The sequence below is a fragment of the Maridesulfovibrio ferrireducens genome (genome assembly GCF_016342405.1).
GTDB lineage: Bacteria > Desulfobacterota > Desulfovibrionia > Desulfovibrionales > Desulfovibrionaceae > Maridesulfovibrio > Maridesulfovibrio ferrireducens_A.
This window is the reverse complement of record NZ_JAEINN010000003.1, coordinates 57,672-115,342: the sequence shown is the minus strand read 5'-3', so window position 1 is coordinate 115,342 and position 57,671 is coordinate 57,672. Positions and strand designations below refer to the sequence as shown.

Here is a 57,671-nt window from a genome sequence, read left to right as displayed (position 1 = left end):
CATCGGTATGGCTGTTGATGCGAATGTAATCATCTTTGAACGCATTCGTGAGGAATTAAGAAGAGGGCTTACAGCAAAAGCTGCAATCGTCGAAGGTTACAGCAGAGCAACTCTCACTATTCTTGATGCCAATATCACAACTGTGATTGCAGCTATTATTCTTTACCAATTCGGTACCGGGCCGATCCGGGGATTTGCGGTAACACTGACTCTTGGTATTCTTACCTCGATGTTTACTGCAATTTTTGTCACCCGCATCATGTTCGATCTTTACACCTCCAAGCGTGCCGCTGATGCGCCGCTGAGCATTTAGGGAGAGTGAATACATGGGATTGCAAATAATTAAACCCGATACTCATATTGATTTTATCGGATTCAAACGTAAAGCATTCATGATTTCCGCTATTTTGATTCTGCTTGGACTATGCTCCTTGGTAATAAAGGGCGGCCCCAAGTACGGTATCGACTTTGCCGGCGGTATTGTAGTTCAGGTTAAGTTTGATAAGTTTGTTGAAGTTAAAGAAGTTAAAAATGCCCTTAAAGGCACAGAACTTCCAGGGCTTGTAGTTCAAAGCTTCGGGCATGCTGATGATAATGAAATTCTCATCAGAACCTCTACTTCAACAGTAACTTCTCAGGATATTCGCGAAAGAATTAATAGCGAGTTTAAAACGAATCTGAAAGGTACTCAATTTGAGATTCAACGTCTTGAGATGGTCGGTCCCAAAGTTGGTGCCGATTTAAGAACTAAGGCGATTGAAGCTCTTTATTTTGCGGTACTTCTGATTGCAATTTATATCTCAGGACGTTTTGAGAAACGTTGGTTTGCAGCGGCTATTATGGCTGGTGGACTCTTCGGCGGAATCAGCGTCCTGGAACTGGCGGGAATGTCTACTTCTGTACTCATTTTTGCCGCATTGATAATTACTGTGGGATTATGCTGGTACTTGAAGCTTAATTATGCACTAGGGGCAATTGTCGCCCTTATTCATGATGTGCTTATAACTGTCGGGATATTCTCATTAATGGGTAAAGAATTTGATCTTACCATTATAGCCGCTTTGTTGACTATTATCGGTTATTCACTGAACGATACTATCATTGTTTTTGACCGCATCCGTGAAAATATTCATGGTAAAGTGGGCAAGACCTTTGCAGATACTATCAATATTAGTATTAACCAGACACTCAGCAGAACAATTCTGACTTCAGGCACAACATTGCTTGTTGTTATTGCTTTGTTTGTTCTTGGCGGCGGAGTTATTCATGACTTTGCTCTAGCACTGTTAATAGGTGTTGGTGTCGGTACTTATTCATCAATCTTTGTTGCAAGCCCGATTCTTCTTGGAGTTGGAGCCAGCAAAACAGATGAAGATATCGCAGAAGCTGACGCTGCATAATCGTTAACTCCTTAGATTCTGCTTTGATAAGCGGGGATGGTTGCAAAACCATCCCCGCTTTTTTTTGTTTAATAAATGTTTGTAACATTGATATTGTGAATGTTTTACTGTCAAAATTTAATTTTGATCATAAATCTGTAGTAGTGATGTTAAAAATTGATATTAATGTATGTTGTTTTTCTTTTTAGTTTTTGTTTTACATGAAATTTCTTTATTAATTTTTATTATGTCTTAAAAGATATAATAAAATATCAGTTGTGCTTGAAAAGATATAATTTAATTGTTTTGACAACTGACGCTACACATATATAATTATTTTGCTTATTAATTGATTATTACCTTTTATCATTAAGAGAAGGTTGGTTGGAATTAACTTTAATTTAAGGGGGTCATATGCCCAGAATCCTTAGAATCAATACTCGTACTAAAGAATTTAATTTTGAAGAACTTGGCGAATACGCTGGACTTGGTGGTCGCGGACTTACTTCTAGACTTGTAAATAAAGAAGTTCCAGCTGACAGCCATCCGCTTTCCGCATCAAATAAATTGGTTTTTGCTGCTGGCATCCTTGCTCATTCCGGTGCAGCTAACTCCGGCAGACTTTCCTGCGGAGCCAAATCTCCTCTGACTGGTGGTATTAAAGAAAGTAACTCCGGTGGTCAGTTTGCTCAGGTTTTGCCTAAGCTTGATATTCTGGCAATTGTTTTTGAAGATAAACCAGCTCAAGATGCACCGTTTTCAATTCTTGAAATTTACGCTGACAAAGTTGTGTTCAAAGACGCTTCAGCCATAGTTGGAAAAGATAACTACCCAGCACATGAAGAATTAAAAAAAGTGTATGGCGAAAAGGCTGTGACTGCTTTGGCTGGACCTGCCGGTGAACAGTGTCTTACAGCTTCAACCATTCAGTTCTCTGACCCGCATAATCATCCAGCCAGATCTGCCGGACGTGGTGGTCTGGGTGCAGTTATGGGCTCTAAAAAGATCAAGGCTGTTGTTCTTGATCCTGCAGCTTCAGGCCGAGGTAAAGCCGTTGATCAAGATAAGTTTAAGGTAGCTCGTAAACGCTGGACTGAAATTCTGACAGGTCATCCAGTAACAGGTGAAGGCCTTGCTGCATATGGTACTTGTATTCTCGTTAATATCATTAACGAAGCAGGCGCACTTCCTACAAAGAACTTCCGTAATGGTCGTTTTGACGATGTTGCTGAAATTTCAGGTGAAAAAATTGCTGAAATTATTGAATCCCGTAACGGTAAGACAAAAGAAGGCTGTCATACCGGTTGTGTTATTCAGTGTTCACAGCGTTACAACGATAAAAATGGTGATTACCTGACTTCAGGTTTTGAATATGAAACAGTCTGGGGCTTCGGTGCTAACTGTTTAGTTAAAGATATTGATGTCATCGCGACTATGGACCGTGTTTGTGACGAAAAGGGTATTGATACCATTGAAATGGGTTGTACCATGGGCGTTGCAATGGATGGTGGCATTCTAGAATGGGGTGATGGCGAAGCCGCTCTTGCGCTCCTTAGAAAGGTCGGTACTGCTGATCCTATGGGACGCATTATCGGTAACGGAACTGTTTTCGCAGGTAAGGCTTTCGGAGTTGACCGTATTCCTACCGTTAAAGGACAGAGTCTTCCAGCTTACGATCCTCGCTCAGTAAAAGGTATCGGCGTTACTTATGCCACAACCCCTATGGGTGGTGACCATACTGCAGGATACGCAGTTGCTACCAATATCCTTAAAATCGGTGGCGATATTGATCCTCTTTCCAGAGAAGGTCAGATTGAGCTTTCCAAGAATCTCCAGATTGCTACTGCGGCAATTGATGCTTTAGGACTTTGCCTCTTTGTTGCCTTTGCAGTTCTTGATACAGAAGATGCTGTTCAGTGTATCTGTGACATGGTTTCAGCTTCTCACGGTATTGAGTTTACTACTGATGACTTTATTGCTTTGGGTGTAAACACTCTTAAAAACGAGCTTGAATTCAACGCTAACGCAGGATTCACAAAGTTTGACGATCAGCTTCCTCGCTTCTTCAGCGAAGAAACTCTTGAGCCACACAACACTATCTGGGATTACTCAGTAGAAGAACTTCAGGCTGCTAAAGTTTAAAGTTCCTTCAAATTAATGTATTTAAAACCCCCTCAGAGAATTTCTCTGAGGGGGTTTTCTTTGTTCTGTCATATGAGCGAAATATATTTACATGTTTAAATAATATCCGCGAAGCATTTCAAATGGCATCGGAGAATTCCAATGATTGGTGAAGACTGCTGTCGCGTAGTATAGCATAAGTATAAATAAGCTTCCAATTGCTATGGTCCCCCAAGGGATTCTTTTACGACTCAGTCTGTCCGTCAGGTTTAGACAATCAGGCACAGGGCAACTTCCGATGCACTGTGTGCATCCTACGCATTCAGCGGAGTTAACGGTTGTCATTGTATCAACTTGAATTCCACCCGGACATACTTTTGTGCATTTTCCGCAATCTATACATAAATCCTGATCTCTTTTTACTGCAACCGGAGAGAGCTTAGAAAGTATTCCAAGCAGAGCTCCGTATGGGCATAAAAAACGGCACCAGAAGTAGGGTATAAAAATACTGAGCAGAACAATTGCCGCTATGCTGATGGAAGGGATTAATCCAAGATTAGTGAAAAAATTAAGCATCTTTGCTTCTGCTGTAAAATTATATCCTGAATGAATAAACGATGATATTTCTCTGGAACCCATTTTGAAAAAAATCGCATAAACAAAAAATGTCATGGCGATGTATTTGGGGAGCAGCAAAATAAATTCTAGTTTACCCTTAACTGTAATTGTGCGTTTTGTTTTTAACCCTAAGCGGTTCAGCAGGTTGCTTATGAAGCCCACTGGGCAAATGTATCCGCAAAAACCTTTACGAAGGATTAGCGACATAACTAGTACTGCAATAAAGATTGTCAGTCCCGCAGGGTGAACCTCGTCGTAAATACCTTCTGTAAGTAATTGCTTAAATGAAAGCAGGGCACTGATAGGTAGAAAGCCTTCGACAGCACCGGGTTTTGCAACGGCAATGCTGGAATTACCAATCATCCATTGATAGAAAAGGTAGAAACGATATCCTGTCCATACACAGAATATAGTCATCAGGCATTGGATAGAATTTCGCAATAAAGCGGGGGATATTTTAGGCATAAAAGTGGTCTTAGTCAGTTCTTTTTATAAGTCGTTATTAAGATCGTTGTAGAGATAGTCTCTCAGCGCCTGGACCCACGGGCGTGGATTTATTCCTGTTGTTTCGGTGAATTTTGATGTGTCGAGGACAGAGTAAGACGGTCTTGCGGCCTTTGTGGGATAGGAGCTTGATGGTACCGGGTTTACAAGACAGTTGATACCAGCGCAGTTGATGGCTTCTGTTGCCAGTTCGCACCAGCTTGCTTTGCCTGAGTTGACAATGTTGAATATGCCATTGGCATCACTTTTTAAAAGCGCAACTGTGTATTCAGAAAGATCGGGAGTATACGTCGGGGAGCCGGTTTGATCATGGACGATACTTAAAGAATCACGTTCGCGGGCAAATTTCAAAATTTTTTGAACGAAATTAGTTTTATAAGGTCCGAACAGCCATGCTGTTCTAATTATTAATATGTTTTCATAGCCGATAGCTAAAAGTTTTTCTTCACCGGCAAGTTTGGTTGCACCGTATACTGATTTTGGGTTTGTTTTGTCTTTTTCAGTGTACGGTGAGTCGTTTTTGCCATCAAAGACAAAATCTGTGCTGAAATGTATAAGCTTGGCGTTGTGTGTTTTTGCGATTCTACCGAGTATTACAGGGAGAGTTGTATTGAGGAGGTGAGCTTTGTTTTTATCATCTTCAGCCTGATCTACCATTGTATAGGCAATTGTATTGAATATGAAGTCAGGTTCTTCCCGTTCAAAAAAAGCTGTAAGAGACTGTTCCTCTAAGGGATCAAAGTCATTTCGCGAAAGCGGAATGGTTATAACTTCGTTTTTCTTTAGTGTTTCAGTTAGCGTTTGTCCTAAAAGACCTGTTCTACCGCCTAGTATAATAGCCTTTTTGCCTTTTAATTCAATCATTTTTGCTCTCCATACCATTCTGCCATAAAGTCCCGGTAAGATCCGCTTTTGACTTCTTCCAGCCACAGTTCATTATCTTGATACCACTGGATTGTTTTACGGATTCCTTCAGCAAAGGTGACACTTGGGCTGAACCCCAGTTCATTCTGGGCAACAGTGAAATCCATGGCATATCTTTGGTCATGTCCGGGTCTGTCCTTTACAAAAGTAATCGAAGATTCATCTTTTCCGAGTATTGAAAGAAGTTCGCGAACCAGTTCAAGATTGGTTTTTTCAGCAGCTCCGCCGAAATTGTATACCCGCCCCGGCTGACCCTTTAAAAGTGTCAGTTCAACGCCTGTGCAATGATCGTCTACATAAATCCAGTCCCTTATATTGGAACCATCTCCGTAAATGGGGAGTTGTTCGCCGGCAACGGCTTTTGTATACATCAGCGGGATTAATTTTTCCGGGAATTGATACGGCCCGTAATTATTCGAGCATCTTGTTATGGATATTGGAAAATTATATGTTTCAAAGTAAGCACGAGCCATAAGGTCTGCACCCGCTTTTGATGCGGAGTAGGGGCTGTTTGGAATCAGAGGATTGTCTTCAGTAAAAGCCGGCTCGTTTTTAGCTAGAGTTCCGTATACTTCATCTGTCGAGACGTGGACGAATTTTTCAAGCCCGGCCTGACGGGCACACTCCATCAGATTTTGCGCACCTTGAATATTGGTTGTTAAAAACGGAGCGGGATCATTTATGGATCTGTCTACATGAGATTCAGCAGCGAAATTGACTACACCTTCAATTTTATATTCTTCAATGATGTTCCTAACAAGGGTCTTGTCACAGATGTCACCATGAATGAAGCTGTAATTAGCATCAGCGTTATTTTCAATTGCGAGCAGATTCTTTCTGTTTCCGGCATAGGTAAGCTTGTCTAGATTGACGATCTTCCAGTCCGGGTGGCGTTCCTGCATCAGGTATATAAAATTGGTTCCGATAAAACCGCATCCGCCAGTAACAAGAAGTCTCATAAGTTCTCCGTCCAGATATTGATTTGGAACGACAATGTAACTCTTGCAGTCATGTTATGCAAGAAGCGAAGCCGTCCGGGAAAAAGGCATAAGGTCTTTATTTCAATTAATAAGTATTAAATCGGGATGTTGTATTTAATGAAGTTACTTAAGTTTATTCAAACAGTGTATCATCATTAAGACTTGCAAGGGCTTGATATAAAATGATTCCGGCTGAAGTTGAAAGGTTTAAACTTCTTATCTTTTTGTTTGTAGGGATATTTATAGCGTGCGTAATATCTTCAAACATCCACTCGGGCAAGCCTCGAGTCTCAGGTCCGAATACAAGGTGGTCGCCTGGTTTAAATTCAAAATTGAATAAAGGGGCCCCTCGTTTTGCACTTGTTGTTATCAGTCTGCCGATTTCAGTGTTATCCCTGAAATCCTGCCAGTTTTTCCATACAGAAAGTTTAACGTTCGGCCAGTAATCAAGGCCGGCACGCTTTAAGTGTTTATCTGATATTGAAAAGCCTAGCGGCTCAATAAGGTGCAGTTTAGTATCTGTGCCTGCGCAAAGTCTGGCGATATTGCCAGTGTTGGGTGGAATTTCAGGTTCAAAAAGAACTATACTGAAAGGGTTCATAAAACGTTTCCTCCTTTCTGGAAAGGAATCGTTATCAAGAGAAGCGAGCAAGGGCAATGTTTGTTTGCAGTATAATTTCAGAAAAGGTTTAAAATTTGTAATCGAGAAAATAACGCAAAAAAAAATGTCCGAAATAATCGCGGGAGGGAGGCGGAATCGCTTTAGTATAATTTATTCTTAAGCTGTTCGGTTCCACCGGAGCCTGCACTCGCATATTATCCAGAACATTTTTCTTTTCACAGTCAGCTGTGTAAAGGAAGATTCGTTTTTTAATGGCGTTAGCCTAATTTTTTTTGTTTGTTAATCTTCACTTATTTATCAGCTGTGCTGTTTAATTATACTTAGCATTAAGCGTGCCGAATATATTTTTTAATGCGTAAGTAACCTAAATAAAAGACCTCCTTATCTGTTAGTTTAATTAATAACAGAAAAGGAGGTCAAAGGTGTCAGGAAAACGACGCTAAATATTATACTGCAGCGATGCACTTAATTTCGACAATTCCGCCTTTGGGAAGAGCGCTGACTTCAATTGCGGCTCTGGCAGGTTTGTGATCTGTAAAATACTCTGAATATACTGAATTAAGTATTGCGAAGCCGGACATGTCCGTTAGAAAAATATCAACGGCGATTACTTTGTTCAGAGAACTGCCGCATGCTTCCAGAATTGCTTTCAGGTTTTCGAGAGCTTGTCTGGTCTGTGCTTCAAGTCCGTCTGATACGAATTCACCTGTTTGCGGGGAAAGGCCAAGCTGTCCACTGACATAAGCCTGTCCATTATACACGGTTGCCTGTGAGTAAGGGCCGATTGCTGCAGGTGCTTTTTCCGTATTAACGGTGGTTACATTCATTGCTTATCCCTTTTGTATGTTAAAGTTTTTTGGAATACTCCATAAATATTTATCACAGAATTTTTCAGGTAGAATTTTGGTTAACTGCACAAGTATTGCTACAACTACAATTGCGAAGATCAGTCTTCCCCAAAATAATCCTGAAATATGCCCACCAATCATCATTAATAGAAATGTATCTTCGACAACACTATGACATAGCCCCATCAGTGTTAGCGAATAGAAAACGTCTTTTTTGTCAATTTTACCCGATTTAGTCTCATGAATAATCATGCCGCCACCATATGAAAGGCCCATGGTAAGGCCTACAACTGTAAGGGCTGAAGCCTTTGGACCGATGCCCATCAATTTAAGCAACGGGCGCAGAAGGAAGTCAATGGCGGCAATAATTCTCAGTTTTGTGAGAACCTTCATTATTATCAGCAGTGAGAGAATAATCAGGAAGATAGAAATGAAATTTTTAATTTCTCCCAGAGCCCACATTGGTAAAGTTTTATCAATGACGGAAGAGTCTGATGTTAAAACGATGTGAGCCGGACTTTGTAAAAGGTCATAATAGCTGTAAATAAAATTAAGAAGCATACCTATTAGTAATGCTCCTGCGAATCTTATGACAGCCTGAAAAAATAATCTCGGGCCTGAGCTTTGTACAACTCTAAGTTCTATAGGCATAGAGTGCGCCACTAGAATCATTGTGCCGAGTATGGTGGCTTGTGCAGCTGAAAGAGGCGAGTCTTGAGCAAGGCTGAGAAATACGATGAGACCGCTGTAGATGTTGTTGATCATTGCTGTCGCCCATACAAGCCCCATCTCACTGGGAAGGCCGACAAGTTTCATTATCGGGGCAAGCGGTGCTGCAATATAGCCGATCAGATTCATTTCTTGAAGAATTTTTACAGCAATAACAACCGGAATCATTATTTTAAAAAGATTCAGTGAAATGTTTACAGCATTTTTAAGAATGTCGTAACTGGAAGTAAGAATTAATGATATTTTATTCATAATGGGGAGGGAGTGAAGGTCGGTCTTTTAAAAAAAATAGCCGGGTATCCTCTTAGAGTATACCCGGCTATTTTTAACAAAAACTAAGCTAAAAGTTGCTGTTTTAATCCTTCTACGGCTTCATCTTCTGAATCATAGAGGGAAAAGATTTTGTGCAATGCAGCTATATCAATGATCTTTTTAACTCGATCACTTAGATTAAACATTGCAATGCTTCCTTTTTCCTTCATGAGCTTGTTGCGCAGGGTAATCAAAGTTCCGATTCCCATGCTGTCCATGAAGTCAACATTACCCATATCAAGTGCTATGTTGAATTTCTTCTCATCAAAAAGGGGTGCAATCTGACGTTGAAAATCATGGCTGACGACATGATTAAGTTCCGGAGAGTCTAGTTCAACAATGGTTATTTCATCGACATGTTTGAATTTAAGTTCCATTTTTATTCCTTCTGATTGTGTGGTTCTAATAAAAGGATCACGTGGTGGAATCTACACCGCCTTTTAAAATCTAGCAAGCATGAGTTTTAACGGGAAAAATTATCTGGAAAGAGGTTCCATTTGTTTTCTTAATTATCAATTTTCCAGAGAGTTGCTGTGCGAGGGTTTCGACGAGCGTCATTCCCAGTGTCTTTGTGTTTCCTATTTTGAAATCATCGGGCAAGCCTATTCCATTATCTGAGACAGTCAGATTTATATTGTCGCCTTCCCGGGACATGGAAACAAATAGAATTCCTTCTCTATTGTCGGGGAAAGCGTGTCTGAGGGAATTGGAAAGCAGTTCATTGATAATCAACCCGCACGGTATTGCGGAATCTATACCAAGATGAACATCATTGATGTCAAATTGGGGCTGCACCTTGTCGTCGATAGAATATGATCTCAGTAGAAAGTTCATAAGTGTAAACGCATATTCGCGCATATCTATTCGTGAAAGGTCGTCGGAACGGTAAAGTCTTTCGTGGAGCATTGCCATTGAACGAACTCTATGCTGACACTCCCGCAAAAGGTTGCTGGCTTTATTATCGTCAGTGTAACCGCTTTGAAGGCTGAGCAAGCTGGAAATAACTTGAAGGTTGTTTTTTACACGATGGTGAATTTCTTTCAGCATAACTTCTTTTTCTGCAAGTGACGCCCGGACTAATCTTTCAGAGGTCTTTCGAGCTGTAATTTCTTCTGAAAGAATCATGTTGGTTCTTTGGATTTCTTCTGTGCGTTCCCGTATTTTAATTTCCAGTTCTTCTTTATATTTTTCATTTTCAACAAGAAGTCTGGCCCGGTCCCGCGTTCGCAAAATTGAGGATTCAAGATCTTTTAAGTCCGTAATAGGCTTTGCTATGTAATCCCAAGCTCCAAGCCGGAGCGTTGCAACTACATCCTCAAATGAACCGGTTCCGGAAACGACGATAACAGGGGTTTGCGGAGCTTCCTGTCCTAGTTCTTTAAGAACGGAAAGGCCGTCCATTTCAGGCATTCTTAAGTCTAGAAGAACAATATCCGGAGTTTCTGATCTAAAAATATCAAGTCCATCTGAGCCGTTTGCAGCTTGTAATACTTTATATCCACTATCTTCAAGATAGTGTGCAATAGAGAGTCTGACAGCTTCATCGTCATCAATCGTTAGTACTCGGGGAAGGTCATGCATTAGTTGTTTTTTCCGTTAAAGTTAATGATTTGATGATGATTAACATATAAAGTTTGAGTCGAAAAGGAAGGTCTTGAGTTAATTGAAGTGTTCTTCTATATGATTTGGAATAATATATTCAATATTTTAAGTTTGCTTATATGTGCATATTTTCTTATTATACTTACGGTATAATCAGCTTAGCGTAAACTAAGTTTCACTGGTTTGGAGGTTCTCTAATTTGAGTGCTGTTAGGATTCTTCTTGTTTGCATGCAGGGGCAAAGTCGTGAAGCTTACATTAAGGCTCTGGATGAACTTAATGTCGAGTATGATGTTGTTGATAATTTTGGTGATACTTTTAAAAAATTCAATAAAATTAGCTACAATGGCTTTCTTTTTGATGTGGCTACAGTCGTCAGGGCAAAAGCTAAGGATAAAGCAGAAGCAAATCTTTTTATTGAACGTTTTCCGGTTTTAAGAGTTAATTATCGAGCTTCTGATGAAGTTATTCGCGGTATTCCTGTGGGTAAATTTTCTGGCGAAAGTAAGTTGCTGGAAGATTTTGTCCGCAAAGTTTGTTCGGTATTTCCTGCCAGATCGTTACGTGGGAGCAGAACTTCGTCCAGAGTTTTGAATGTTTTGCTTCGTAAAGAATATAGTTCCGGTTTTATCAGTATTGAGAAGAGTGTAACTTTTGATATTTCTGAAGAAGGGGGCTTCTTTTTTTCTGTTAAAAAATGGGAAGAAGGCGATCCTCTTTCAGTCGTTGTAAAGGAATTGGCTGACAGAACGCCAATTTTATCTATTGTTAGAAAGGTGCAGGTTTGGGGTGAGACAGACCGGTTGCCGGGTATTGAAGTAAGATTTTTAAATCTTACGGAAGCTCAGGCTGATCAAATTGAAGAATTAATGTAGGTTAAAAGGTGGAAAAATATGGGCGAATTGAAAACAGACAAAAATTTTGAGAGATGGCTTGAGTGTATGGCTCGAGGAATACTTGTTGGTGGATCACTCGGAGCTATTGCGGGCTGGTTTTTTATGGATATTCAGCGAGCTTTAATGCTTGGAATGTTGATTGGTTGCCTTGCCGGTGTGACAATGAAAAACGTTAAAGACAGCAAGGATTCAGATTCAGATTCAAAATCGAAATAATGGTTTGACCTGCTAACATCAAAAGCCGCCTTGTATTAATACAAGGCGGCTTTTGATGTTAGTTATGGTTCTAAAGTTATAAAATCTGATTCAAAAACATTTTTGTTCTGTCTGATTCCGGGGTGGTGAAAAAGTGTTCCGGAGTGCCTTTTTCTATAATCATTCCATGGTCCATAAAGAGAACTTCATCTGCAACTTCACGTGCAAATCCCATTTCATGAGTTACCACGACCATTGTCATGCCTTCTTGTGCAACTGTTTTCATTACATCAAGAACTTCACCGATCATTTCGGGATCGAGAGCTGAGGTTGGTTCGTCAAAAAGAAGAACTTTCGGCTCCATAGCAAGTGAGCGGGCAATAGCGACTCTTTGTTGCTGGCCACCGGAAAGCTGTGCCGGGTAGACTCCGGCTTTCTCGTGAATGCCGACTTTTTTAAGAAGGAGCATCGCTTTTTCTGTGGCTTCACTTTTAGAACGATTACGGACAACCGTTTGAGCTATGGTCAGGTTTTCAAGCACCGTCTTATGAGGAAACAGGTTGAATGATTGAAAAACCATACCAACTTCTTCTCTGATTTTATTGATATTTGTTTTGGGTGAAAGGATATCTACACCGTCAATAAATATATGACCGGAGTCAGCGTATTCGAGCCTGTTAAGGCACCTCAAAAAAGTACTTTTACCAGACCCCGAAGGCCCGATAACAACAACAACTTCACCCTGTTTAACTGTATGTGAAACATTTGAAAGAGCTTGTACTTCATGTGTTACAAAAAAAGTTTTGTATATATTATTTACTTCAATCATTATCTCTGCACCATTCTTTTTTCAAGATATTGAACGAACATGGAGAAAGCAAAAGTAAGAATGAGATAAAGCAGCGCACATAGAAACCATAATTCAAAAGGTTGCAGACTTGTAGCAACAGCTTCTCGTGTTGCCTTGGTAAGGTCTCTGATTGCAATTACTCCAAGTAGTGAAGAGTCTTTGATCATGCTAATGAACTGCCCGGCAAGAGGTGGAAGTATTCTTCTGAATGCTTGAGGCAGAATAATGTGTTTCATCGCATAAAATTTAGACATCCCTAGTGAACGAGCTGCTTCCATCTGGCCGCGATTGACAGACTGAATACCTGCGCGAACAATTTCAGCAACATAGGCGCCTGCAAAAATGGCAAGAGATGCTACTCCAAACCATAAAGGTGGAACTTGAGGAATGTCATATTTTGCAAGCAGGCTGTTGATAAGGGTCCCAAGTACAAAATACCAAATGAAAATCTGGACAAGAAGAGGGGAACCTCGAATTAATTCGATATATGTAATGGCTGTCATTCTGAGAGCCGGGTTGGCTGAAATCCTAGCCAGACCGGTCATTAAGCCTAGAGCAATACCGAAAACGATAGAAATAGCACTTACTTTTAAAGTTATAAGCAATCCTTTCAGCAGGAGGCCCATTTTCCATTCTTTTTTAGTGCCGATTGTATCGCCGACAAATACCGAGTCGCCCTGATAAACCATAAGGCTGTCGCTAGGGACTTCATATTGAAAAGATTCGTTGTCTTCGCCCCTAACTAAAACAAGGGAGTTCTGACCTGTCTTTTTAATTGAAGAGACCTGTCCTTCAATGCTGGTTGTAATATCCAGATCAGCTTCATAGTAAAAATAATTTGGAATGCGTTCCCAGCGCCATACATAGTCGACCTGCTGAGTTGTCCAATAAAGTCCTGCTATCGTAGCAAACAGGCCGATAAAAAAGAATGTTTTCCAAAACAGATTATAGCTGCGGCCTTTGCCGGGAGTTCTTAGAGAGTATCCACTCATAATATATTAAGCCGATTTTATAAAAAAGGTTGTGATTATAATAAAAAACAGGGGGCAAAGATCTGCCCCCTGAATATTAACAATAATGCAGTTCTACTGCATTTTTTTACGCCAATCGGTATTCTTGAACCATTTGGCGTAGAGTTTGTCATAGCGACCGTCGTTTTTAAGCTGACGGAGGAAGTTGTTCAGGAAGTTGATGAAGTCTGGATCACCTTTACGGATTCCCCATCCAAGAGGCTCGTATGTGAAGGGCTTTTCAAGGAAAAAGAGTTTGCCATTACCTTGTTCGGCCATGAAAATTGCGTTGAAAGGGAGGTCATAAACCATTGCAGACGCTTTACCGTTGAGAACTTCAAGAGCTGCATCAGTTTCAGTGTCGAATGATTTGTAATTTGCTTTAGGGAGAAGGCGTTTAGCAGCTTGTTCACCGGTTGTTCCGAGTTTGGAAACAATTGTGTATTCAGGGCTGTTAAGATCTTTATAAGATTTAATTTTTCCTTCAAGTTTTTTGTTCACGATCGCAGTCTGTCCAACAATAATGATCGGATCTGCAAAGTTAATTTGAAGGTTACGTTTTGAATTAACAGTCATACCCGCAGTGATAATATCAATTTTGTCAGTGAGGAGAGCTGGGATAATGCCGTCAAATGCCATGTTGACAGGAACAAATTTTACGCCCATCGCTTTTGCCATTTCACGCGCGAGGTCAATTTCAAATCCAATAAACTGACCATTCTTATCGGTCATTTCAAAAGGCATGTACCCTGAATCGATACCACAACGGAGTTCGCCTCTTTTCATGATAGAGTTGAGTGTGGATTTTTTAGCAAGGTCAATGTCTGATGCGTTCGCACTGAAAGCGAATCCAAGTGCAAGAACCAAAGTCAGCAGTAGGCAAACTTTTTTCATAGTTTTCTCCTTTCGGTAATAATTCAGTTTGGTAAGATTGAAATAGAGTATCAAGCCTGTCGGGCTGATCAACCGTATTTTCCTTCGGTGAGAACTTCTTTGATAATCATCTCGACCTTGCAATAAGGACAAGTCGGCATGGATTCCTTTGGGAAATAAACAATGTTTGTCTCCCTGCATTTGGGACAGATAACTTCAACCGCTTCTTGTCTAACTTCTTTAGCCTTTTTTTTCATGATATTGCCCCTTAAAAAGAATTTGGTAAGTTAACCTCTTTGCGGAAAAAATTCAAGAATTGATTCTTAGCTTTCCTTTTAAAATCAAAATAAACAATGTTGTTGATGGTCGACCTCATTGACATGGGTTGTAAATTGTATAATTTTCATGTTTGTTATTTTTGTGTATTTTAACATTTTTTGGAGGGGATAAGATGTTTAAGAAGATTATCATGATTTTGATGCTTACCATGCTTGTTGGTTTCTCCGCTGAAGCTGGTATGCAGGTTAATAGTGATGGAAAACCGGTTGTTTCCGTCGCATCTGATTGTACATGGCCTCCCATGGAATTTATTAATAAAGATAAACAGATTGTAGGCTTTTCCGTTGATCTGATGAAAGCCGCTGCTGAAGCCGGTGGTTACGTAGTAGAAATCAAGAACGTTGCATGGGACGGTATTTTTGCTGGTCTTGCTTCAGGGAAATATGATTGTATCTGTTCTTCTGTTACTATTAACGATCAGCGTAAGAAAGGTATGGATTTTTCTGATCCTTATTTTGAAGTTCAGCAGTCTGTTGTTACCAACAAAGATTCAAATGCTAAAACTTTAGCAGATTTTAAAGGTAAAAAACTTGGCGCTCAGATTGGAACAACAGGATATTTTGCTGTTAAAAAAACAGATGGTGTTGTTGCTAAATCTTACGACGAAGTAGGTCTTGCTATGGAAGACTTGTATAATGGTCGTATTTCTGCAGTTGTTTGTGATGATCCAATTGCCGCCGACTTTGCTTTGCAGCAGGAAGAATATGCAAAGAGACTCAAGATTGCTTTTGTTGTAAAGAGTGCTACTCCTGAATATCTCGGTGTAGCTGTTAAGAAAGGAAATAAAGAAGTCGTTGATCTGATTAACAAAGGCCTCGCAGCAGCTGTTAAAAATGGTTCTTATGACAAGATTAAAGCAAAATGGTTCGGATCTAACTAAAAAAGATCAACCATCAGGCTTGAGAATTAAACGTAGAGCCGGGATCGGAAATGCTTAAGCCGATCCTGGCTTTTTACATGTAGTCGGGTAAAATAACATGAAAGATAAACCAGTCAAAATTGAAGTTACGGATGGCGCCAGTATACCTGATAGTAAGGATAAAGGGTTGCTGAATGCATGGTGGGTGTCATTTCTCGGCGCTATATCTATCATTATTTATCTTGTAGTAACAAAACCTGATCCATATAAAGAGATCCTGCTATTCGTGCCTGACGGGATTCTTGTTACTTTTCAAGTAACTATTTTTTCTATTATCGGTGCTTTAGTAATTGGTTTATTTACCGGTCTGGGCAGAATTTCTAAAAATAAAATTATAAACCTCATAGCTTCAACTTATGTAGAAGTTGTCAGAGGTATCCCGCTTCTTGTACAGCTTTTTTATATTTATTTTGCTCTTGGAAGAGTTGTTCAGGTGCCAGACATGATTGCTGCCGTAATCGCAATGAGTGTTTGTTATGGTGCATACATGGGGGAAGTTTTTAGAGCCGGGATTGAATCGGTTGACAGCGGACAGACTGAGGCTGCGAGATCTCTCGGGTTTGATAAAAATCAGACTATGTTCTTAGTTATTCTTCCTCAGGCATTGAGAACGATTCTACCCCCTGTCGGTAACGAATTTATTGCTCTCCTTAAAGATTCTTCGCTAGTCTCAATTATAGCGGTTGCAGATATTTTAAGGCGCGGACGCGAGTTTGCTGCGGAAAGCTTTCAATATTTTGAAACCTATACAATGATTGCACTTTTGTATCTTCTGATCACTTTGATTCTTTCAAAAGGTGTAAGTCATATGGAAGAGAGGTTGACTCATTATGACCGTTAATTCCATTATCGAAATAAAGAATGTGTATAAATTCTTCGGAGACCTTGCTGCTCTTAGCGATGTATCGCTTGATATTAAATCTGGAGAAAAAGTCGTAATTATCGGTCCTTCCGGTTCGGGGAAAAGTACTCTTTTAAGGTCGATAAATCGCCTTGAAGAGATCAGCCGTGGATCTATCTTTGTTGATGGGCAAGATGTTCACGACACAAATAACAATATTAACAATATACGTCAGGAACTGGGAATGGTTTTCCAGTCTTTTAATCTTTTTCCGCATAAAACAGTTCTTGAAAACCTGATCATGGCTCCCATTAAGCTTAAAGGTCTTGATAAAGAGGAAGCAAAGGCGGTTGCAGTAGATTTGTTGAAAAAAGTAGGCATTCGTGAGAAGGCGAATGTTTATCCTTCGAAGCTTTCCGGCGGACAGCAACAAAGGGTTGCCATCGCCCGTGCGCTGGCTATGAATCCCAAAATTATGCTTTTTGATGAGCCTACCTCCGCTCTTGATCCTGAAATGATCGGTGAGGTTCTTGATGTAATGAAAAAACTTGCAGTTGAAGGCATGACTATGGTTGTCGTTACTCACGAGATGGGGTTCGCCCGAGAAGTTGCCGATAGAATTGTTTTTATGGAAGATGGAAGGATTATAGCCTGTGCTCCTCCTAAGGAATTTTTTAACAGTACTGATCATCCTCGTTTGAAGCAATTTCTCAGTCAAATACTGTAAAGCAAGATTCACATAATTTCCACAATGTGAGTTAGATATTCCTGACCGGTTCTGAAATTTTTCGGAATCGGTTTTTTTGTACAAAATGAGTACACCTTAGTTTGCGTAAAATTTATAATGTTTGTATATTGATATGATAATTATGCAACGTACTCGTTAAATGGAGTTTTAATGGTTTCTGGCAAAAAAATTCTCGTCGTTGATGACGAAAGGATAGTAAATCTAGATATTCAGGGAACTTTAAAGCGCCTAGGGTACGGTGTTGTCGGAGAGGCTGTTTCCGGCCTTGAAGCTATTTCTAAAGTTGAAAAATTGAATCCCGACCTTGTCTTAATGGATATCAAGCTTCACGGTAAAATGGACGGAGTTGAAGCAGCAAATATAATTATTAAAACTTATGATATTCCTATTATATTCCTTACCGCTTATTCAGATGAGACAACTCTTAACAGAGCCAAACTTTCCGGGCCGTATGGTTATCTTTTAAAACCTTTTGAAGAGAGAGATCTTCGTTCTGCCATTGAGATAGCGCTATACAAGCATGGAATGGAACAGGAATTCAGACGGGCTCTTCACGATGCCGAAGCTGCTAATGAAGCCAAAAGTTCTTTTTTAGCAACAATAAGCCACGAACTTAGAACTCCGATGAATGGTATTATGGGGCTCAGTGAGATTTTACTCAGTACTGATCTTGATTCTGAACAGCAGGAATATATAGAGCTGATTAAAGGTTCTGCAGTCTCTCTTCTTCGCGTTTTGAATGAACTTCTGGATTATTCAAAGATTGAAAGCCGTATTTTGGAACTAAGAGAAGGGCCTTTCAATTTGAGAAAGGCATTGAATGGTGTTGTTAGTATTCATAAACCCGCAGCTGAGAAAAAAAAGCTTTGTATTGAGTGTGCTGTTCACCCCGATGTACCTTATGAATTGCAGGGAGATTCTGGCCGCCTTACCCAGATTTTAAATAACCTTGTGAGTAATGCTATTAAGTATACTGATGTAGGTGGTCTGCTTGTTGAGATTATGCCGGACAGCATTGAAGAAGAGCCATATCCTGCAGGATCTGCCAGATTACTTTTTGTGGTCAGTGATACAGGGCAAGGTATTTCCCGCGAGAAGGCAGATTGTATTTTTAACAGCTTTACCCAGCTTGAAGATTATATGACCCGCAAACATGGCGGAATAGGTCTTGGTCTAACTATTTCATATAATTTAGTTAATATGCTTAAGGGGGCAATGTGGCTTGAAACCAGCCCGTCTGCGGGAAGTAGTTTTCTTTTTACTGCAGTGTTTAAAATTCCAGAACCTGATGCACAGTTGGGGCTCAGAACTGATTGCGGGACAATTTCATTTACTGAAACCAAAAAAATCTTATTTGTTGATGACAATATAATTACTCGCCGGGTTGTTTCTTCTTTTTTAGAGAATGCTAATTGTGAACTTGATGTGGTCGAAAACGGACGAGAAGCTATTGATATTTTGATAATAAAGAAGTTTGATATGGTAATCATGGATGTTCAAATGCCGGTGATGGATGGATTTGAAGCAACTAAATTAATTCGTTCAGGTTCGCTTGATAATGTTGATTCTGATCTGCCTATTTTGGCGCTTACGGCCCATGCCATGAAAGGGGATAAGGAAAGATGTTTACGTGCAGGAATGGATGGATATCTTTCAAAGCCTGTTCGTTCAGCTCGACTATTGGAGGGCATGGCTGCTGTTTTTGATATGACCCGAGATAGAGATCATAGCGCTAATGAACTGGTTGATTGTGATGACGGTCCGTCTTATCTTGATTTAAAAGGTACGATTGCTCGTTTTGAGGGTGATGATTCTCTTGTGAAAGATGTTTTTGGTCATTTTCTGAGGCTTGTTCCTGAGCAGATATCAAGTATAGATCAATTTGTCGCGCGTTCTGATTTTGAAGGTGTTGTTAAGGAAGTAATGGTATTGCGAGAGATGGCTCTTGATGTCGGAGCTGAAAAAATTTGTCAGCTAGCAAGAGAAATAGAAAAGATTTCTCACAGTGGCAGTTTTGAGTGTCTTTCAGGGATGATCTCCCGTATGAAACGCGAAACAGCTACCACTCTTAATGTTATGTCGGATTATATTTTAAGATCAGTTTAAATTTTATTTTAACTTGCTAAAATATTCTTAATTTTTCCTAATTATCTATAAGCCTTAATAATTGTTACAAGGATTACTCTATGGCTCCTTCTGAGAAAGAAGCATCAAAATCTCCTATCATTTATACATTGTTTCTGGTTTTGCTTTTAGCAACAGCAATTTCTTTGGGGTATTCTGTTGCAAAGCCCTTTTTTAATACAATTATTATTTCAATTACTCTTTCAGTACTTTTTTATCCAATAAGTCAACGAATCCGCACAATGGTGAAGGGACGTACTTCTTTAGCTGCGTTTTTGACAGTGTGTATTATTGTTTTTGCCATTATTATACCTGCTTTGATTTTCTTTTTGGGCTTGATCGGGCAGGGGGTGGATTCAATTTCAGGCATTAATAATTGGTTGAAACATGCTGATCTGTCAAAGCTCATGAATACCGATAAATATGATTTTTATTTGAAATGGATTGAAGATAAACTCCCTTTTCTTGATTTAAATTCGAATGATATAAAAACTAAAGCCATTGAATACTCAAAAACTTTCGGGCAATCCATGTTTACTTCCGGCACGTGGCTCGCTGGGAATATGGCAGGACTTGTAGCTCAATTTTTTATTATGACTTTTCTGGTTTTTTCGTTTTTAAAAGACGGAGTCAGGTTTATTGCCAGAATTAAATATCTTTCGCCGTTAAGAGCCGAGCAGGAAGATTTTATCTTCACAAGTCTGCGTAAAGTTTCAAAGTCTGTTCTTTTAGGCAGTTTGTTTATTGCGATTCTTCAAGGTGTTGTCGGTGGTATAGGTCTCGCCATTGTGGGTATTCCGGCCCTTTTCTGGGGTGCTATGATGGGCTTTACATCACTTATTCCGGTTCTTGGAACTGGCTTGATATGGGTTCCGGCACTTGTTTATCTTTTGCTTGTCGGCAAAATTAATATGGCGATTTTTCTGGGGCTCTGGTGCGGAATACTTGTAACAGGAATAGACACAATCTTAAGACCTATTATAGTCAGAGAAGCCTCAAGGGTTTCAACTATTTATGTCTTTCTTGCTATTCTTGGCGGCATTAATGCGTTTGGTGCGCTGGGTATATTATACGGCCCCATGATTCTTACCTTTTTGATGGTTATGCTGGATATCTACGGTCTTGAATTTCAAGATGTTTTAAAGAATAAAAAATAAATCAGCGCGACATTTAAACGCTTAGTAATTTACTTATTTTGCCGTTTTCAGGGTAGGGAAGAAAGGCTTTCCATCCAAATTCAGGGTGGTAATTTCATTATTAACCGGAATTTTTTTCATAACTGTGAGTCCGGATTTAATTACTTCTGAAATTTTTATGAAAGTTTCTACTTTGTCCTTAGATTTTTTGAGCATTATGTAGCCGTCCCCGCCTCTTGCTAAGAATGAATTGGTGGCGACAGAGTACATTTTGTCTTTCTCAACAGGAATATATTTACCTGATTTATCGGCTATTTTAATATTTGAAATTCTTGAACCTTGAGTCTTAATTCCGATTGGTTTCCCTTGTTCGGTGACAGTGATTTCCTGCGGAGTTCCTTTTAGGTCTAGAGTATACTTTACACCTGAGGTTTGCAGATATCCTCCTGATGAGTCAGGAAGCTCATGGACGGAGCGTTCAAGTACTTGTTTAAGGGTTTCTCCGGTTACTTTTATAATTGTTATAGTGTTGCCGAACGGGAACATCGTGTCGACATCACTGGCTTTTATCGGGCCGGCAGGGATGATTTTATCACCTCTGATTCCTCCGCTGTTTTGGAAAGCAACATCTGTTTTAAATTTATCCTGTAGAATACTGCTGACTAATTTACCGACAGGAACATCTTGGATTCTGATAACTTTAACTTCTGTATTGAGAGGCTGTGCGGATGTTGCCAGCACTGTAGTTGATTGCAGCCCGTTTATATTTGCTTGAATGAAGTCAAAAGTTTTTTTGTTTGGTGAAATGCTGGCGGTAACCGGAATGATTGTCCAATCGTGTTTATTTATATAACCATCTTCAATTTGTAACTTTAATACACCCACAAAGCGGCCCCGCGCTCCACACTGAACCATAATTCCAGGAGTAGGAGCATCGCGTGCGATAAGTTCTTGTCCCGGTAGAATGTCCTTGTGGCTTTGTCCGCCGCATATAATATCAATTTCAGGAACCGCTTCCAGGATAGTTTTCTGGTCTTCAATAGAAAGGTGGCTAAGTAAAACGATAATGTTTGCTTGTTCTTCTTTTTTTAACTTGAGAGCGGTGTTCCGGGCGATTTCAATTAGATTAGATTTTACTGCCGTAGCTGTTCCGGGATTTGAAATCATTTTTAAATTTGGTAAGATTAATCCCATAAACCCGACACGGACGAGATTCCGTTCAATTACTGTATATGGTTTTACATGTTTTAGAATGCGGCTGCTGGGATTAATTTCAAGATTGCTTACAACTGTGGGAAATTTTTTGTTTGTCAGGCATTTTGCAAGAAAGGTTGATCCGCGATCGAATTCATGGTTGCCAAGAGTTGAAACATCAAATCCCATCAGATTCATTGCACCGAAAACTATTTTACCTTGATCTTCCTGGATCGATTCACCCAACAAGTCGTCACCTGTTGCAATTGTGATGGTTTCGTTAGGGAACTTTTCACGATAAGATTCGAATACCGTTTGAATTCTTGCAAATCCTCCAAAAGTACGTAGCATGTTGCCATTGTTAAGTTCTTCTTTTTCAGAAGCCGGAATTAACTGACCGTTTAAACCGGACGTCGTAAGGAGGACAAGATTCCATCTTGATGCAAGGCACGGGGTCGATAGAAGTATAAATGTGATCAGAGATATTAGTGTCATTAACGGACGCATATATGATCCCTCTTGTTTTCGAATGTTTTTTTATAATTCGTTCTAGGTTACTTCTAGATTATTTTCCACTCTTCTTTTAGATAATAAATCATGTCAGGAGCAAGCTGAAAATGGGTTTTTATATGCCTCTTAAAAGATCTGCATTATTGTTTGTTGTTTTACTTGTATTCTTTTTGTTCACGGGATGTGCAACAAAAGATTTACAGCCCATAGCAGGTAAGGGTTTTTATGAAGTTGATAAAAAACAGCTGAACTCTATTCTTAGTCGTCTGAATTCGCAAGAAAATGGTGAAAATTCTTGGATTAATTTAGAAAAAGGAATTAAAGAAAACATTAAATATCTTTCTCGAAAACCGGCTGACGGTGTTGCTGTGAAATATGGTAACATGGAAATAACATGGGGGATGCTGGCTCGTACTAATTTAGAATTGTTAGAAATATTACCTGAACTTGAAATTTCTCCTGAGCTTTTAAGAAATCAATTTGCATGGTTTGCTCTTTCTCCGCGTACTTTGTTGACTGGTTATTATGAACCGAATCTTGAAGCTTCGTTGACACCTGATCCTGCCTATCCATATCCTCTTTACAGTGTGCCCGGGAATCTTAAGATTTTAGACCTTGGTAAATTCCATTATCGCTGGAAAGGTCAACAGCTGATTTATAAAATAGAAGGAGATTCGGTTGTTCCTTACGACGATAGAAAATCGATAGATTTTGAAGGAACTTTACAGAATAAGGGATTGGAAGTTGCTTGGGTTCGTGACCTTGTTGATGTTTTTATTTTGCAGATTCAAGGGTCGGGACGGTTATTGCTTGCTGACGGCAGTGTTAAACATATTCTTTATGCTGGAAAAAATGGGCATAAGTATGTGTCATTAGGAAAAGTTTTAATTGATCGAGGGCTTATGGCTAAAGAGGGAATGAGTATGCAGGGCATACGCTCTTTTCTTAAGGATAACCCGGAGCTTATTGAAGAATTGCTTATTACCAATCCAAGCTATGTTTTTTTCAGAGTGGATGATGTAGGTCCATTCGGGGCGATGAATGCGCCCCTTACTTCTATGGCAAGTGTGGCTGTGGACAGCAGCGTGCTACCGTTGGGTGCTATGGCTATACTCACGACAAAGCTTCCACAAGAGGGTACTGACAAGAAAAAGACTTTTACGAAAATGGTGATGGCGCAAGATAGGGGCGGTGCGATTAAAGGGACCAGAGTGGATCTGTTTTGCGGGTCAGGACCGGATGCGGAATTTTTAGCTGGGCACTTGAAATCGTGGTCCCATCTTTATCTTCCGATCAGTCGTGAATCTTTAAACCGACAGATTGAGGAAAGTGAACAATAATTTTTAGTAACGATGAAAATTAAGATTACATATATTTTTCATAATTGTTTTGTTCTTGATGTCGGTAAATTGAGTATTGTTTTTGATATTCCGGCGCAAAGATTTCGCATGAGCCGTGCTCGGTCAATTTTAGAAGAGGCTGTCTGCGGTCGTGATGTGGTCATTTTTTTTTCACACAGCCATCTGGATCATTTTGCTCCTGATTATATGGACGTGTGCGGCGGCGCAAATTCCGTGAAAGCTGTGCTGTCTGATGACATTGAAGAAATGTATCCTGATATTTTTTTTGAGAATGCTCTGGTTGTTGAACCTGATCAAAAGTATGTTTTTGAAAATTTGAAAATTGAAACGCTTATGTCGAATGATTTAGGCGTGGCTTTTATGATTGAAACTGTTGAAGGTGTAAAAATCTATAATGGCGGAGATTTAGCTTGTTGGGACTGGGAAAGTTCGTCAGAAGCAGATCAAAAGTTTACAAGAGATTTTTTTGATAAAGCGGCAGATAGAATCGCAGGGTTTGGATCTCATATTGTTTTTTCTAATGTTGATAGAAGGCTCGAGAGTTTGGCTGGAGGACCTTTTTTAGTAGAAGCAGTTAAGCCTCAGGTTTTTATACCGACTCACGCCTTAGGTCGAACAGCGTGGCTTGAAGGTATTCATGAGCGGCTTGGAATAGAATCGCGCAAGTGTTTCAGTTATCGTAGAGCCGGAGATGTTGCCTCGTTTGATATTTTGTTGTCCGGTTCTTAGTTTGCAAGAAAGCCCTCTGCTTTTTATTCGGCAGAGGGCTTTTTATGTTCTTAATCGGTTTGGAAAGATTATTTATTTTTAGATTGGCACTCATGGCAGGGAGATAGTTTATATCCGCCGTTACCTTTTGGAATGCCGTTAGGCCTTACATTCCCTTTGGAAAGCAGTTTTTCGCAATCACTGTTGCCGCATTCCGGACAATCAGCTTTTACATCTTTGCCGGGCATGACCAGCTCATCAAATTCTTTTCCACATTTTTTACATTTGAATTCGAAAATGGGCATTTGCGCTCCTTTAGTACCTGAAAATTTATATAAGGGAGCATTAACTCCTGTTTTTTTCAACAGGCATAGGGGTAAGAAAAAAATCGAAGCTTATCAAGTAAAAATATTGAAAGGCCGCTCGTATTTAAACTCGAGTAGAAAGCAAACTTCCGCCGCCTTTATATCCCATCTGTGAGAAAAAACCGTTCATCTGAGAATGGACTTGCTTAGCCTGTGCATCCTGCTGTTCTTGTATTTTAGCTGCCTTATCAAGGAGTGTGTTGATATTAGTATTTGTTTTTTTAAGCTCTTCTTGTTCTTTTTCAGTCAAAGGTCTTTCTTTTGATAATTTGTTCAGTTCGTCTGCGCGTTCATCAAATCGGAAGTAGAGAGTCTTTTCTATATTACTCAGACCGTGAGTAACAAGTTTACCGGCGATTTCTTCCATTTCTTTGATTATTACATCAGCTTTAATTTTTTCTTCATCAGTTAATTCTTTTTTAGTCGTACCTCGAATTTCGTCCATCTGCTTTCGAAGGTCATCCGCTGTTACCTGCTCTTCGCTGGTCAGCGTTTTAGGACCTTCGATGCCGAATAATTCTTTAAGCTCAGCCTGGATAGATGTTTCCATTTTCTTTTCAGCTGATGTCAAAACTTTTCCTTCGGGATAATATAGCTTGCGGAGTTCCCATTTGAGGCTTTCAGCCCTGTTGCGGTCTGCTCCCTGGGGATCTTTAGTGGGAAGAATGTCGTAAAGTTCATCTAACTTAGTTTGAATGTCATCAAGTTTGGTTTTTTCTTCGTCCGTTAGTTTTTTAGGTTCACCGGAGAGGCCGTAAAGATCGTCCAGTTGTGATTTCAGTTCGCCGAATTTTTTTTCCTGTCCAGCGCGCATGGCACTGTCATTTACTCCGTAAATATTATTTATCTGTGAGAAATATGAACCGACTTGCTGTTGTTCGTCGGAAGTAAGCCCAAAACTTTGAGACGCAAATTGCATCTGAAGTTGTCTGCGGATTTGACCTCGACTTAAATCTTTAGAAATATGAGGAAGTTCATTTTTGGAAGATTCATTCGAGATATTAGAAAAATAGCTTCCTGCTGTTCCGCTTCCGCTAATCAGCGAATTTGTAGAGGTCAACATGTTTTGCTCCTGAAATTATTAATCGAGAAATATTTGCCGCATTTAATTGTATGGCTATTCCTTTGCAATTCATGAACCAAATGTTTAGACAATTTATGTTTAAATTAAGATTTTTTAATAAAACATATTCAGTCAAAAGAAGGTCATGTTCATGAACTGTGAGATTGTTATAAAATTGAGCGTAAAAACAAATTGATGATGTTAAGGAGTTGCAGAACTTGATCTTTTGTGCGATTTATAAATCGAATTTGGGGTTGTAAGGATCTTTTTAATATGGATACATTCTTGATTTGAAATAATCCTTCACTTATATTATTCATCCGTTTTTAACATTACCTTTCAGGAGGAAATAGAAATGAGCGCTGAAAAAGTACATCAGATTGATGATTATCAGAAAAAAGAAGAAACAGTAGAGCAGGATTTCGCTGCTGGAATCGGCGAAAAAGCTCAGAAAGACATGGGTAAAGTAGCAGTCATCATATCTTTTATGGCGATTGTACTTCTCGTAGTCTTTTTCTACGGTTTAAATCAGAATCTTAGCAATTTGACCACTGAAGTTAAAGACCTTCAGGGTGTTCGCGGACAGGTTGAAACTCTGAATACTCAGATGGCAACTGTTGACAGCAGAATTGTTGAACTAGAAAAACTTCCTTTGAAGACAAGACATATTATTATGGACGGCATGATCGAAGAAATGAACCAGAAAGCAGGCTACATCAGCCAGCAGCTTACTCCTGAAGAGCAGGCTAAACTTGCACAGGTTCAGGAATTGCTCAAAAACGTTCAGTCAGGTCTCCAGAAATAACGACTTTGATATTTCAAAGTTTAGGCGCGAAGAGCTTTTGCTCTTCGCGCCTTTTTTTATGTTTTGTTTGTTCCGCCCGTGAATCTATTTTTTCTTATTCTACCTTTTCGCCTACTCTCGCAGTTACGACTTCAGCGAGTGGAATATCTCTATCATAACATATCAGACCGCATCTCAGACATCGGGAAGCTTCATGCTTAAGTTCTTCTTCAGATAAAGCACCTTCCACTTCACTGAATGTTGATGTCCGGTGAGAGCCATCGCAAAGATACGGCATAGTTGAGCGTTCCTTGTGTTTAACTCCGTCAACGTCTTTGAATAGCGTGTAAGGAATTAATTTCCGCATAATATTGTCTGCCACAGGTATTTCGCCCGTTGTTAATAAAAAGTGGATGGACCGGGCAGCTCTGCGTCCAGCTCCTACCGCAGAAATAACTAGGTCCGGTCCGGTAAACAGATCTCCCCCTGTAAAAACATTGGGGACGGATGTTTGTAGAGTATCCGGGTTGGCGTTTATTGTTCTCCAGCGTGTGAAATCCAGAACGCATTGATCCGAGCCTTCCGAGTAAAAACAGGAAAGTGCCGGTTTTTGACCGATTGCCGCGATAATGGTGTCGGCAGGGTAGCGGGTTTCTGTGCCTTCAATAGGTATGGGTCGGCGGCGACCTGATTCATCAGGCTCTCCAAGCTCCATTTTTACGCATTCAAGATGCGTTGCGTGACCGTCTTCTCCGGTAATAACTTTGGTAGGAGCGGTGAGAAATAAAAATTTAACACCTTCATCTTCGGCTCCTTCAATTTCTTCAAGATTGGCCGGCATTTCGTTGCGCGTACGACGGTACAGAATGGTAACGTCACAACCCAGTCTAATGCTGGTTCGTGCCGTATCAATCGCAGTGTTACCACCACCGACAACTAAAACTTTATTCCCGATGTCGGGAGCCTTATCAAGCCCGACCGAGGTTAGGAGTTCTGTTCCGCTAATGACTCCCGGGGCTTCTTCACCTTCAATTCTAAGGTTACCGCTCGCCCATGCTCCCAGTCCCATGAAGAAGGCTTCAAATCCTTCTTTTTCGAGACTCTGTGTTGTGAAATCTATTCCGAATTTCATTTCTGTACGGACTTTAATACCTAAATCCAGAATACCCTGAATCTCCCAGTCTAAATCTTTTTTAGGAAGTCTATATTCAGGGATGCCGTAGCGGAGCTGTCCGCCTAAAGCCGGCATGGAGTCAAAAATAGTCGGGCTGTGTCCCAGTCTGCGTAAAAAGAAAGCACATGAAAGTCCGGCTGGACCGCCGCCGATAACCGCAACTTTATGCCCCGTTTCTTTAGCGCATGGAATTTCAAGTCGAAGGTTGTTTTTCATTTCCCAGTCGGCAACAAATCTTTTGATCATATTGATTCCGACAGGTTCATCAACATGGGTTCTGCGGCAGTCAGCTTCGCAGGGGCGCGGGCAGACTCGCCCACATACAAGAAGGAGCGGGTTGCGTTCACGCAGAGTGTGTATTGCTCCGGCGTAATCACCTTTTCCCGCCTGTTCGATATATTTCGGAATATTAATTTGTCCGGGGCATTTTTGACGGCAGGGCGCGAGGCAGTCGTTAATTTCTTCCTGATGGAGGAGCCTTTCGCTCATTGAGACTATGGAAAGAACATTTCGAGGACAGGCATCGACACATTTTCTGCACGATCGGCATGCAAGCGGGTCAACGACAGGTAATCCTTCCGGTCCCATGTGAATTGCATCAAAAGGGCAGACAGCTACGCATGTGCCCAGTCCAAGGCAGCCTTCAGGGCATGTTTTACTTCCTTTATAAAGAAGAGCTTGTGCGCGGCAATCTCCAGCTCCTTCGTAATGATACAGTTCTTCGGCGCGCTCGCCTCCGGTGCAGTCTCTAAAGGCGAGTTCCGGCTCCATTTCAAGCACTTCAAGTCCCATAACGGCCGCGACCGCCTGAGCTGTTTCAAGTCCGCCTATTACGCAGACATTGGATCCGGATTTGCCTTCGACAACAGCGTGGGCTGCTCCACCGCAACCAGCATAGCCGCAACCACCGCAGTTAACGCCGGGAAGGGCATCTTCGAGTTGAGCTATTCGGGGGTCTTCTTTAACGTATAAAACTTTTGAAGCCATAGCGAGAATTGCAGCAGCGACAAAGCCTAATCCGAAAAGAACAAGTATTGATGATGTGATCATTTTATTATGCCTGTGTAAGCTTTTGGTATTAGGCTATCATCCCTTTGAACGCAAAAAATGCCAAAGACATGAGACCTGCCATTATCAGGGCTATGGGAGTTCCTTGCAGGGCCTTTGGAACTCTGGAAACTTCTATTTTTTCCCGGATTGCGGATAGAACAATCAGCGCAAGCATGAAACCCAGCCCTGACGCGAACGAGAAGGCAACGGTTTTTATAAATGTAAATTCTTCGCGCTGACAGATGATGGCAATACCCATTACCGCGCAGTTTGTTGTGATCAGCGGTAAAAATATTCCTAGAGCTTTATACAGCGGCGGGACTACTTTTTTCAAAAACATTTCAACAAACTGTACTAGTGCGGCAATGACCAGAATGAAAGTCAGAGTTTGCAGATATTGCAGACCAAACGGGTTGAGCAGATACTGCTGAACTGCCCATGTGATGGAAGCAGCCATTGTTGCTACAAAAACAACTGCGCTGCCCATACCTATTGCAACCGATATCTTTTTAGATGTTCCGATAAACGGGCAGTTGCCAAGATATTGAGCCAGAACAATATTGTTTACAAATATGGCTGATATGAAAAGGAGAAAATATTCTTGCATATGCTTTGTCCTTTTAAGGATGAATTAGAAATTTAGTGCCCGCACATACCGCAAGTTTTGCAATCGTGGGTTGGGTTATCAAGCACAGCCTGTCCCTTTTTGCGTCTCTGGCTGTTTGTGAAGGCATTCATTCCGGCTAGAACAAGCCCGAGGCAGACAAATGCGCCCGGAGCTTCAATCATAAAGCTGAAGGGCTTAAATGATTCGGGCATTATTTGACTGCCGAAAAGAGTACCATATCCGAAAAGTTCGCGCAGACCGCCGAGAAGCGTCAAAGACATGGTGAATCCGAGTCCCATTCCTAATCCATCCGCAGCGGAAAGAAGTATTGTGTTTTTTGAGGCAAAAGCTTCCGCGCGCCCGAGGATGATACAGTTAACAACAATGAGCGGCACGAAAATACCTAGCTGTTGATAGAGCGGGTAAGCATATGCCTGCATCAGCAGTTCAACCACAACAACGAGTGATGCCGCTATAACAATGAAACACGCAATACGCACTTTGGGCGGAATAATTTTTCTGACAGCTGAAACAAAAACATTTGAAAGGGTCAGTACGAAAATTACCGCCAGCCCCATGCCGAATCCGTTGTCCGCAGTTTTAGTAACAGCCAGTACCGGGCACAGGCCTAATACAATTTTAAAAGGCGGTAGGTCTGTCCATAATCCTTTAGAAAATTCTTTCCATAATCTAATCATGATTAAGATCCCTTTATCCAAGCTGCAGTAATTTGCGGTTTTAATTGAGCAAAAATATTAATTGCTTTTTTTACGGCTTCAACTGATGCCGTTGATGAAATCGTTGCTCCCGCAATGCCGTCAATGTCTCCGCCTTTAGATGACAGTTCTACGGACGCTGGGTGGCCTCTGAATTGTTTCGTGAATCCGTGTTTGGCAACTCTTGCTCCGATACCGGGAGTCTCTTTCATGGTGGTGATACCGATGCCTGAAAGATTAACTCCGTCAATATTGAAGCCGACCATTACACCGACATTTCCGCCGTAGCCTTTTGCTGCGGATTCAAGAGCGACTCCGAAGAGTTTACCGTCTTTAATGGCTGGAAAAACGGTGATTTGAGTGTCTGTACCCGGAATATCGAACTTTTTACGATCCTTAACCGGAGAATTATCAAATCCGATTAGAACATTACTTATAGCAGGGCCTTGAACATAGGTCATTACCTGTTCTTCGATTTTGTCGTTGGTGGCATCTTTCAGGCTTGCAAGGGTAAAACCGGACAAGCCGCATATGAGTGAAAGAACCACGATCATTTTTAAGGTTTCATTCATATTTTATCTCTGCAAATGGATATTGGTTATTCCGCCGAAAGGGGTGGGCCTGATTTTTTCAAATAGTGGCGATGCAAGGTTTGCCAGAAGTATGGCAAATGGAACCCCGTCAGGATAAACTCCGTAAACCCTTATGATTATGACCAGTATTCCGGCAGTAAACCCATATGCGATCATAGGGATATGACCAACGGGGGAAGAAGAGCTGTCGGTTGCAAGGAAGAAGGCGCCGAACAGAGTGGATCCGCATAACAGGTGATAAATCGGTGAAGCGTAATCAAGGGGAGAAATCGCATAAAACGTAGCGGCGGTGAGAGCCACCCCAGCTATAAACGCGAACGGGATATCAGGGCGGATAATTTTCCGGCTTAGCAGATATAGGCCACCAAGAAGTATTGCTCCCGACTGTGCCGCCCCTGATCCACCAAGTTGAAAACCTAGAAGTAATGATTTTAAGGGATATTGACTCAGTGTTTCCGGTCCGAAGTTTTTAAGCTGACTTAGCGGGTAGGTCAGTTCTGATCCCAGCATTGTCATGTCAAAGTCCATAAGTTCAGGCCATGACACTTTGCAGATTGCCCAGCCCACAAGCGGGGCGCAGAGAGGTCCTCCGCCTAATCCTCCGAACACCATCTTTCCTAATATGATAGAAAAGGAGCTGCCGGCGGTTATTAGCCACCATGGACTGCATGGCGACATGAGAAAGCCGAACATCAGACCGCACAGTAGTGCTGTGTAGTTGTCTGATTCGATTTCGCGCTTCATAAGATGCAGGCAGATTGCTTCCGTTATTACCGCAACCACACATGACAGGGCGAGAACTCTGAATGCGAGTATGTTGCTATGCCAGATAGCAAAGGCTGCAGCGGGCAATAAAGCCAGCAACATTTCAAGAGATGTTCCTTTGATGGTTCGCCCGCAATGAATGTGGGGAGCACTGGAAACAGTTAAAACTGGAGATCCGCTTATCGGTTTCATATCTACTTCCGAAGGTCTTCAAGTATCGGTTTGCTGAAAAGTTCTTTTTTTGCCAATCGTATATATTGTAACAAGGGGCGTTGAGCCGTGCACCAGTAAGCGCAAAGTCCGCATTCAAAACATGAGGCAATAAAATATGCCTGAGTATTTTCAAAAAGGCCGAACTCCGCATGACGTGAGATCATGTTCGGCATCAGTCTTGCCGGACATTTAATGACACATTCGCCGCACCCGAGGCAGGGGGAATCTTTTGCTACAGGGGTATTGCTTCCGGCAATGACGGTTACCCCCTGTGTATCGGCAGGGATTCCGTGGTTCAATGAATAAACTGCTCTTCCTGATAAAGGTCCACCCAGAACAACTCTGTCGCCGTCAGATAACTTGAATCCTGCTTTGCTGGTGAGCAGTTTTACCGTTGTGCCGACGGGCGCTTGAAAGAGTGTGTTTCCGACCTTAACCATAATTTCAGTGACAGGCTGTTTACCGTGAACCGTCCGGCCGATTCTATACAGAGTTGCCGCATCGATTACGGAAACGCCGGAAGGCATCTCTTTACCTGTTACAGCTTTAACAACCATAGGCGCTAAGCCGTTAGGATAGACAGGCTTTATTTCATGTCCTGTGCATCCGGGCAGAGTCCATGACATGCCTTGCGGCACGGCTATAGCTGATGCTTTCGGTGAAAGGGCTTCTTTAAGGAAATCCAACCCTTCACTCATTATTTGATTGAATTCTTCGATTAAAAATCTATGTCCATCAATTCCGGCTTCTGCCGGAACAGTGTTGATGATCAGGGTGCATCCTTGTTTGAGTCCGCTGACATCAATTCCTGCTTCCCGCAGGTAGCTGAGCATAGAAGAGCTGTCTGAATTGTCGAGTGTCAGCGGCGCTGCAACCCGTTCACCTTCTTCTTCAATGAGGATAAAATCTTTTTTTACATCCAGCACTTTTCCTGAAACAGAAGAGTGTACGCTTGGAAGTTTGTTTTGAGGGTCGCTGGCAATTTTCTGCCCTTTAGCAACAAGTTCTTCTTTCCCGACAAGCGGTGTCAGCTCTGTAATTTCCAAAGAAATCAATAGAGCGGAACTCAGGTTCTGTTCTCTTATTTTCAGCACCGGACCACGGTCTGATGGAGTAAGTAAAAAAATAGGGTTCATTATAAATATATCCACCTTATCTTAAATGACATTTGTCACAATCATTATCTTTGTAAGGGCCTTTCTTAAGTTCCTTGTGGCAGACCATGCATTGATCATGGAACGCATTCAGGCGATCCAGAACTAAATCTTTGCCCGCTTTTTGATGACATTGCTCACAAGGTGCGCTGTCGCCTTTATATTCTTTCATGTTTTTCATTTTATGACATGGATTGCAGCCCTTAAGGCCGTCCTTGAATTGATCTTCATGGCAGGTCACACAACGATCATGGGCTGCATTTCGAACACTCGGGACTTCTTTGGTCCCGGCATTTGAGTGACAGTTAGAACATCTTTGCGGTTCTTCTTCTATTTCCGGTCCATGATGACACGTAAGACAATTTTCTTCAGCATATTCTTCGTGAGCTTCATGATCAAAGTTAAGTTGACCAAGTTCAGCATGATGACATTTTACGCAGTATGTATTGTCCGGGAATGAATTGATGTGATCGCGAACATAATCGCGGTCAAAAGTTTGCGGATGGCATGAACCGCAGGGAAGAGGTTCGTTGCTTTGCCCCTCACGCTCATGATGGCATTTGTCGCAGGGGATTTCATAATCTCTGTGGTGCTTGATATGTGTGAAGATTACTTTTCCACCACTGTTTTTAAATAAAATCCGCACCGGAACTTTCTGCTTTTCAGGAGGGGTCATGTATCCGGCTACTGCTAATCCTAGCAACAGTATAAGAATAATTGAGATAGGTAAAAATTTTTTCTGCACCGAATGATCCTCTTTTTGTAGGGAATTTTAACTTTAAAATATATAGGTAAGTGCGATATTTTTGTCCAGTTCAAACTTTAGTGTGTGCAAAAAGTATCATAGTTTTTATGGAAGTGCCGCAAAGAACCGTTGTTGAAAGTTTTACAGGTGGAGAGTAGTTTTGTTTTTTCTGATCTAAAAAAAATAAGAGCTGAATCGAAGCTCTTGTCGTTCGCAAGTTCCTTATGATAAACACCTGACAGGTTTTGATAGGTTTATTCAATTTATAGCTTGTTTTCAGGGGTAATAATTTTGTTTGTACGGTTTATACTTGTTTTATTTCTTTTCAACGCAGTCGGTTGTGTTTCAACATCCGCAAAGCGTGTGAATAATCCTCATCAGATGATTTCAATTCCAGATGCACGTCTTCGAATTTTTGAATATTATGAGGGTGGGCAATATGCACGGGATGTTGAGGCTAAGACTCGCGAAATTGAAGCGGCAGTAAAGAAAGCCATTGCTAGCGGTGTGAAATATCCGGCTGTAATTATGTCGATGGAAGACGTTTTGGTATCAACTTACAATGTTAGAAAAAAGCAAGGGTTTGCGGATAATAGCTGTGCCCGTAAGGCTCTTGATTATAGTGTTATTCTTGGAATTCTACCTGCTATTAAACCTTCAGTAAAAGTTTTTGAATCCTTACTGTCACGCGGAATTCCAGTTTTTATAATTTCGCATAGGCCCGAAAATTTGAGAGTTTCTATCTTGGAAAATCTTGCAGGCGCAGGGTATTCCGGTTGGTCCGGTCTTTATTTGTTACCTCCGAACCACCAAGATGATTCAAGCGGTTTTTATGAAGAAGTCCGTAAAGGACTGCATAGGACCGGAATTAATATAGTTGTGACGGTTGGTGTTATTCCTTCCGATATTGCGGGAGAGCAGACAGGAACTCCGATTTTATATCCCAATTATATTTATTCATCACGCTGATTTTTTAATTTAAAAACCCCATACTCAAAAAGTCTGATTCGATTTTTTGAGTATGGGGTTTATTCTTATAAACTATGAGTCGGCAGGGTGTTTAATTCTGCCGGGTCAAATAAATTATTTAGATCTATTTACGAATTTTGCCGCGGCAAGTCCTGCAACACATCCTTCACCGACAGCTTTTGCCATCTGAAGCGGAGGGCCGCAAATATCACCGGCTGCGAAAATGCCCGGAACATTTGTACGTTGCTGTTTGTCTGTTTCTATGAATTTCATGGATTCATCGAGCGAGGTTCCGAGTTCCGCTGCGAGTGACATAACGCCTTTGGCTCCAAGCTCGATGAATACGCCAGTAACATCAAGTTTGTTTCCATCGTCCAGCATCAGTCCGTCTACACCGATTCCGCCAGTGATTTCTTTAACATCGACACCTTCATGTATTATGATGCCTGCGTCTTTGAGGCGCTGCATAAGCTCAGGTGCTATTGAGAATTTTTTTGCAACCAGATGTGTTTTGGATGCGAGATGAGTCAGGTGGAGAGCTCCGCCTGCTGCTGCACTTTCACCGCCTACAACTGCAACTTCTTCTCCTCTGAAAAAGTTACCGTCGCATTCAACGCAGTAGCTGACACCTTTTCCGAAAAGTTCTTTTTCTCCGGGAACTCCGAGCTTGTTGCGTGTAGTTCCTGTGCATATAATGATAGATTTTGTTTTAAAAACTTTTGTCTCGGTGTTGATGGTGAATACGTTTCCATCAGGAGACATAAGGTCAGGTGGAACTATGCTGAGAACATCTTCATTAAAAAAGACAGCTCCGAAACTTTCAGCCTGTATCTGTCCTGTTTTTAGAATCTGTTCCCCTGAAATCTCAAGAGTACAGCAGAAATTTTCGATGTGTGCCCACCAGAGGCTGCTTTTGTCATTTTTGCCGAGAACCAGAACTTTCAGCCCTTTTCTGGCAGAATGAATTGCTGCTTGCAAGCCTGCGGGGCCAGTTCCTAATATGACGATATCTTGGATCGTTTCGCTCATGTTTAAGTGTCCATTTATTAGTGGGTTAACAGTTTATTAAAAACGTTTCTGTATAAAAATAAGTATTAAAGCGCAAAAGGCAAGAACAGGTGCTGAGTTATAAAAAGTATAGGTGATTAAGATTTTAGTTGCTTCATTATCGGGACGTATAGCTTTTCAATCCGCTGGTTTTTGGGAAGTTGTGAAAAGATCCTTTCCACAATTCCTCGTTCTATCATCTGTTTTTTTGTCCATTTGAAATTAAGGTCATACGACCAGCTTAGCAGCAACAAGCGAAAATCGTTTAAGCAATTCATTTCTCGATATGCGGCCTGTTTACAAGCTTCGAGAGATAATAAAACAGATTCAGTCAACTCATCAGGTTTTTCTTTTAAATCTAATAGGGGGACTGAACTTAACGGCTCAACCCCTTTCATATGTTTAAGCAAAACGCCCATAATATCTATTTTATCTGAATCCCGCACTATTTCAGTCGTGAATTTGAGTTCTTTGGATATATTCGACGGAAGCACATTCCTATTATGCAGGGCGACTGCTCCGAGTATGATACGAAGTTGTGATTTTGGCAAATCTTCAAGCAACTTTTTGCGAAGAATATATTTCACTCCTAAAGTTGCGTGGTTGCAAGAGTTGGCATCACTGAATGTTTTATATTTCAGATATTGCGGAAAGCGTCCTGTATCATGGAAAAGTGCTGCAATTTTGTAGGTTGAAGCAGATTTTTCATAAAGATTTAAAGAATCACAAATCTCCTGACAATTATCGAGCACTCTTAAAGAGTGGTCATATTTCAGCTGATAATCCGGCAATTCACATTCTTCAGCATTTTCGATATAAGAAAGGCTGAAGTTTGAAAATATCTTTTTGAAAGTAATCATATCTAATTCGGTTAGAGTAATAGTCTTTTCTTTTTAAATTTATAGTCAAGTTCTGATATAGCACCTGATTCTAAATCAGCTTCTAGATCTTTGAGAGCTTTTACACGCATTTCTGCTGCTTCTCTATCAAGTTCTTTATCTCTGAAAAAACCTTTAGGTCCGAAGAGTACTCTTAAAAAGAGAATGATAGCTCCTAATATTACGGCAACAAAAGCTAGCTTTAACAGTGATGCGTTTAAATCTCCGTATCCGGGGCCAAATGGCCAGTGATCCCAATGAGGGCCGGTGCCGAGTTTTCCGTTTATAAAAAAAGGTATGGATAGAATCGTATTGATCATGTTAGGTTCCTATTAAGTTTTGTTGTGTAAGTACCTTTGATTTTAACTATCTGCAAGATGATTAAAGTTGGAAATAAATAATAGAAGTTAATTTTTAAATGCAATAATTTAACTTTATAATATTAGGTTATTAAGTTGAATCGTTGTGACTGAAATTTAAGCGATGGAGTTTTCATGATAAGAATACTGGTAGTAGAAGATGAGCTTGCAAGCAGAAAATTTCTTTCGCATATGATGGAGAGTTATGGACAGTGTGATAGCGCTATTAACGGAATAGAGGCTGTAACGATGTTTGAAGAGTCCATAATCAAAGGCGAAAAATATGACTTGATTTGTATGGATATTATGATGCCGGAAATGGATGGTCAAGAAGCGCTTAAAAAGATTCGTGAAATTGAAAACAAACATTCAATACTCCCTAAGGATGAATCTCGCGTGATAATGACAACGGCTTTATCCGATCCGAAAACGGTTATCGAGGCTTATTACAAAGGGGGAGCTACGCACTACCTTGTAAAGCCTATTACTTTAGAAAAACTAAATAGTATTATGTCTGAAATCGGGCTAGATGTATGATTTTGTAAATAGTGATACGATTGTGCTGGACAGATATGAATTGTGTATTAGTATTTAATCTGCGGCTTTTGCCGCATATTTTTTAATTTAAATACTATGAGGTTTTAGATGAAACTACTCGGGTACTTGGTTCTCCCGCTTACAATGATTTGTCTGCTTGCTATTATGGCCGGTGATGCAGATGCAAGGAGATTCGGTGGTGGTAGATCCTTCGGCAGTAAGCCATCTTTTTCAAAGTCGTATCAAAAACCTACCACAGCTACTTCTACACAAAGTAAGGCTGCAGGGGCGAATAAGCAGAGTGGCTTTGCCCGTCCCGGAATGGGGCTTATGGGTGGTCTGTTGGCAGGAACATTCCTAGGTTCTATGCTTGGTGGTGGAATGGGTGGCGGCGGCGGCGGATTTTTTAATATTTTGATTATCGGACTGTTAATTTATCTCGGATTTAAGTTTTTTAAATCGCGAAATGGCGGTTCCAGTTCTCTCTTTGGTCAGAATAAATCCCAACAGCAACAAGCGCCTCCAAGGCAGACAAACGACAACGATCTCTTCGCGCGTAGAGAGCAAAATTCTCAGAATGCGTGGGATCATCTTTCTTCTAAACCAGCATCAGCGCCGAGTGCCGCTCCTGTAGATACTGAGCAAGACAGTCCTGAAATAGGTGTTCCGGCCGGTTTTGATTCGGAAGATTTTCTTGAAGGTGCTAAGGCTATTTATACTCGTCTTCAAGCATCTTGGGATAAACGTGATATTGCTGATATTGAACAATTCGCGAATAAAACTGTTGTAGATGAAATAAAGCAGCAGGCCGCTGAAGATCCTACTCCTTCTAAAACTGATATTATGCTTATTAACGCCAGACTTCTTGAAGTTAAAGAAGAGGGTTCTAATATTCTGGCAACAGTTTATTATGATGTACTTCTCAGAGAAGAAGCTAATCAATCTCAGCCTTCTCAGGTTCGTGAAGTTTGGAATTTTGTTAAAGAAAATAACGACTCTGCAATGTGGAAGCTCGACGGTTTGCAGCAACTTGAAGATTAGTAAATAAAAATCTTTATAGAGTCAGTCTATTTAGGGCATTGTCATTTGAGACAATGCCCTTTTTTGTTTAGTCTGAGTTTTTTTTATTCTTTGTATTATATGTAAATTAATTAATGCGTTGATTGAAAAAAATAATATATTTTATGCTTTCATAAAATTAAAAGTTAAGAGAAGAGGTGAGGAAGTATGTCAAAAAATATTACGGAAATTATTGATAGTGAGTTAAAAGAACTCGTGAGTAATTTTATGATAAATACTGATTTGGAGATAGCAGCCTTGGATGCAGCTTTTAAAAAATCCGATTTAGCAACAATAAATAGGCTCGGGCATAATATGAAAGGCTCTGCGCTCAACTATGGTTTTATCATCCTCGCTGAGCTTGGGAGGAGTCTTGAAAGAGCTGCATTGGATGAGGATATTATAAACATAGATCAGTTGCTGGTTCAGCTTAAAGACTATGTTGCCCGTGTAGAGATAGTCTTTGAAGAAAAATAAGTATTTTCTACCAGAGAAAACGATCTAATTCGAGTTTGAAAGTTTTCGGATGAATACATTCAACTATTTCTAAGTTTGATCCTTTGCTTCCAGATGTTCTTTGGGAGAGATCTACATACTCAGGGTGAGTTGCTCTGAACCTGCTGTCGAATACAATTTTTATTTGAGGTAACAGGGGAGCTTGCGGAGTGTTGTTCATTACTACCCCATAACGCCCGTCTGACAGTTTTACAAAACACCCTACAGGATAAATTCCTATACATTTGATGAAACTTTCCAAATAACGTGGGTGAAAAGCTGTGTTTTTCATAGAATAGAGATGTTTTATTGCCATATTGGGGTCCATGGCGTCTCTATAGGGTCGCTCAGATGTCATGGCATCATAGGAATCACAAATTGAAATAATTCTGGAATATTGTGGAATTTCATTTCCAGATAATCCTTCAGGATATCCGGAGCAATCATCTCGTTCATGATGTGAAAGAACAGCTCTTATTATGTCTATTGAAATATTTTCTTGTTTTTTTAAATAGTTACAAGCAATTACAGGGTGTTTTTTTATTTCCGAAAATTCTTGCTGTGTAAGCTTTCCTTTCTTATTTAAAATATCGCCGGGGATCCATATTGTACCGATATTCATCAGCATCGCGGAAATAGTAAGCTCTTTGATTGACTCGCGGGAAAGACCCATGAACCTTCCGAGGATTGCGCTTAAAATGGCAGTGTTCAGGCTGTGTGTGAATATATATTTGTTGGTTCGAGCTAGAATAGTCAGACTTGCTGTTGCACAGCTGTTTCTTTCAATTGAGTCTAATAACGGGTTAATATTATTTCCGTATTGCTCAATATCAAGATCTCCGCCGTTTTCAATTGTTTCAAATATATTTTGAATGATTTTTAAAGTTTTCGTGTACGTTTCGCGGGCAAATAGTATTTCTTCAGAGTAGGAAGTCTGTGGGAAAGATTCTCCAACGGTACTTTTAGAAGAGTCTATAAGAACTTCTCGAATGTCACAACGAAGTAAGGTTAAAATACTATCTTTAGTTGATATATATTTGTTTGCAAGATTATGCGGAATACCGGGGTATCCGTTTGCTGAACAAACGATGTACATTCCTTCCTGAAGATTTTTTGTTTGGATTTTTTCTAACATTATAAAGAGTATTTTTGTTATCAGGATGAGGTTGGTGTATATCCCTTTTTTTGAGTTTAATAAGACTAACAGATATAAATAGTTAGATTGTGTCTAACCCCCCTTTTTTTGATATACTCTCCTAATGCAATTAGGCAAGAGAAAAGTGCGTATTGCCACACTATGCGGCGGTGGGGATACTCCCCCTGATCACGCACTTACTTTTTTGTTTTCGCGACTCAATTCGCATATTTTTTTTAGTTCCGATTCTATTTTCTCTTACCCTCCGTTCATGTTTATCCAATACCTTCTATTAATGTAGTAAGCATCTTTTGCCCTTTGTCTATGTTTATACAGGAAGTTGCGAATAAATTTTGTTTGATCATTTGATTGTTTAATTGTTTAAAATGGGGTTGACGTATGTTTATATGTGTTATATTAGTTGTTCAATGTATAAATAAACAACAGGTGTGCAAGTGTTATGTTTGATCAAACTTTGAGTCTCAGGGAAGTGGGGAGAAGGCTTGGAATTCCCCCGTCTACTATTGTTTATTATAAAGATAAATATTCGAGGTTTATACCATCTACAGGTGGTGGGTCTCGTAGGCAGAGGTATTCTGTTGAAGTATTAGAAATTTTTAGGAGGATACGCGAAATGTATGGTATGAATTGGTCAACTGAACAGATTGAAAATGAATTATCAATAAAGTTTGGAATGTTAGTTGATAGTATTAAAAATGACCAACAGTTGATCAATGATGCCGGAATTAAGTCTGATGGTGATGTTCAGACGGTTGTTCAGGGGCTTGCTTCTGTAATAGAAAAAGTATCCGATCTTCTTTCAAATCAGATGTTGTTTCAGTCAGAAATTAGAGATTTGCGTGATGAGGTTTCAATTCTCAAAAGTGAAAAGCGTAAACTGGAAGCACAAACTAATGAGCGCGTAATGGATCTTGCCATGGAGATTGGTCAACTAAAGCGCGATAGAGTGGAGCTTTTCAGATTACTCAGGAAAGGCGGTGTTTCTTCCGGACCTGATGAATCTTCATTTCCTTCTGCGGCATATCTTGAGCGTCCATTGGTTATTCAGAATTCAGAAGGAGAATATCTTGGTGTGTCTGGGAAAGGGCGCAAACACTTTTCCTTGGAAGATTTTGTAAAGCTTCTTGAAAACAGCGTTAATTCACATCGTAGTGTTGATTTAAAATGGGAGAATAAAGATTCAAATTGGGTTTTGGTAATTGCTGCGAATGAAGATGTTTCCGGCGATGAAAAAGCAATTGTTTTGGTGACCGAAGAGAATGTTACTCCTAATAACAATACTGTTGTTCGTATTGTAAGTATGGATATCAATAATAAGAATGTCCCTGACGCTCTTTTGTTCAGTCTTTTTAAACAGATACGAGATAGCTTTGTTCGTTAAAAACTCGCTCTTTTCATTTTTCTAGAAAAAGTCTTGATATTCGCTTGAAATGAATATATTTAGATAATTATTATAAGGTCTGGAGAAGTATCAGGAGGTCGAGATGCCGCAAGTTGCAGCTAGAATTACACATGACCATGAGCAATGGCTTAAGAATTATTTTAAAACGAAAAGTGCCGGTGCTGAATTTATTCTTCCCTGGGCCGTGGATATGTTTTTCAAATCTATGCGGGATACGGCAAGGGAACTTAACGTTGCTGAGCTAAGGACTGTTTTAGAAGCGTATAGTGGTGTGAAAATTCTGCCCAATCAATGCAAGGGAGCTTATTTATTCTTGCGTGTCGAAGAAGCATGTGAAATTGACAATATTCATGTTACCCACGGTGTTAGTCGCGGTAATCTTGAAGCTAAGCTGAAAAGATTGTCAGATGTGCAGTGCACCGCATTGATGATCTGGGCTACTGCTTATTGGGTAAGTAAAGTCTGGAATGGTGTCAGTTTTGAAGAGTATATTAAACTTACGTGTAGCTGATTTGTAGTTAAATCTTGTCAGTCGGTCTTAAGTCATTGCTATGAATTATTTATTTCATGCTGAACGCAATGAGTCCTCGTTTACCTAAGTCTTTCAGAAAAGATGCTGTTGCAACTTCTGCTTCGCGTGGTAGCACTGTATACTTTTCAGCAAAAGCTGCAGATATCTTTCTTACGCTGTTTTTTCCGTCAATCATGCCCCATACCATAGTACCCATATCATCCAGTTCTAATCTTTTCATGGGTGGACGTCCTTCTTTCCATAGACCATATTTTTTTGCTACATCGGAAAAAATAGGTTTCAGGCGCAAAGGGTAAGACAATATTATTTTATTGTGGTCCGTCCATGTCTCTTCAATATCCAAATTTTTTACAGGTTTACAGGCTAGAGCTTCGCCTCTTGTCATTTCTGGAAGTATCTTTTTCTTTTTTCTATTGAACAATTGAATAATTCTCAAAGATGTTTTGCATTCTGTTGTCCGGGATAGTTGTACGCGAGCAGATAAGAACAGCTTGGATGCGGTTAGCATCCTTTGTGTATCTTGCTTCGATTTGGCCGAATGGACGACGTTTAGAACTTAATTTTGACATGGTTATTTTAGCAGCAGAGGGTTTTTTGTCTTGTCCGAACATGCAGGTTGCGCCTGAGTCAAACTGGAGCTCCGCAATAGATAGATCAAGTCTATTAATGTCATCTTTAAAAAATTCTTTTGAAAAATCTCCGAGAGAACGCTCTTTTAAAAGAGTGTCCGCCGGGCTTATTCTGTAGAGAGAAATGGATTCATTTTCGCTGCATAAAATTATTTTAAATCGCCCAGGCTTAAACTCGAACGAATCCAGTTTGTAAGCAACTGGGAGGGTTGCTTCCATATCGTATATACGCCAAGGAGTGAATTCTTCGTTGTTATAAAATTTAATACTGCTGAATAATGAAATTGCCGCGTCTTCCAGCTGTTCTCCGCCTTTGCCTATAAATTGAATTAGCATAACCTGAGCTGATTTAGGGCAATAGAACATTACTCCACGTCCAGTTGAAAGGTCTGATTGCCAATAGAATGCTGTGGAATGAAATCTTTCCAGTGGTTTTTTCCACGATGAAGGCAAGACTGATGATTCTATTTTAATCCCGGAAGAGACTTCTATTTTTTTAGCTAACTGTCTGAAGTAGTTTTGCTGTTTATATGTTTTTCCAGAGTCGTACCACCTGATTTCAACGCAGGGGTGTTCTCCATTGTCGAGTTGTATGAAACGCTTATCAATACCACTGACTTCAAATTTGGATGGTATTTCAAAACTGATACCGTCCCACGCTATATTTTTCTTAGGCATTATATATTCCTTTTGAGAATCTTAGGTCGTATGTAAATAATAGTAGTAGCAGATATTCTACTAAAGTCTTGCAATCTTATATGGCGATCAACCTTTATAACACAGGGGTGCCAAAACAGCATAGGTTTTAAATTTCGTCAATAGGCCATTTTTCCCAGAGATTTTAAAATTAAAGTACATCCCATTGCAAACATTCCTGTCAGACCCATTCCGCATGAGAATCCTGCAAGCAAAACAGGTGCATATTGTCTCCACATGGCTCCGTATTTCTTTTGAAAGAAGTAACGTCCTATAAGGGCTCCGCTGACTTCCAGAACGAAGGCATGAGGTGTGCTTTGACCAAGGCCTCTGACAACACCATAAACCAGTAGCACCGGAAGTCCTAGGGTGTTTAATACTGTATAGAGGATTAAGCCAAGCCCTATACCAGAAAAGATAACAGGGCCGCTTAGAGCTTGAAAAAACAACGAGTTTCCATCAAGTGTGGATGTTTGCATGAGCAGACTGTTCAACGCTTGCAGATGCCATAGTTCTTGAGCATAGGGATAATTGGATGAAGGTATAGGAGCTAATTGCCATATGAACTGTGAAAACAGCAGACTGGCAATCATAACCACAGGAAAGACTACAAGCTCTGCTTTGATGATTCCCCGGATAGATGTCCCTGTCAGTTCGATTTCACGAAAATGAACGGTTGCTTCACCGTAATTATGAATAGGTATCGGAGCATACCATATTTCAATACCTTGATATCCAAAGAATTTGGCACCTGCTATGAAGCTTGCCTCTCGAACCAGTGGCAAGCTGACAAACTGCCCGGCGATACCTTCCATTCGAGCCGAAATATATGAAATTATCGGCGTATAAATGAAACCGTACAGCAGGAAAAATATCCACGGAAAATTAGGAACAAGAAATAAACACATGCCGACATAAGCAAGTGTTGAAAAGAAATAAATGGCGATTGAAAACCAGAAATTTATGTCACCTCTGCCTTCAGGTGGTTCAAATAAATTGCTCCATGATGAACGGTTTTTGGCATGTTCCCCTCGGAAGGATTGTACAACAGACCATATACCGATGAAAGCGATAGCGAGCCCGAGCCCGATGGAAAAACTCATGTAAAAGTCAAAGTTGTTTGCAAAAACAGTTTCGACAGTTGCCATGCCGGGATGCCATCTATGCAGAATTCCATGCTCAAAAAGAATTGGGTTAGCAATAAATGTAACTATAATTCCGATTAATCCACCGATTACTGCCCAGAATGGTAGAACCATTCCGATGAAAAATAGTCCCAGATCAAACTGAATACCGGTTGCAACCGCAGGCAGAATGTTTTCTGTGTACGGCGTAAGCTCGATCCACGGAATAGGGATCAATCTTATCGGTTCCGTAAAAATCAGTCCTGATACAGCCGGCAGGAGTACATAAATCGAGCCGAAAGCAAGACCGATCACACCTCCTATCGAGAAGACTCGCCATTTCCAACTGGTTTCTTTTTCTTCAGTTGATTCTGCGAGAGCCATTGTTCCGAGTGCTCCTACCGGAGCCATAGGGAACGGTAGTTTTTCAACGTCTGATGTAATTCGATACAAGGCGTAACCGAGTCCGAAGTGGTCAATTCTTTGAACTATTTGCGAGCCGACCAGCAACAATATCGGAATCATCCAGTCTCGATGGAAAAAAGTTCTTTCGAGTAATGATTCAGAACCGGGCTGCGGAGCTACCCACGCAGGAATGAACTCTGTCAATCCCAGCATTCGTGCGGCGTCAGATTGCACAAGGTATTGCTGCCACAGCAACCCTGAGAACGGTGAGGCTAATGCCGCACCCGCCATATAGTAGAGCAGGAAAATTTCCTGCTGCTTGAGTTCGGTGTAAGAGCGCTTGGCGATTTCGGCAAAAAGAATGATTGTAACCCATCGTGCGGCAGGGCCTATTCCCTGTCCGATGACAAGTTGCAGATACATACTGCCGGGCATCATCAGAAAGCCGATGAAAACCGCGCCGACAACCGTTTTCCAGTCAAACCCCTCTTCAAAATGATCCGGTGGTTTGAGTAGGTCCCGATATTCTTGTAATTCTTTATCGTTATTCATATTTCGTTTCCGGTACAGTTATTTGCGTAAAATTAGGAGATTTCTTTAGCCGGGAAGAACCTGATAGCTTTGTCCGGCCCATAACCCATATAAAGCCCATGCTCCGCCCATTAAAAAATCACCCATTATTAATCCAAAAAATAAGTATCTAATTCTTTTAAACAGTCCGACCCCTCCGTAGCGAAGGGTGAGCTGGTTAAACATCCAACCCAGAAAAAAGCTGAACCAGAGTATTTTCATGGCAGAACTGTATGCCGTGAGATATCCGATTGGATGGAGAGGCCACCATGGAAGTCTGTTGTAGGCCAGAACCAGAGTAAACATAATAACTGCACCGACTGTAGAGAAGGTTGTCACCCACTCAGAGGCAACGGCTGGTTCCTGAATAACTCTGACAACGTTATCATAAACAGTCATTGAGGTTCTTGTGGCCCAGTCCAGATGAAGTTCGCGAATTCCGTATTTATAACAGACAAAAAGCATGGCAGCGAAAGAGACTGCAACACCTGCAAGCAAAACGATTATTATACCTGAAAGAAAAAGTTTTTTATTTTTGATCCATTCATTTACTTTTGACCCGTGAACAAGTGAAGGCATTAATGATTCTCTGAGGTCTACAAAAAGAATCTTTTGGCACATGGCAGTAATTGCGATTCCTACAGCCCCGAAAAACTTGGTGCCGAACATAGCTGTTACACCGTCAAGAGGAGCAGCTGTCAAAGTGAAATATGCGATACCACCCTGACAGATGGCTTTTGAAGCTACCACCGTGAAGATGAAGAAAACTGTCAGGACAAGAAGCGCCATAAGCATTGGAACACCAAAGTTAACGCACCATGCTACTAACAGGCATCCTGAAATAATCAGTCCCCAAAATGAAAAACGTAAGGACATCCATTCGGATTCTCCTTTAGTTTGTTTACCGCCGAACGCTTCACGTAAAACTTGTTGTAAATGTTGTCGTGCAAGCCATACGATAAAGAAAAAGAAGACTAGATATGCTCCGATCATCTGCGTTTCTTCCGGTCTGGTCAGTGTCGGGCCGAAAGTTACACCCAGCGATGAAGCAGGAATATTCAGTCCCGCTACATTGAGCACTCCGTAGAAAAGTCCGCCTGTCAGGAAAAAGAACCAGAAGCTGAAAGAAATCTGGCGTGAGGCAAGGAATGCAAAGCCGACGAAAGCCGGGTAAAAATATATTTTAAGTTTACCGAATCCGGAAAATAAGCCTGTTTTAGCAAAGTATTTTCCGGCAAGAACCAGAGTCGGAACTTCCGGTACGGCCGGGATATAAAAATGGAGACCGTTCAGTGTGTGCAAAGCAACACAAAAGAATAATCCACACAGAAAAAATTTATTAGTTAGAAATGATCCATACAATCCTTGATCAAGCGCTTCTTCCATAAATCTTGGTAATTGTAGAAGCGGAAAGTTGATGCGCTCGTTTTCTACCCATTGTCTGCTGAAAATATTGGTCAGACAGAGCATCATAAAATAGCAAAGAAGGATAAAAGCTGCCCACCATAGAAGCGGTGTAACCCACGCGGACCATGGGATAGCACTGATCAGTTCTCCGTCGCTCATGAACGAGCCGCCCTTAATGCCGTTATAAAGAGTTTCTACGGCTTTCGGGTCTGTCGGGTGCAATGCATCGGGGAGCAGAGGCTGTAATATTTCTTTCCATCTGTTACCGATGCTCGCAAAGTGGAACGGAGCGGTCAGGTTGATGAAGAATGTTCTTGCAAGTCCCGTAAAAGCTATGCCGGAAACAACAACGGTCAGTATCCACATAGTCATTAATTCCAGCCCCGTTAAAAGCGGAGTAGAGCGGAATATTTTATGGTGTAATGCTGAAATTGCTGTAAGCCATGCCAGTATAAAGAACGGAGCCAGCGGGAAATGACCTCCTGCCAGCGGTGTCGCATTCAAATAGGCATTATTGAAGGGCGTGAAAGCACAAATTAATAATCCAAAGAGGATTCCCAGTGCAATAGCCCGTATTCGTATGTTTCCATGCATTTGATAAGTTCCTAAATTATTTAGATATCTTCAAGAGTCTTTTTTAAGTCTAGCCCTGTGAATCCGAAGGCCATCAACTCTGGAATCTTTTCGCGGAAAGTTTTTTGTCTTTCTGGATCAAGAGAGCGCCATATGAGGAATTGCTTTCTGATGGCATTAATGAAGTCTTTATTTAATCTTTTCCATGCTCCGATTTCTCCTGATTCACGGTTGATAATGAGCGCAGCCTCAAGGAATTGCGGATATTCTTTAGCAGGTCTGAATTCCAGCCTGATCATTTGCTTTACTCCGAAGTCAAAGGGAGCAAGCCAAATACGAACATCAAACTGAAAACAAGCTATACTGTCGGGAAAGTCCGCCGAAATTTCTTTCAGCGACTCAGGAAGTTCGCGGTTGCTGAAGTTTACTTCAATCTCAGAAGTTGAAAATAATCCGTGTGAAACTTCAGTATGAGATTCAAGATACTCAAGTAAAAAACCACCGGCATCTTTTTGCTCTGAGTGTTTGAGCAGGAAAGGAAGTGTTGCTTCAATGGAATCTGATTCGGACTCAGGCATTTTCCAAGAGCGGTTAACGTCAGGTATTGCGATGTTTGCGGCAACTCTTGAAGGGTAGATAACCGATATCAAAGTTACAGCAATAACTAAGATCATTGCGGCAACTCCGGCCATAGAAGAGTAGTTTGCGGTCATACCTGCCCATAGAGGAGTGCCCGCAAAAAGACCCGAGGCAGTTTGGGCAATGAGATATCCGGCAACCACGCTGATTACGGCAAAAGCAACAGCTTCTGCGATAAATAAATATGATACATGAGTTGGAGCCATACCGATTGAAGTGTATACAGCTATTTCTTTTTTTCGTTCGTAGACACTCGTAATCATAGTATTAAGTACGATTAGAGCGGAGATTATCAGAGGTATTAAGATATTCGAAACCCCTGAATAATTCATAGTGTCGGCAGCCTGACATATATAAGTTCCAGTTGTATCGCAGCTGAAAATAGGCAGGCCGTAACGGTCAACCAGACTGTTTATGGTTTCTTTGGAAAAAACCCCTTTAGCAGGTGTAATAGCGATAGCTTTTAAACTTCCGCCCATTGCCATCAGTGTCTCATAAGGAATGATAGCAGTAACTTCTCCGGGAATGTGGGTATAGCGTCCTTGGAAGGTATCAATATCTTCACCGGATTCTATTGCGTCCGCTTCGACTTCGCTTAATTCCTGCGCAGCTGCGGAAGGGAAAATAACCGGAGTCATCGGTTCGCCGTCGAGGTCTGTGTGTTCGGTGAATTTTTTCCCGTCAAAAATACCAACTAATATAAATTGGCTGCCCCATACATCAAGCTCATCGCCGGATTTAGCACCGAGTCTGTCAGCCATTTTTTTGGAGAGTATAATTTGTCTGGTCTGATTTGGTTCAAGCCATTTACCGGAAATTAGAATTTCGTCGATTCCGCTTACTTTCGGTTCAATATAACTGAGTCCAACCAATCCTTTAACTTCTTCGTGTTTTGAATCTAGGCTTACAGGGGTTGATGCTGAAATAGTTTTATCAACCAGCTCGAGCCACCCTCTGGGTGCTACGAGGCCATTTTCTTCAAAGTCATTACCTACAATTCCGAGAGTTTCTCTAGGTAAATCTTTCCAGCCGATATTCTTCATGAAGATGCCGGAATAAGGCTGATTATCACTGAAGAGCACATATGTGTGCTCTCTGAGAGACTTTACAGCAGTAAAACTCATAATGGTGAAGGTCAGAATTGTAAGAGTGAGACAGGTCAGAAATGTCCTGATTTTTCTGCGTCTTAAGTTGCTGACACCAATTACGAATGCGGCTGTAAAAGCTTTCCATTTACTGATTTCGGACGTGCTTGTTTTGTGTGCCCGTTGCTGGAGCATGATCATCTCTTTTTCAAATCTGAAAAAGATAATTAATGAGACCATTACAGATAAGCCCAAAATGAAAAAGGCCAGAATTACCACCATAGGACTATACGTGAGCTGGAACGCCGGATGGACCATATAAATGACCGTAATAACAGCCATAAGAATCCCCAGAAATCCTAAAATCCTTTTATGGATGTCGGCAAATGAAAATATTACCCGCTCCATACAATAAGCAAAGGGTATGAACAGGGCTATATAGAAAAGGACACCGACTAGAACGTCTTTTTGAGTCTGATCAACATCCAGATAGACTCTTGAAGCTAAAGCCCACGCTGTGCGTGAGTTTTCCATGAAATCATCATAGCGGCGATCTTTCCAGGCTGTTGTCGCTTTTGATAGAGCCTCAGTTCCCTGTTTTTCCAAGTTTCTGATTCTTTGGTTTATAATTCCATGTGATTCCAGATTTTCGATTCTGGGTTTAAGAAGATTCCACATATCCATAGCAGCTCTATGGTTGGTTGCAGGAATAATAGGCCATTCTTTGAGGTTGTATCCATTTCCCGCAGAGTCGGCAGGAGTTGAGTGAATCAGAATCATTTTTCTGTTGAGCACAGAATCGGACAGGGTCATTTTTAATGGAACATTGGGTTCAAGAAAAACACTGGCAATTGTTGAAGAACGGGTGTCGATGCGACTGTACCAATAGTGCATAGGGTCTGCATCGCGGGCGCCGTCTAGTACTTCAACTTTTGTCATGTATTTGAAAGTCCTAGGCGTCAGCAGATCAAACAGAGTTGTTTGTCTGCAACCGAACATGACAACTTTTGTTTCCATATCCAGACGGATCATTTTCAGTCTATATGCACTTTTTCCGGTTTGTTTCTTGTCGATAGCCCATATAATTCGTCCGTCAGGATTATATTTATAACCTTCTATGATCAGCTTTGGTTGAACGAGTTTGCTTGACGCGACACCTGTGAATTTAAAATCACCTTCTGTGTCGGCGAGTGAATAAAATCTTGTGTTACCTTGAAAGGCCATAAAAATGGTATCTGGCGCAGGCTGGTCAGCAAAAAGCTCTCCCTGTCTTACAAAGCGGGCTTTTCCGTTAACAAGAGCGAATCCTTTACGGGGTGATTTGGTGGTCAAAACTTCCGAAGATTCTGAAACACTTCTGATAAGCCCTTCAACAAGTTCAGCCTGTTTACCAACTCCATCCCAGTTGATATTCTCTATGGTATCAAAAGGTGTTCCCCAGTAAGGACGACCATCGTTAACCGTGGCGAAAGTAAAGCTTAACAGACCCGCCATTGTGGCAACTTCACTTCCGAATTGTGGTTTATCAAGTAGCCATGTCTGCCATGGTCTTGAAAGATTAGGGCGCAGTGTATCTGTAAACAATCCGCTGGTACCTATGTTTTTTTCGACAATAGGGGCGGCATCGTTTAAAATATCATTAATTTGCGCGAAGGTTCTGGAAAGGTTAACTCTAGGCCTGAGATTATAAAACCATCCGCGGCCAAATGCGCCGACACCTTCACCACGACTGGAAAGATGAAGAGAAATTAAACAGACAGGATCTTTTGATCTGACCGTAGTACGAAGCTTACGTGCGCTTCGTATTGAATCAAGCTGTTGTTTTATATCCTGTTTAACTGCGTAAACTTTATCTTTTACCTTTGGGAATAAATCACGCAGGGCGGCCATTTCGTCAGCCGGTAAAGTTGAGTAATCTGTTTTCCATGAAATTCTACGCAGCAGCTTACGCTTCTGATCAATCGTTTCGATGTCTTCTTTTTTTGTGTCGTGCTGCATGCGCATCTGCATGAGTCTTTTGCTGATAATATCAACTTCGTCTTTTATCTGATTTTTTAATGCATTATACATCAGATTGAAAAGCTCAGGGTTTTCGACTGCCATCTCTGTGGCAAGAGGATTATCCATTTCAAGCCCTTCCAAAATCTGAACGGCATTATTCTTTTTGGTGCTCAGCTTGGCTTTAATTCTTTTCAGGCTGATGCTTTTCCCGGAAATAGCTTTGATAAATTCACGCATACCATGCAGAGACTGACCGTGACCGGTTGTCGCAAGGAGAAGTATGGAACGTTTTGGCGGATTGGCAGCTAATTCTTTCCCGATTTCAAAAAGTGATGCAATTGAAAGAGCTTCGTCTGCGCCCGGAGAATTTCCCATAATATAGGAAGAACTGTCATAGAATGATTCGATAATAACCAGTTCTTCCGAAAGTTTTGAATCAGTACCTTCTATTATGCAATAGATGTTTTCGGCGGTGATGCGTTTCCATTTAGCTGACGATTTTACAGTTGCATAATCCGCAATAAGTTTTTGCGGGTCATCTGTGCTTATTCCGAGATTCTCTTTGGCATCAGCGGCGGTCATGTAATAGCGCGGGAAATCAAGAGGAGAAAGTTCAAGCTTTTCTTCGAAGAACCCTTTCATCGTAGGGCCGGAATCTATATAAATAAGAGCAGATGCCCCCAGACTTGCAGCATTCAGCCAATTTTTACCTGAATCGATGTCCATAAGAACGATAGCATTCTTGATGGGAAGTCCGTTGAAATCAACAAGCTTTCCTTTACCTACATAGATTATCGGTCCTGAAAGACCTTTTTCAGGGGTGGCAGGTGGAGAAACTGCGTTGAATTTAGCAGAACGTATCGGAATTTTTCTACCGATTTTACCGATGGTTAATTCAGCTTCAGAATTAACCATGGTCGGGGCAAGAAAGAGATGCTTACCAACCTTAACATTACCTAATTCTTTAAATTTTGCTTCAATATAGTCCGCAGCTTTCTTTTCTCCTTCGGAACCGAAAGAGCGGTCACCTAAAGAAGATAAGTCGGAAATAGTTTGTTTCAGCGGTTCATACGCACTATAAGCGGTCTGCGGGAGTGCGAACGCGGAAAGAGTGAATAACGTAACTATAGCAACCAGTAGTTTTCCGGCTGACCAAAGTGAGGATTTTTTTTTAAAGCAAATGGTTGACATTAATTAAAGTCTCCGAGAATCAAGCCATGCGGATACAGCCAACATCGATGTTGAGCTGATCTCTGTTTTCAATTTTCTTGATCAAACCGTCTTCAATCCAGACGACCCTGTCAGAAGCATTAAGCATTTTATAGTCATGCGTTGCGGTGATAATCGTCACTCCGCGGTCTTTACTGAGGTCGCTCATCAGCTTGATAATTTCTTCACCGGTTGTAAGGTCAAGGTTTCCGGTCGGTTCATCTGCAAGGATAATAGCGGGATCATTGGCAAGTGATCTTGCTATTGCCACACGCTGTTGCTGTCCGCCGGAAAGTTCCTGCGGTTTGTGATTATATCGCTTGTGTAGCCCTACCAGGTCGAGCAGCTCGATACCTTTGGCGACAGCTGCGTCGTTATGAACTCCTGCGAAAATCATTGGTAAAGTGATGTTTTCTAAAGCGGTCATTACCTGAATCAGGTTAAAAGTCTGAAAGATATATCCTATTTTCCGGTTGCGAAGCCACGCAAGTTCGAAGGCATCCAACTGCGCAATGTCTACTTCATCAATGAAAACTTTCCCTTCGGTAGGCTTATCAAGACCACCGATCATGTTGAAAAGGGTAGATTTTCCTGATCCTGACGGGCCCATAATAGAGAGGTATTCTCCTGCGTAAATTTCGAGATCAACCCCCTTAAGGGCTTGCACATTTACGTTTCCGAGTTTGAAGTTTTTAGTAACTCCGGTAACCCTGACTATGGTATGTGATTCGGGCATTCTGTCTCGCCTTTGTCTTAATTAGTTATCTAAAATCAAATAAAAAAATGTTTATTCTTCAACCCGCATAGCCTCAATGGGACGCATACGTGCGGCAATCATGGCCGGGTAGAGAACTCCAATCAGGCTTAATCCAAAGCCTACACCTATGGAATAAAGAATTGAAATACCAACTTCTGCGACTGGTAGAAATGTGACGGCACCCCACCCAAAGCTTGTCATTGCCAGTAGGATGGCTATTAAACCTCCGAAGAGTGCTCCTAATAATGAACCTACAACTCCTTGCATTGAAGCTTCAAGGACAAATAGTCGCAGAACGAAACTGTCGAGAGCTCCGAGGCATTTCATGGTGCCTATTTCGCGGAATCTTTCGGTTACAGCCATGAGCTGAGCGTTAATAATGCCAACTGTGCAGACTAGAAGTGAAAGAATTACAATCCATCGCTCTTTTGCACTTCCACCGGGTTGATAGCCTGTTTTATCAAGGATTTTAATCAGGTCATGCTGGCCGGAGTTGTATATTCCGCTTGAAATATCACTGCCGATGAGAACATATGCGAAAAAGGAAACAGCAAGTATAAGACTTGTTACCGTTACCATATTTCTTAGAAATCTTGATTTTATACTTTTAAGGCTGATTTCCAGTGATTTATCAAAGGGAAGGACTACCTGAGCAACAATATCTGTTGGTGAATCAGGGTGTTGGAAAGGTATTCGTTTGCGCTGTGACATTTTTTTTGCTCTCTGGTGAACCTGTATAGATATGCTGTTGCTGCTTCGAGCATAAAAACTATATTTTAATATTTCTATTATATTCAGTTTAATTTTTTGCTGAGGTCATTTTTTAAAATTATATTATCATTTCGTACCTTAAACTCCATGAAATGCAAAGCAAAAATGCATTTTTAAGAAGTAGTCACTTCTGAAATTTTACATTGAAAAATGAAAAAAATACTGAGTCTGTTACGGACGTCAGCTAAATATAATTTTAGAAAGATAGAGAAAGAGGGAGAAGTTATTTGGGTAGTATATCTCTTATATCTTGAATTCGAAGCGAAGGCGTTTCGGCTATTTTTGCTAAAAGAAAATCTAAAAATTTAACGGATGTTTTATTCATACGCTGGTGATGTAGCATAAATCCTGCATAATCTGACTGCACTGCATGTTCGATTTGATTCATCAGAATTTTAATCCCGACCTTGGGATCTTTTTCTTTAATAGTATGAAGGTCGATATTAATTGGAAGATCGGGCAATCCTTTTAATGGATATGGGGAGACATTGATACATCTTGAAATTGCAATGAAACCTAATTCTATAAGACAGGCCATGGTTTCAGTCGAGCAGCGATTCCACGGAGGGGTAAATATAGGGCACATACTGCTACCGAGGAGTTTATCAAGTTTTTGTTTTCCTTTGGTAAGTTCTGCGGTCATTTTATTGCGGTCACGCGATGGCCCGAATTCGAATTTTTTACCTGATTTTTCCTTATTCATATGTTTGTAGCCATGTTGGTGCATACACCAGAGCGACATGTCAGGCCCGAGTGTTTCAAATAACATTTGAATTCTGTCCTGATTAACCCATGCAGGTACTACAGCGAGCGCGAGCGGTACTTTGTTTTTTTTGAAAACATCAACCATGGTTGAAAATTGTTTTCCCGGATAACCGATGTCGTCCGCTCTAAAGAAAATATCGCAACCTTTTTTCGGGATAAGCTGTTCCAGTTTTATCCACCAAGATTCAAAGGATTCGATTAATTCGGAAATATCATTTTTCCAGATTGATGAAATAGGGCGATATGACATTATTTTGTTCCAACCATTCTTATTGCTCGCGCTGATTCAGTTGCGCCTTCCAGATTAATGTTGTGATCTGATGAGGATCGTTCGCAAGTAAGAAGTTCGTTAATTATATTTTTCATTCTGGATGTGCTGAGGTCATTATCATTCAGAACCTTGAGAGAAGTATGTTCAGCTAGTTTTTCCGCTCTCATTCGTTGTTCTCTGTTCTGTGCAAACGGCAGCACTGCGCTTGGGATATTGGTAGTAAGTATATCCATACATGTATTGTATCCAGCCATTGAAATCATGGCATCCGCTCCCGTTAATAAGTCTGTGAAGTCCGGTGCGAATTTTTCTACAGTAATATTAGAGTAACTTAATGAATCAGTTTTTAAAGCGTCATATTTATTCTGATCTAAAAATGGACCGGTCAGTATCAGTAGTTTTGTTTTCTCAGGGCCAAGTTCAGTAAAGCTGTCAAAAACAGCTTTCAGCAATGAATTGCCGACTTTTCCTCCGCCTGCACTGGCTACTAATAATTTTTCGTCACTGTCGATTCCAAGTTGTTTTCTAACTTTAGAGCGTACGTTATTACGTGGTTTGCGGGCGGCAAATCCAGTGTAAGAATACGGAATGGAAATGTTATTCAGTGATTGGAATGTTTCATCAAGCTTTGCTATCTGTGGATCAGAGTGAATAAGCAGCAGGTCAAAATATTTATTGAGGGTTTCGACGCACCGTTTTTCGTGTTTTCCGCCATCGTCTTTTTCGACAAGAATATCCCGGAGAGAGCAGATTATTTTAACATCTCCGTAGAGTCCGGCTTTAATTGAATCAAGAATGGGAAGAAGTTCAAATCTGAATGCTTTTCGTCCGAAGGGAAAGAGTTCAATTAAAAAAACATCTGGTTTTTCCTGTTCGAAGATAACCTTAATTTTCTCAATTCTTTCTTCTTTAACTTCGTCTAAAAGTCGTCCTTCGTCAGTGGGCATGAGTCCACCGAAGTTTTCATTCATACAAAGCCCGGGAAGCTGAAAATATTCAACATGATCAGGTAATTCCTGTTCAGGGCGGGTTCCGCCTGCAACAAAAATTACTTGTTCATTTTCTAGAGCCCTCGAAATTTCAAGGCTTCGAAAGAAGTGCCCCATACCCAAGACATGTTGGCAGTAATGAATTATTTTCATAAAAGGTCGTTCAGCCTATCTATAGACAAAGTTCCATCCCATTTGATCCAGTGCAGTCTGCGGCGTTTAATCAGCTTCGAAGTACCCGGCATATAATCATGTTCAGCCAGTTTATATGCGATTGATTTCAACGTTCCTTCGTGGATAACAGCAAGCACTTTGGGTGTATCCTTGTCAATTATTTCGATTATCTTTGAAATAGATTCTTCAAGAGCTTTTATAGCTCTTGCTGATGTTTCAGAGCGGCTTTCACCTCCGGCAGGGCGAAAATTCCATCCTTTAGCTTCTTCGGCAGAAAGTTGTCCGGGCCATTTTTGATCAAGTTCGCTGTATGTTAATCCCGACCATTCTCCCCAATCCTGTTCACGCAGCCCGGGGACTTTTAAAAATGGAATATCAAGGCCTTGTGTGATAATTTCAGCAGTCTCAATTGCTCGTCCCAAATCGCTTGTGATTACTGCATCAAAAGATTCTGGAGACAGATGCTTTTTCCATTCTTCGGCAAGTTCTCTTCCGTATTTAGTCAGAGGGGAGTCCATGTGGCCTTGAATTCTGTTTTCTTCATTCCAGACTGTAACTGAATGTCTGATTAATGCGATTCTTACTGGTTTCAATGGTGTCTCCTTGAAATTGAGAGCCGAATTTTTTTTTCTATATGTTGTAGATTTAAATTTTGATCAAAAACTTCTTTAATTCGTTTCGGGGCTAATTCCCTCATTGCTTGCCGTTTTGAATTGTTTTGAAATAGATAGAGAATGTTTTTTGTTAAACAATCAATATCTCCCTCAGGGGATAAAAGTCCGGTTTCACCATGGGCTACTGCTTCTTTAGGGCCTCTTGTAGAATAGGCTGCAACCGGCAATCCGGTGCTTTGAGCTTCCAGATAAACCATTCCCAGAGCCTCATTAATACCGGGGTATGCAAAAAGATCTGCCGCGCTGTAGTACTTAAATAGTTCGTTTCGATTAATTTTGCCGAGAAAAATGACCTGATCTCCTGTTTTTTGCTTTGCCAGAGAGGTCAGTCGTTCGCGTGCTTCTCCGTCACCTGCTATAAGCAGTTTGGTTTCGGGAAGTGTTTTAAGAACTATTGCAAAAGCATTGATCAGGTCGGTTAAACTCTGCTCTTTAACGCCGCTGCGTAGCATCGCGGTACTCATGAGCACGGGGGTATCCCTAATTTTTAGGGAATTACGGATTTCAGTCCTGCTTTTTGGGCAGAATTTAAAATCGTCAGGATTTATGCCCGGACGGGTTCTGGTTAATTTTTCAGGAAGAATTATACGGGAAAGATTTTTGTGGTCGATTTCTTTGTTGGCAAAAACATGATCGGCATGAAGCAGCGCATTTTTATTAGCCATAAAGCCTAGCCACGTTTTGACGTTTCGCCTGTGCTTTGTGGAAAATACACCTTGATATATTAGATAGGGGATGCCCAGCTTTTTTGTGATTAGCGGGCCCAGTAAATCAGGAGATTTATAATAACTATGGTATGTTAACCATAGATCTGGAGCAAAGTCTTTAACCCGCTTTAAAGTCTTATTGTATTCGAAGTACAATAAAGGCCATTTACAGGGGGTGGTCGTTACGTTGCGTAGCCTCATACGACTGGCGATTACAACT

Annotated in this window: 56 protein-coding genes (2 of these 56 cut by a window edge); 19 read left to right on the top strand and 37 right to left on the bottom strand. The window is 40.9% G+C overall.

The window, feature by feature from the left end:
• From secD to JEY82_RS04315, 3 genes are all read left to right on the top strand, one after another.
• Positions 1-313: the end of a protein translocase subunit SecD gene (gene secD, locus JEY82_RS04325; RefSeq protein WP_304082957.1), read on the top strand. Its footprint begins 1,289 nt before the window's first position; 313 of the gene's 1,602 nt are visible here — the last part of the coding sequence; its start codon lies off the left edge, out of view; its stop codon occupies positions 311-313.
• Between the two features lie 13 nt (positions 314-326).
• On the top strand, positions 327-1,400 hold the full coding sequence (secF, locus tag JEY82_RS04320; RefSeq protein WP_304082954.1) for a protein translocase subunit SecF: 1,074 nt from the start codon (positions 327-329) through the stop codon (positions 1,398-1,400).
• 393 nt (positions 1,401-1,793) lie between these two features.
• Positions 1,794-3,521: an aldehyde ferredoxin oxidoreductase family protein gene (locus JEY82_RS04315; RefSeq protein WP_304082953.1), complete on the top strand. Its 1,728-nt coding sequence runs from the start codon at positions 1,794-1,796 to the stop codon at positions 3,519-3,521.
• 87 nt (positions 3,522-3,608) lie between these two features.
• On the opposite strand, the gene JEY82_RS04310 is transcribed toward JEY82_RS04315, so the two are convergent.
• The 8 genes from JEY82_RS04310 to JEY82_RS04275 form a co-directional block, all read right to left on the bottom strand.
• Positions 3,609-4,583 carry a 4Fe-4S binding protein gene (locus JEY82_RS04310; protein ID WP_304082951.1) on the bottom strand — a complete coding sequence of 325 codons (975 nt, stop codon included), beginning with the start codon at positions 4,581-4,583 and terminating at the stop codon, positions 3,609-3,611.
• A gap of 24 nt (positions 4,584-4,607) precedes the next feature.
• Positions 4,608-5,486, bottom strand: a complete 879-nt coding sequence (gene rfbD, locus JEY82_RS04305) for a dTDP-4-dehydrorhamnose reductase (protein ID WP_304082949.1) — start codon at positions 5,484-5,486, stop codon at positions 4,608-4,610.
• Entirely contained in the window at positions 5,483-6,505 is a 1,023-nt protein-coding gene (rfbB, locus tag JEY82_RS04300) for a dTDP-glucose 4,6-dehydratase (protein WP_304082947.1), read from the bottom strand. The genes rfbD and rfbB overlap by 4 nt, the downstream gene beginning before the upstream one ends.
• A gap of 154 nt (positions 6,506-6,659) precedes the next feature.
• Entirely contained in the window at positions 6,660-7,127 is a 468-nt protein-coding gene (locus JEY82_RS04295) for a tRNA (cytidine(34)-2'-O)-methyltransferase (protein ID WP_304082944.1), read from the bottom strand.
• A 467-nt stretch (positions 7,128-7,594) separates the two neighbouring features.
• On the bottom strand, positions 7,595-7,975 hold the full coding sequence (locus JEY82_RS04290) for a Rid family detoxifying hydrolase (protein ID WP_304082943.1): 381 nt from the start codon (positions 7,973-7,975) through the stop codon (positions 7,595-7,597).
• Between the two features lie 3 nt (positions 7,976-7,978).
• Entirely contained in the window at positions 7,979-8,977 is a 999-nt protein-coding gene (locus tag JEY82_RS04285; RefSeq protein ID WP_304082941.1) for a nucleoside recognition domain-containing protein, read from the bottom strand.
• A gap of 83 nt (positions 8,978-9,060) precedes the next feature.
• Positions 9,061-9,414 (bottom strand): STAS domain-containing protein, encoded by a 354-nt coding sequence (locus JEY82_RS04280; protein WP_304082939.1) that lies wholly within the window; start codon positions 9,412-9,414, stop codon positions 9,061-9,063.
• Between the two features lie 70 nt (positions 9,415-9,484).
• A complete protein-coding gene (locus JEY82_RS04275) occupies positions 9,485-10,618 on the bottom strand; it encodes a response regulator (RefSeq protein ID WP_304082936.1) in 1,134 nt (377 codons plus the stop codon).
• 220 nt (positions 10,619-10,838) lie between these two features.
• On the opposite strand from JEY82_RS04275, the gene JEY82_RS04270 reads away from it, so the two are divergent.
• Complete coding sequence (locus JEY82_RS04270) at positions 10,839-11,513, top strand: PilZ domain-containing protein (protein ID WP_304082935.1); 675 nt, start codon at positions 10,839-10,841, stop codon at positions 11,511-11,513.
• An 18-nt stretch (positions 11,514-11,531) separates the two neighbouring features.
• Entirely contained in the window at positions 11,532-11,750 is a 219-nt protein-coding gene (locus JEY82_RS04265; protein ID WP_304082932.1) for a hypothetical protein, read from the top strand.
• Between the two features lie 76 nt (positions 11,751-11,826).
• Here the strand turns inward: JEY82_RS04265 and JEY82_RS04260 are convergent, their stop codons facing one another.
• The 4 genes from JEY82_RS04260 to JEY82_RS04245 form a co-directional block, all read right to left on the bottom strand.
• Entirely contained in the window at positions 11,827-12,558 is a 732-nt protein-coding gene (locus JEY82_RS04260) for an amino acid ABC transporter ATP-binding protein (RefSeq protein WP_304082930.1), read from the bottom strand.
• Positions 12,558-13,571 carry an amino acid ABC transporter permease gene (locus JEY82_RS04255; protein ID WP_304082927.1) on the bottom strand — a complete coding sequence of 338 codons (1,014 nt, stop codon included), beginning with the start codon at positions 13,569-13,571 and terminating at the stop codon, positions 12,558-12,560. The genes JEY82_RS04260 and JEY82_RS04255 overlap by 1 nt, the downstream gene beginning before the upstream one ends.
• A gap of 93 nt (positions 13,572-13,664) precedes the next feature.
• Positions 13,665-14,483, bottom strand: coding sequence for a transporter substrate-binding domain-containing protein (locus JEY82_RS04250; protein ID WP_304082925.1), 819 nt, complete (start codon positions 14,481-14,483; stop codon positions 13,665-13,667).
• Positions 14,484-14,551: 68 nt separating this feature from the next.
• Positions 14,552-14,719 (bottom strand): hypothetical protein, encoded by a 168-nt coding sequence (locus tag JEY82_RS04245; RefSeq protein WP_092161150.1) that lies wholly within the window; start codon positions 14,717-14,719, stop codon positions 14,552-14,554.
• 194 nt (positions 14,720-14,913) lie between these two features.
• Here JEY82_RS04245 and JEY82_RS04240 point away from each other — a divergent pair, with 194 nt between their 5' ends.
• The 5 genes from JEY82_RS04240 to JEY82_RS04220 all read left to right on the top strand — a co-directional run bounded on the left by JEY82_RS04240 (position 14,914) and on the right by JEY82_RS04220 (position 20,590).
• Positions 14,914-15,681 (top strand): basic amino acid ABC transporter substrate-binding protein, encoded by a 768-nt coding sequence (locus tag JEY82_RS04240; protein WP_304082921.1) that lies wholly within the window; start codon positions 14,914-14,916, stop codon positions 15,679-15,681.
• 97 nt (positions 15,682-15,778) lie between these two features.
• The gene (locus tag JEY82_RS04235) at positions 15,779-16,561 is read left to right on the top strand and encodes an amino acid ABC transporter permease (RefSeq protein WP_304082917.1); all 783 of its coding nucleotides are present in this window, start codon (positions 15,779-15,781) and stop codon (positions 16,559-16,561) included.
• Positions 16,551-17,288, top strand: a complete 738-nt coding sequence (locus JEY82_RS04230) for an amino acid ABC transporter ATP-binding protein (protein WP_304082915.1) — start codon at positions 16,551-16,553, stop codon at positions 17,286-17,288. Before JEY82_RS04235 ends, JEY82_RS04230 begins: the two co-directional genes overlap by 11 nt.
• 171 nt (positions 17,289-17,459) lie before the next feature.
• On the top strand, positions 17,460-19,415 hold the full coding sequence (locus tag JEY82_RS04225) for a hybrid sensor histidine kinase/response regulator (protein WP_304082912.1): 1,956 nt from the start codon (positions 17,460-17,462) through the stop codon (positions 19,413-19,415).
• Positions 19,416-19,495: 80 nt separating this feature from the next.
• Positions 19,496-20,590 (top strand): AI-2E family transporter, encoded by a 1,095-nt coding sequence (locus JEY82_RS04220; RefSeq protein ID WP_304082909.1) that lies wholly within the window; start codon positions 19,496-19,498, stop codon positions 20,588-20,590.
• A gap of 33 nt (positions 20,591-20,623) precedes the next feature.
• On the opposite strand, the gene JEY82_RS04215 is transcribed toward JEY82_RS04220, so the two are convergent.
• Positions 20,624-22,270, bottom strand: a complete 1,647-nt coding sequence (locus JEY82_RS04215; RefSeq protein ID WP_304082907.1) for a bifunctional UDP-sugar hydrolase/5'-nucleotidase — start codon at positions 22,268-22,270, stop codon at positions 20,624-20,626.
• Positions 22,271-22,380: 110 nt separating this feature from the next.
• On the opposite strand from JEY82_RS04215, the gene JEY82_RS04210 reads away from it, so the two are divergent.
• Both JEY82_RS04210 and JEY82_RS04205 read left to right on the top strand, forming a co-directional pair.
• Entirely contained in the window at positions 22,381-23,613 is a 1,233-nt protein-coding gene (locus JEY82_RS04210) for a murein transglycosylase A (protein ID WP_304082905.1), read from the top strand.
• 12 nt (positions 23,614-23,625) lie between these two features.
• Positions 23,626-24,363 (top strand): MBL fold metallo-hydrolase, encoded by a 738-nt coding sequence (locus tag JEY82_RS04205; protein ID WP_304082902.1) that lies wholly within the window; start codon positions 23,626-23,628, stop codon positions 24,361-24,363.
• A gap of 68 nt (positions 24,364-24,431) precedes the next feature.
• Here the strand turns inward: JEY82_RS04205 and JEY82_RS04200 are convergent, their stop codons facing one another.
• Both JEY82_RS04200 and JEY82_RS04195 read right to left on the bottom strand, forming a co-directional pair.
• On the bottom strand, positions 24,432-24,647 hold the full coding sequence (locus tag JEY82_RS04200) for a zinc ribbon domain-containing protein (RefSeq protein WP_092161167.1): 216 nt from the start codon (positions 24,645-24,647) through the stop codon (positions 24,432-24,434).
• Positions 24,648-24,771: 124 nt separating this feature from the next.
• Positions 24,772-25,770: a hypothetical protein gene (locus JEY82_RS04195; RefSeq protein ID WP_304082898.1), complete on the bottom strand. Its 999-nt coding sequence runs from the start codon at positions 25,768-25,770 to the stop codon at positions 24,772-24,774.
• A gap of 355 nt (positions 25,771-26,125) precedes the next feature.
• Here JEY82_RS04195 and JEY82_RS04190 point away from each other — a divergent pair, with 355 nt between their 5' ends.
• Positions 26,126-26,575: a hypothetical protein gene (locus tag JEY82_RS04190; protein WP_304082896.1), complete on the top strand. Its 450-nt coding sequence runs from the start codon at positions 26,126-26,128 to the stop codon at positions 26,573-26,575.
• A gap of 94 nt (positions 26,576-26,669) precedes the next feature.
• On the opposite strand, the gene JEY82_RS04185 is transcribed toward JEY82_RS04190, so the two are convergent.
• From JEY82_RS04185 to JEY82_RS04155, 7 genes are read right to left on the bottom strand one after another with little or no spacing between them, the layout of a single operon-like run.
• The gene (locus JEY82_RS04185) at positions 26,670-28,778 is read right to left on the bottom strand and encodes an FAD-dependent oxidoreductase (protein WP_304082895.1); all 2,109 of its coding nucleotides are present in this window, start codon (positions 28,776-28,778) and stop codon (positions 26,670-26,672) included.
• Between the two features lie 28 nt (positions 28,779-28,806).
• Positions 28,807-29,385 (bottom strand): electron transport complex protein RnfA, encoded by a 579-nt coding sequence (locus tag JEY82_RS04180; protein WP_304082891.1) that lies wholly within the window; start codon positions 29,383-29,385, stop codon positions 28,807-28,809.
• Between the two features lie 32 nt (positions 29,386-29,417).
• Entirely contained in the window at positions 29,418-30,083 is a 666-nt protein-coding gene (gene rsxE, locus JEY82_RS04175; RefSeq protein WP_304082889.1) for an electron transport complex subunit RsxE, read from the bottom strand.
• A 2-nt stretch (positions 30,084-30,085) separates the two neighbouring features.
• Complete coding sequence (gene rnfG / locus JEY82_RS04170) at positions 30,086-30,673, bottom strand: RnfABCDGE type electron transport complex subunit G (protein ID WP_304082887.1); 588 nt, start codon at positions 30,671-30,673, stop codon at positions 30,086-30,088.
• A gap of 3 nt (positions 30,674-30,676) precedes the next feature.
• Positions 30,677-31,651, bottom strand: coding sequence for an RnfABCDGE type electron transport complex subunit D (locus tag JEY82_RS04165; protein ID WP_304082886.1), 975 nt, complete (start codon positions 31,649-31,651; stop codon positions 30,677-30,679).
• Positions 31,652-31,653: 2 nt separating this feature from the next.
• On the bottom strand, positions 31,654-32,808 hold the full coding sequence (locus JEY82_RS04160) for a 4Fe-4S dicluster domain-containing protein (RefSeq protein WP_304082883.1): 1,155 nt from the start codon (positions 32,806-32,808) through the stop codon (positions 31,654-31,656).
• A gap of 16 nt (positions 32,809-32,824) precedes the next feature.
• A complete protein-coding gene (locus JEY82_RS04155; RefSeq protein ID WP_304082880.1) occupies positions 32,825-33,571 on the bottom strand; it encodes a cytochrome c3 family protein in 747 nt (248 codons plus the stop codon).
• A 291-nt stretch (positions 33,572-33,862) separates the two neighbouring features.
• Between JEY82_RS04155 and JEY82_RS04150 the strand changes: the two genes are divergently transcribed.
• Entirely contained in the window at positions 33,863-34,540 is a 678-nt protein-coding gene (locus tag JEY82_RS04150) for an HAD family acid phosphatase (protein WP_304082877.1), read from the top strand.
• 114 nt (positions 34,541-34,654) lie between these two features.
• On the opposite strand, the gene JEY82_RS04145 is transcribed toward JEY82_RS04150, so the two are convergent.
• The 3 genes from JEY82_RS04145 to JEY82_RS04135 form a co-directional block, all read right to left on the bottom strand.
• A complete protein-coding gene (locus JEY82_RS04145) occupies positions 34,655-35,569 on the bottom strand; it encodes an NAD(P)/FAD-dependent oxidoreductase (protein ID WP_304082874.1) in 915 nt (304 codons plus the stop codon).
• A gap of 116 nt (positions 35,570-35,685) precedes the next feature.
• Positions 35,686-36,447: an HD domain-containing protein gene (locus JEY82_RS04140; RefSeq protein WP_304082873.1), complete on the bottom strand. Its 762-nt coding sequence runs from the start codon at positions 36,445-36,447 to the stop codon at positions 35,686-35,688.
• A gap of 11 nt (positions 36,448-36,458) precedes the next feature.
• Positions 36,459-36,785 (bottom strand): SHOCT domain-containing protein, encoded by a 327-nt coding sequence (locus JEY82_RS04135; protein ID WP_304082870.1) that lies wholly within the window; start codon positions 36,783-36,785, stop codon positions 36,459-36,461.
• 177 nt (positions 36,786-36,962) lie between these two features.
• On the opposite strand from JEY82_RS04135, the gene JEY82_RS04130 reads away from it, so the two are divergent.
• From JEY82_RS04130 to JEY82_RS04120, 3 genes are all read left to right on the top strand, one after another.
• Complete coding sequence (locus JEY82_RS04130) at positions 36,963-37,361, top strand: response regulator (RefSeq protein WP_304083511.1); 399 nt, start codon at positions 36,963-36,965, stop codon at positions 37,359-37,361.
• A 108-nt stretch (positions 37,362-37,469) separates the two neighbouring features.
• The gene (locus JEY82_RS04125; RefSeq protein ID WP_304082868.1) at positions 37,470-38,402 is read left to right on the top strand and encodes a Tim44 domain-containing protein; all 933 of its coding nucleotides are present in this window, start codon (positions 37,470-37,472) and stop codon (positions 38,400-38,402) included.
• Between the two features lie 186 nt (positions 38,403-38,588).
• A complete protein-coding gene (locus tag JEY82_RS04120; protein ID WP_304082865.1) occupies positions 38,589-38,897 on the top strand; it encodes an Hpt domain-containing protein in 309 nt (102 codons plus the stop codon).
• 7 nt (positions 38,898-38,904) lie between these two features.
• Here JEY82_RS04120 and JEY82_RS04115 read toward each other — a convergent pair whose 3' ends face one another.
• Positions 38,905-40,050, bottom strand: a complete 1,146-nt coding sequence (locus tag JEY82_RS04115) for an HD-GYP domain-containing protein (RefSeq protein WP_304082862.1) — start codon at positions 40,048-40,050, stop codon at positions 38,905-38,907.
• A 460-nt stretch (positions 40,051-40,510) separates the two neighbouring features.
• On the opposite strand from JEY82_RS04115, the gene JEY82_RS04110 reads away from it, so the two are divergent.
• Together JEY82_RS04110 and JEY82_RS04105 are read left to right on the top strand one after the other, a co-directional pair.
• On the top strand, positions 40,511-41,452 hold the full coding sequence (locus tag JEY82_RS04110) for a MerR family transcriptional regulator (RefSeq protein WP_304082859.1): 942 nt from the start codon (positions 40,511-40,513) through the stop codon (positions 41,450-41,452).
• Between the two features lie 103 nt (positions 41,453-41,555).
• Positions 41,556-41,984 carry a hypothetical protein gene (locus JEY82_RS04105; RefSeq protein WP_092161201.1) on the top strand — a complete coding sequence of 143 codons (429 nt, stop codon included), beginning with the start codon at positions 41,556-41,558 and terminating at the stop codon, positions 41,982-41,984.
• A gap of 49 nt (positions 41,985-42,033) precedes the next feature.
• On the opposite strand, the gene JEY82_RS04100 is transcribed toward JEY82_RS04105, so the two are convergent.
• The 11 genes from JEY82_RS04100 to JEY82_RS04050 form a co-directional block, all read right to left on the bottom strand.
• The gene (locus JEY82_RS04100; protein WP_304082855.1) at positions 42,034-42,390 is read right to left on the bottom strand and encodes a PqqD family protein; all 357 of its coding nucleotides are present in this window, start codon (positions 42,388-42,390) and stop codon (positions 42,034-42,036) included.
• 25 nt (positions 42,391-42,415) lie between these two features.
• The gene (locus tag JEY82_RS04095; protein ID WP_304082852.1) at positions 42,416-43,312 is read right to left on the bottom strand and encodes a hypothetical protein; all 897 of its coding nucleotides are present in this window, start codon (positions 43,310-43,312) and stop codon (positions 42,416-42,418) included.
• 137 nt (positions 43,313-43,449) lie between these two features.
• Positions 43,450-45,411, bottom strand: a complete 1,962-nt coding sequence (locus JEY82_RS04090) for a peptide transporter (RefSeq protein WP_304082850.1) — start codon at positions 45,409-45,411, stop codon at positions 43,450-43,452.
• A 45-nt stretch (positions 45,412-45,456) separates the two neighbouring features.
• Entirely contained in the window at positions 45,457-47,430 is a 1,974-nt protein-coding gene (locus JEY82_RS04085; protein WP_304082848.1) for a DUF6785 family protein, read from the bottom strand.
• A 20-nt stretch (positions 47,431-47,450) separates the two neighbouring features.
• Positions 47,451-52,325: an FtsX-like permease family protein gene (locus JEY82_RS04080; protein ID WP_304082846.1), complete on the bottom strand. Its 4,875-nt coding sequence runs from the start codon at positions 52,323-52,325 to the stop codon at positions 47,451-47,453.
• Between the two features lie 19 nt (positions 52,326-52,344).
• Positions 52,345-53,079: an ABC transporter ATP-binding protein gene (locus JEY82_RS04075; protein ID WP_304082843.1), complete on the bottom strand. Its 735-nt coding sequence runs from the start codon at positions 53,077-53,079 to the stop codon at positions 52,345-52,347.
• Between the two features lie 51 nt (positions 53,080-53,130).
• Positions 53,131-53,811: an ABC transporter permease gene (locus tag JEY82_RS04070; RefSeq protein ID WP_304082841.1), complete on the bottom strand. Its 681-nt coding sequence runs from the start codon at positions 53,809-53,811 to the stop codon at positions 53,131-53,133.
• Positions 53,812-54,094: 283 nt separating this feature from the next.
• On the bottom strand, positions 54,095-54,886 hold the full coding sequence (locus tag JEY82_RS04065) for a polysaccharide deacetylase family protein (protein ID WP_304082839.1): 792 nt from the start codon (positions 54,884-54,886) through the stop codon (positions 54,095-54,097).
• Positions 54,886-56,049: a glycosyltransferase family protein gene (locus tag JEY82_RS04060; protein WP_304082836.1), complete on the bottom strand. Its 1,164-nt coding sequence runs from the start codon at positions 56,047-56,049 to the stop codon at positions 54,886-54,888. Before JEY82_RS04060 ends, JEY82_RS04065 begins: the two co-directional genes overlap by 1 nt.
• Positions 56,046-56,663: a histidine phosphatase family protein gene (locus JEY82_RS04055; protein ID WP_304082833.1), complete on the bottom strand. Its 618-nt coding sequence runs from the start codon at positions 56,661-56,663 to the stop codon at positions 56,046-56,048. The genes JEY82_RS04060 and JEY82_RS04055 overlap by 4 nt, the downstream gene beginning before the upstream one ends.
• Positions 56,660-57,671, bottom strand: partial view of a glycosyltransferase gene (locus tag JEY82_RS04050; RefSeq protein ID WP_304082830.1) — the 3' portion only. 110 nt of this gene lie beyond the right edge of the window; the window shows 1,012 of its 1,122 coding nt (coding positions 111-1,122); its start codon lies beyond the right edge, outside the window; its stop codon occupies positions 56,660-56,662. The genes JEY82_RS04055 and JEY82_RS04050 overlap by 4 nt, the downstream gene beginning before the upstream one ends.

Excerpts from the sequence above, each read along its gene's own strand:
- JEY82_RS04225 (WP_304082912.1), top strand. The coding sequence starts at position 17,460 with ATGGTTTCTGGCAAAAAAATTCTCGTCGTTGATGACGAAAGGATAGTA.
- JEY82_RS04290 (WP_304082943.1), bottom strand. The coding sequence starts at position 7,975 with ATGAATGTAACCACCGTTAATACGGAAAAAGCACCTGCAGCAATCGGC.
- JEY82_RS04080 (WP_304082846.1), bottom strand. The coding sequence starts at position 52,325 with ATGTCAACCATTTGCTTTAAAAAAAAATCCTCACTTTGGTCAGCCGGA.
- rsxE (WP_304082889.1), bottom strand. The coding sequence starts at position 30,083 with ATGATTAGATTATGGAAAGAATTTTCTAAAGGATTATGGACAGACCTA.
- JEY82_RS04180 (WP_304082891.1), bottom strand. The coding sequence starts at position 29,385 with ATGCAAGAATATTTTCTCCTTTTCATATCAGCCATATTTGTAAACAAT.
- JEY82_RS04265 (WP_304082932.1), top strand. The coding sequence starts at position 11,532 with ATGGGCGAATTGAAAACAGACAAAAATTTTGAGAGATGGCTTGAGTGT.
- rfbB (WP_304082947.1), bottom strand. The coding sequence starts at position 6,505 with ATGAGACTTCTTGTTACTGGCGGATGCGGTTTTATCGGAACCAATTTT.
- JEY82_RS04120 (WP_304082865.1), top strand. The coding sequence starts at position 38,589 with ATGTCAAAAAATATTACGGAAATTATTGATAGTGAGTTAAAAGAACTC.
- JEY82_RS04115 (WP_304082862.1), bottom strand. The coding sequence starts at position 40,050 with ATGTTAGAAAAAATCCAAACAAAAAATCTTCAGGAAGGAATGTACATC.
- JEY82_RS04185 (WP_304082895.1), bottom strand. The coding sequence starts at position 28,778 with ATGATCACATCATCAATACTTGTTCTTTTCGGATTAGGCTTTGTCGCT.
- secF (WP_304082954.1), top strand. The coding sequence starts at position 327 with ATGGGATTGCAAATAATTAAACCCGATACTCATATTGATTTTATCGGA.
- JEY82_RS04240 (WP_304082921.1), top strand. The coding sequence starts at position 14,914 with ATGTTTAAGAAGATTATCATGATTTTGATGCTTACCATGCTTGTTGGT.
- JEY82_RS04295 (WP_304082944.1), bottom strand. The coding sequence starts at position 7,127 with ATGAACCCTTTCAGTATAGTTCTTTTTGAACCTGAAATTCCACCCAAC.
- rnfG (WP_304082887.1), bottom strand. The coding sequence starts at position 30,673 with ATGAATGAAACCTTAAAAATGATCGTGGTTCTTTCACTCATATGCGGC.
- JEY82_RS04310 (WP_304082951.1), bottom strand. The coding sequence starts at position 4,583 with ATGCCTAAAATATCCCCCGCTTTATTGCGAAATTCTATCCAATGCCTG.
- JEY82_RS04255 (WP_304082927.1), bottom strand. The coding sequence starts at position 13,571 with ATGAGTGGATACTCTCTAAGAACTCCCGGCAAAGGCCGCAGCTATAAT.
- JEY82_RS04275 (WP_304082936.1), bottom strand. The coding sequence starts at position 10,618 with ATGCATGACCTTCCCCGAGTACTAACGATTGATGACGATGAAGCTGTC.
- JEY82_RS04095 (WP_304082852.1), bottom strand. The coding sequence starts at position 43,312 with ATGCCTAAGAAAAATATAGCGTGGGACGGTATCAGTTTTGAAATACCA.
- JEY82_RS04215 (WP_304082907.1), bottom strand. The coding sequence starts at position 22,270 with ATGCGTCCGTTAATGACACTAATATCTCTGATCACATTTATACTTCTA.
- JEY82_RS04205 (WP_304082902.1), top strand. The coding sequence starts at position 23,626 with ATGAAAATTAAGATTACATATATTTTTCATAATTGTTTTGTTCTTGAT.
- JEY82_RS04235 (WP_304082917.1), top strand. The coding sequence starts at position 15,779 with ATGAAAGATAAACCAGTCAAAATTGAAGTTACGGATGGCGCCAGTATA.
- JEY82_RS04315 (WP_304082953.1), top strand. The coding sequence starts at position 1,794 with ATGCCCAGAATCCTTAGAATCAATACTCGTACTAAAGAATTTAATTTT.
- JEY82_RS04245 (WP_092161150.1), bottom strand. The coding sequence starts at position 14,719 with ATGAAAAAAAAGGCTAAAGAAGTTAGACAAGAAGCGGTTGAAGTTATC.
- JEY82_RS04195 (WP_304082898.1), bottom strand. The coding sequence starts at position 25,770 with ATGTTGACCTCTACAAATTCGCTGATTAGCGGAAGCGGAACAGCAGGA.
- JEY82_RS04285 (WP_304082941.1), bottom strand. The coding sequence starts at position 8,977 with ATGAATAAAATATCATTAATTCTTACTTCCAGTTACGACATTCTTAAA.
- JEY82_RS04260 (WP_304082930.1), bottom strand. The coding sequence starts at position 12,558 with ATGATTGAAGTAAATAATATATACAAAACTTTTTTTGTAACACATGAA.
- JEY82_RS04200 (WP_092161167.1), bottom strand. The coding sequence starts at position 24,647 with ATGCCCATTTTCGAATTCAAATGTAAAAAATGTGGAAAAGAATTTGAT.
- JEY82_RS04070 (WP_304082841.1), bottom strand. The coding sequence starts at position 53,811 with ATGTCACAGCGCAAACGAATACCTTTCCAACACCCTGATTCACCAACA.
- JEY82_RS04190 (WP_304082896.1), top strand. The coding sequence starts at position 26,126 with ATGAGCGCTGAAAAAGTACATCAGATTGATGATTATCAGAAAAAAGAA.
- JEY82_RS04065 (WP_304082839.1), bottom strand. The coding sequence starts at position 54,886 with ATGTCATATCGCCCTATTTCATCAATCTGGAAAAATGATATTTCCGAA.
- JEY82_RS04105 (WP_092161201.1), top strand. The coding sequence starts at position 41,556 with ATGCCGCAAGTTGCAGCTAGAATTACACATGACCATGAGCAATGGCTT.
- JEY82_RS04160 (WP_304082883.1), bottom strand. The coding sequence starts at position 32,808 with ATGAACCCTATTTTTTTACTTACTCCATCAGACCGTGGTCCGGTGCTG.
- JEY82_RS04280 (WP_304082939.1), bottom strand. The coding sequence starts at position 9,414 with ATGGAACTTAAATTCAAACATGTCGATGAAATAACCATTGTTGAACTA.
- JEY82_RS04075 (WP_304082843.1), bottom strand. The coding sequence starts at position 53,079 with ATGCCCGAATCACATACCATAGTCAGGGTTACCGGAGTTACTAAAAAC.
- JEY82_RS04140 (WP_304082873.1), bottom strand. The coding sequence starts at position 36,447 with ATGATTACTTTCAAAAAGATATTTTCAAACTTCAGCCTTTCTTATATC.
- JEY82_RS04135 (WP_304082870.1), bottom strand. The coding sequence starts at position 36,785 with ATGATCAATACGATTCTATCCATACCTTTTTTTATAAACGGAAAACTC.
- JEY82_RS04250 (WP_304082925.1), bottom strand. The coding sequence starts at position 14,483 with ATGAAAAAAGTTTGCCTACTGCTGACTTTGGTTCTTGCACTTGGATTC.
- JEY82_RS04110 (WP_304082859.1), top strand. The coding sequence starts at position 40,511 with ATGTTTGATCAAACTTTGAGTCTCAGGGAAGTGGGGAGAAGGCTTGGA.
- JEY82_RS04145 (WP_304082874.1), bottom strand. The coding sequence starts at position 35,569 with ATGAGCGAAACGATCCAAGATATCGTCATATTAGGAACTGGCCCCGCA.
- JEY82_RS04165 (WP_304082886.1), bottom strand. The coding sequence starts at position 31,651 with ATGAAACCGATAAGCGGATCTCCAGTTTTAACTGTTTCCAGTGCTCCC.
- JEY82_RS04230 (WP_304082915.1), top strand. The coding sequence starts at position 16,551 with ATGACCGTTAATTCCATTATCGAAATAAAGAATGTGTATAAATTCTTC.
- JEY82_RS04220 (WP_304082909.1), top strand. The coding sequence starts at position 19,496 with ATGGCTCCTTCTGAGAAAGAAGCATCAAAATCTCCTATCATTTATACA.
- JEY82_RS04085 (WP_304082848.1), bottom strand. The coding sequence starts at position 47,430 with ATGCATGGAAACATACGAATACGGGCTATTGCACTGGGAATCCTCTTT.
- JEY82_RS04060 (WP_304082836.1), bottom strand. The coding sequence starts at position 56,049 with ATGAAAATAATTCATTACTGCCAACATGTCTTGGGTATGGGGCACTTC.
- JEY82_RS04100 (WP_304082855.1), bottom strand. The coding sequence starts at position 42,390 with ATGACAAGAGGCGAAGCTCTAGCCTGTAAACCTGTAAAAAATTTGGAT.
- JEY82_RS04125 (WP_304082868.1), top strand. The coding sequence starts at position 37,470 with ATGAAACTACTCGGGTACTTGGTTCTCCCGCTTACAATGATTTGTCTG.
- JEY82_RS04090 (WP_304082850.1), bottom strand. The coding sequence starts at position 45,411 with ATGAATAACGATAAAGAATTACAAGAATATCGGGACCTACTCAAACCA.
- JEY82_RS04210 (WP_304082905.1), top strand. The coding sequence starts at position 22,381 with ATGGGTTTTTATATGCCTCTTAAAAGATCTGCATTATTGTTTGTTGTT.
- rfbD (WP_304082949.1), bottom strand. The coding sequence starts at position 5,486 with ATGATTGAATTAAAAGGCAAAAAGGCTATTATACTAGGCGGTAGAACA.